This is a genomic window from Pseudomonas sp. HMSC063H08 (assembly GCF_001813645.1).
GTDB classification, from domain to species: Bacteria; Pseudomonadota; Gammaproteobacteria; order Pseudomonadales; family Pseudomonadaceae; genus Pseudomonas; species Pseudomonas aeruginosa.
Map to the genome: position 1 here is coordinate 397 of NZ_KV813635.1, position 57671 is coordinate 58067.

At 68.2% G+C, this 57671-nt stretch carries 42 protein-coding genes and 1 pseudogene (1 of these 43 running past the window's edge); 21 read left to right on the forward strand and 22 right to left on the reverse strand.

Translation table 11 applies throughout. The features are described 5' to 3' along the window. The first annotated feature begins 198 nt into the window (after nt 1-198). The 3 genes from HMPREF2924_RS32825 (at nt 199) to HMPREF2924_RS32835 (ending at nt 4309) form a co-directional block, all read left to right on the forward strand. Complete coding sequence (locus HMPREF2924_RS32825; RefSeq protein WP_003088677.1) at nt 199-1569, forward strand: APC family permease; 1371 nt, start codon at nt 199-201, stop codon at nt 1567-1569. A gap of 487 nt (nt 1570-2056) precedes the next feature. Then, nucleotides 2057-3286 (forward strand): serine/threonine transporter SstT, encoded by a 1230-nt coding sequence (sstT, locus tag HMPREF2924_RS32830; RefSeq protein WP_003088680.1) that lies wholly within the window; start codon nt 2057-2059, stop codon nt 3284-3286. A gap of 120 nt (nt 3287-3406) precedes the next feature. After that, the gene (locus tag HMPREF2924_RS32835; RefSeq protein WP_003111649.1) at nt 3407-4309 is read left to right on the forward strand and encodes an RluA family pseudouridine synthase; all 903 of its coding nucleotides are present in this window, start codon (nt 3407-3409) and stop codon (nt 4307-4309) included. 157 nt (nt 4310-4466) lie between these two features. On the opposite strand, the gene HMPREF2924_RS32840 is transcribed toward HMPREF2924_RS32835, so the two are convergent. The 4 genes from HMPREF2924_RS32840 to cmrA all read right to left on the reverse strand — a co-directional run bounded on the left by HMPREF2924_RS32840 (nt 4467) and on the right by cmrA (nt 9210). Then, nucleotides 4467-6341, reverse strand: a complete 1875-nt coding sequence (locus HMPREF2924_RS32840) for a DUF3857 domain-containing transglutaminase family protein (protein WP_023124842.1) — start codon at nt 6339-6341, stop codon at nt 4467-4469. A 174-nt stretch (nt 6342-6515) separates the two neighbouring features. Next, a complete protein-coding gene (yidD, locus tag HMPREF2924_RS32845; RefSeq protein ID WP_003088692.1) occupies nt 6516-6776 on the reverse strand; it encodes a membrane protein insertion efficiency factor YidD in 261 nt (86 codons plus the stop codon). Nucleotides 6777-6834: 58 nt separating this feature from the next. Beyond that, on the reverse strand, nt 6835-8190 hold the full coding sequence (locus tag HMPREF2924_RS32850; RefSeq protein WP_023094757.1) for a hypothetical protein: 1356 nt from the start codon (nt 8188-8190) through the stop codon (nt 6835-6837). An 87-nt stretch (nt 8191-8277) separates the two neighbouring features. After that, entirely contained in the window at nt 8278-9210 is a 933-nt protein-coding gene (gene cmrA / locus HMPREF2924_RS32855; RefSeq protein WP_023094756.1) for an AraC family transcriptional regulator CmrA, read from the reverse strand. Between the two features lie 581 nt (nt 9211-9791). Here cmrA and HMPREF2924_RS32860 point away from each other — a divergent pair. Next, complete coding sequence (locus HMPREF2924_RS32860; protein WP_003088696.1) at nt 9792-10088, forward strand: antibiotic biosynthesis monooxygenase family protein; 297 nt, start codon at nt 9792-9794, stop codon at nt 10086-10088. Nucleotides 10089-10145: 57 nt separating this feature from the next. Here HMPREF2924_RS32860 and HMPREF2924_RS32865 read toward each other — a convergent pair whose 3' ends face one another. Beyond that, nucleotides 10146-12140 (reverse strand): alkaline phosphatase D family protein, encoded by a 1995-nt coding sequence (locus HMPREF2924_RS32865; RefSeq protein ID WP_023094755.1) that lies wholly within the window; start codon nt 12138-12140, stop codon nt 10146-10148. A 328-nt stretch (nt 12141-12468) separates the two neighbouring features. Here HMPREF2924_RS32865 and HMPREF2924_RS32870 point away from each other — a divergent pair, with 328 nt between their 5' ends. After that, on the forward strand, nt 12469-12975 hold the full coding sequence (locus tag HMPREF2924_RS32870) for a sigma-70 family RNA polymerase sigma factor (RefSeq protein WP_003088700.1): 507 nt from the start codon (nt 12469-12471) through the stop codon (nt 12973-12975). Further along, nucleotides 12972-13925, forward strand: a complete 954-nt coding sequence (locus tag HMPREF2924_RS32875; RefSeq protein ID WP_003128727.1) for a FecR family protein — start codon at nt 12972-12974, stop codon at nt 13923-13925. Before HMPREF2924_RS32870 ends, HMPREF2924_RS32875 begins: the two co-directional genes overlap by 4 nt. A 37-nt stretch (nt 13926-13962) precedes the next feature. Here HMPREF2924_RS32875 and cynS read toward each other — a convergent pair whose 3' ends face one another. Next, a complete protein-coding gene (cynS, locus tag HMPREF2924_RS32880; RefSeq protein WP_003128725.1) occupies nt 13963-14433 on the reverse strand; it encodes a cyanase in 471 nt (156 codons plus the stop codon). 39 nt (nt 14434-14472) lie between these two features. Beyond that, nucleotides 14473-15135 carry a carbonic anhydrase CynT gene (cynT, locus tag HMPREF2924_RS32885; protein WP_003128723.1) on the reverse strand — a complete coding sequence of 221 codons (663 nt, stop codon included), beginning with the start codon at nt 15133-15135 and terminating at the stop codon, nt 14473-14475. A 114-nt stretch (nt 15136-15249) separates the two neighbouring features. Here cynT and cynR point away from each other — a divergent pair, with 114 nt between their 5' ends. Further along, a complete protein-coding gene (gene cynR / locus HMPREF2924_RS32890; RefSeq protein WP_003114874.1) occupies nt 15250-16137 on the forward strand; it encodes a transcriptional regulator CynR in 888 nt (295 codons plus the stop codon). Nucleotides 16138-16143: 6 nt separating this feature from the next. Here the strand turns inward: cynR and HMPREF2924_RS32895 are convergent, their stop codons facing one another. Further along, nucleotides 16144-17529, reverse strand: a complete 1386-nt coding sequence (locus HMPREF2924_RS32895; RefSeq protein ID WP_044069207.1) for an MFS transporter — start codon at nt 17527-17529, stop codon at nt 16144-16146. Between the two features lie 140 nt (nt 17530-17669). Between HMPREF2924_RS32895 and HMPREF2924_RS32900 the strand changes: the two genes are divergently transcribed. The 8 genes from HMPREF2924_RS32900 (at nt 17670) to HMPREF2924_RS32935 (ending at nt 30061) form a co-directional block, all read left to right on the forward strand. Then, complete coding sequence (locus HMPREF2924_RS32900; RefSeq protein WP_023094754.1) at nt 17670-18572, forward strand: LysR family transcriptional regulator; 903 nt, start codon at nt 17670-17672, stop codon at nt 18570-18572. 261 nt (nt 18573-18833) lie between these two features. After that, a complete protein-coding gene (locus HMPREF2924_RS32905; RefSeq protein WP_023094753.1) occupies nt 18834-21791 on the forward strand; it encodes a TonB-dependent receptor in 2958 nt (985 codons plus the stop codon). Between the two features lie 3 nt (nt 21792-21794). Beyond that, nucleotides 21795-23603, forward strand: coding sequence for an extracellular solute-binding protein (locus HMPREF2924_RS32910; protein WP_003088727.1), 1809 nt, complete (start codon nt 21795-21797; stop codon nt 23601-23603). A gap of 1 nt (nt 23604) precedes the next feature. After that, entirely contained in the window at nt 23605-24678 is a 1074-nt protein-coding gene (locus HMPREF2924_RS32915; RefSeq protein ID WP_003088729.1) for a microcin C ABC transporter permease YejB, read from the forward strand. 1 nt (nt 24679) lies between these two features. Then, nucleotides 24680-25696 carry an ABC transporter permease gene (locus tag HMPREF2924_RS32920; protein ID WP_003128692.1) on the forward strand — a complete coding sequence of 339 codons (1017 nt, stop codon included), beginning with the start codon at nt 24680-24682 and terminating at the stop codon, nt 25694-25696. Nucleotide 25697: 1 nt separating this feature from the next. Next, complete coding sequence (locus tag HMPREF2924_RS32925) at nt 25698-27308, forward strand: ABC transporter ATP-binding protein (protein ID WP_003128690.1); 1611 nt, start codon at nt 25698-25700, stop codon at nt 27306-27308. 145 nt (nt 27309-27453) lie between these two features. Then, a complete protein-coding gene (locus HMPREF2924_RS32930) occupies nt 27454-28635 on the forward strand; it encodes a cysteine desulfurase family protein (RefSeq protein ID WP_003128689.1) in 1182 nt (393 codons plus the stop codon). A 202-nt stretch (nt 28636-28837) separates the two neighbouring features. After that, a complete protein-coding gene (locus HMPREF2924_RS32935) occupies nt 28838-30061 on the forward strand; it encodes a DUF2235 domain-containing protein (protein WP_003088736.1) in 1224 nt (407 codons plus the stop codon). A 19-nt stretch (nt 30062-30080) separates the two neighbouring features. Here HMPREF2924_RS32935 and HMPREF2924_RS32940 read toward each other — a convergent pair whose 3' ends face one another. The 7 genes from HMPREF2924_RS32940 to HMPREF2924_RS32970 form a co-directional block, all read right to left on the reverse strand. After that, a complete protein-coding gene (locus tag HMPREF2924_RS32940; protein WP_003128687.1) occupies nt 30081-31136 on the reverse strand; it encodes a copper resistance protein B in 1056 nt (351 codons plus the stop codon). Continuing rightward, complete coding sequence (locus HMPREF2924_RS32945) at nt 31133-32977, reverse strand: copper resistance system multicopper oxidase (RefSeq protein WP_023094752.1); 1845 nt, start codon at nt 32975-32977, stop codon at nt 31133-31135. Before HMPREF2924_RS32945 ends, HMPREF2924_RS32940 begins: the two co-directional genes overlap by 4 nt. Before the next feature lie 148 nt (nt 32978-33125). Beyond that, the gene (locus HMPREF2924_RS32950; RefSeq protein WP_003088740.1) at nt 33126-33764 is read right to left on the reverse strand and encodes a YdcF family protein; all 639 of its coding nucleotides are present in this window, start codon (nt 33762-33764) and stop codon (nt 33126-33128) included. Continuing rightward, complete coding sequence (locus HMPREF2924_RS32955; protein WP_003128680.1) at nt 33761-34429, reverse strand: HAD family hydrolase; 669 nt, start codon at nt 34427-34429, stop codon at nt 33761-33763. The genes HMPREF2924_RS32950 and HMPREF2924_RS32955 overlap by 4 nt, the downstream gene beginning before the upstream one ends. Nucleotide 34430: 1 nt before the next feature. Continuing rightward, nucleotides 34431-35594, reverse strand: coding sequence for an MFS transporter (locus HMPREF2924_RS32960; protein ID WP_003109654.1), 1164 nt, complete (start codon nt 35592-35594; stop codon nt 34431-34433). 43 nt (nt 35595-35637) lie between these two features. Beyond that, nucleotides 35638-37362 carry a carbamoyltransferase family protein gene (locus tag HMPREF2924_RS32965; protein WP_003128678.1) on the reverse strand — a complete coding sequence of 575 codons (1725 nt, stop codon included), beginning with the start codon at nt 37360-37362 and terminating at the stop codon, nt 35638-35640. 179 nt (nt 37363-37541) lie between these two features. Beyond that, the gene (locus HMPREF2924_RS32970; protein ID WP_023094751.1) at nt 37542-40184 is read right to left on the reverse strand and encodes a TonB-dependent receptor; all 2643 of its coding nucleotides are present in this window, start codon (nt 40182-40184) and stop codon (nt 37542-37544) included. Between the two features lie 275 nt (nt 40185-40459). Between HMPREF2924_RS32970 and fusA the strand changes: the two genes are divergently transcribed. The 3 genes and pseudogenes from fusA to HMPREF2924_RS36135 form a co-directional block, all read left to right on the forward strand. Further along, on the forward strand, nt 40460-42568 hold the full coding sequence (gene fusA, locus HMPREF2924_RS32975) for an elongation factor G (protein ID WP_003088751.1): 2109 nt from the start codon (nt 40460-40462) through the stop codon (nt 42566-42568). A gap of 171 nt (nt 42569-42739) precedes the next feature. Beyond that, complete coding sequence (locus HMPREF2924_RS32980; protein ID WP_003128667.1) at nt 42740-45334, forward strand: bifunctional diguanylate cyclase/phosphodiesterase; 2595 nt, start codon at nt 42740-42742, stop codon at nt 45332-45334. 159 nt (nt 45335-45493) lie between these two features. Further along, nucleotides 45494-45697, forward strand: a pseudogene (locus tag HMPREF2924_RS36135) (nitrilase-related carbon-nitrogen hydrolase); the annotation flags it as partial. Nucleotides 45698-45725: 28 nt separating this feature from the next. On the opposite strand, the gene HMPREF2924_RS32985 reads toward HMPREF2924_RS36135, so the two are convergent. Next, complete coding sequence (locus HMPREF2924_RS32985) at nt 45726-47387, reverse strand: hypothetical protein (protein ID WP_003128665.1); 1662 nt, start codon at nt 47385-47387, stop codon at nt 45726-45728. Between the two features lie 176 nt (nt 47388-47563). Further along, on the reverse strand, nt 47564-47773 hold the full coding sequence (locus HMPREF2924_RS32990) for a hypothetical protein (protein WP_003088759.1): 210 nt from the start codon (nt 47771-47773) through the stop codon (nt 47564-47566). Between the two features lie 513 nt (nt 47774-48286). Between HMPREF2924_RS32990 and HMPREF2924_RS32995 the strand changes: the two genes are divergently transcribed. Then, nucleotides 48287-49189 carry a LysR family transcriptional regulator gene (locus tag HMPREF2924_RS32995; protein ID WP_003128663.1) on the forward strand — a complete coding sequence of 301 codons (903 nt, stop codon included), beginning with the start codon at nt 48287-48289 and terminating at the stop codon, nt 49187-49189. A 40-nt stretch (nt 49190-49229) separates the two neighbouring features. Here the strand turns inward: HMPREF2924_RS32995 and HMPREF2924_RS33000 are convergent, their stop codons facing one another. From HMPREF2924_RS33000 to kynB, 5 genes are all read right to left on the reverse strand, one after another. Then, the gene (locus tag HMPREF2924_RS33000) at nt 49230-51134 is read right to left on the reverse strand and encodes a 10S-dioxygenase (protein ID WP_003128661.1); all 1905 of its coding nucleotides are present in this window, start codon (nt 51132-51134) and stop codon (nt 49230-49232) included. 39 nt (nt 51135-51173) lie between these two features. After that, nucleotides 51174-53048, reverse strand: a complete 1875-nt coding sequence (locus HMPREF2924_RS33005; RefSeq protein ID WP_003128659.1) for a (7S,10S)-hydroperoxide diol synthase — start codon at nt 53046-53048, stop codon at nt 51174-51176. 285 nt (nt 53049-53333) lie between these two features. Next, nucleotides 53334-54740 (reverse strand): amino acid permease, encoded by a 1407-nt coding sequence (locus HMPREF2924_RS33010; protein ID WP_003088769.1) that lies wholly within the window; start codon nt 54738-54740, stop codon nt 53334-53336. A 155-nt stretch (nt 54741-54895) separates the two neighbouring features. Further along, nucleotides 54896-56146, reverse strand: coding sequence for a kynureninase (gene kynU / locus HMPREF2924_RS33015; protein ID WP_003128656.1), 1251 nt, complete (start codon nt 56144-56146; stop codon nt 54896-54898). A gap of 3 nt (nt 56147-56149) precedes the next feature. Continuing rightward, nucleotides 56150-56791, reverse strand: coding sequence for a kynurenine formamidase KynB (gene kynB, locus HMPREF2924_RS33020; protein ID WP_003128654.1), 642 nt, complete (start codon nt 56789-56791; stop codon nt 56150-56152). Between the two features lie 132 nt (nt 56792-56923). Here kynB and kynR point away from each other — a divergent pair, with 132 nt between their 5' ends. Continuing rightward, on the forward strand, nt 56924-57400 hold the full coding sequence (gene kynR, locus HMPREF2924_RS33025) for a kynurenine pathway transcriptional regulator KynR (RefSeq protein WP_003088777.1): 477 nt from the start codon (nt 56924-56926) through the stop codon (nt 57398-57400). 201 nt (nt 57401-57601) lie between these two features. Next, a protein-coding gene (locus HMPREF2924_RS33030; RefSeq protein ID WP_003128652.1) for an aromatic ring-hydroxylating oxygenase subunit alpha crosses the window boundary here: on the forward strand, nt 57602-57671 show its beginning. 1205 nt of this gene lie beyond the right edge of the window; the window shows 70 of its 1275 coding nt (coding positions 1-70); it begins with the start codon at nt 57602-57604; the stop codon falls past the right edge of the window.

A 57671-nucleotide genomic window follows, 5' to 3' on the forward strand; every position in this document is an offset into this window, starting at 1 on the left:
ATCTCCGACCTCGAGTACAACTGGTACCTGCACACCGTGTGAGCATGGGCGGGCGGCTCCGGTCCGGCGCCGCCCGCCCGTTCTTCCGTCGAGGTTCCCACCCTTGCTGAAGGTAGACGGCGGCAAGCCTGCGGTTTCCGCCCGTCCGCCTTCCTTTGCTGTGCATTAGAAAAAGAAGAAATCGAGGCAAGCATACCCATGTCGAATCCTCCCCCCACCGCAGAACGAACCCAGCTTCGCAAGTCCCTCAAGTTGTGGCAGATCGTCATGATCGGGTTGGCCTACCTGACCCCGATGACCGTCTTCGACACCTTCGGCATCGTATCCGGGATTTCCCAGGGACACGTGCCCACCGCCTACCTGCTGGCCCTCGCCGGCGTGCTGTTCACCGCAATCAGCTACGGCAAGCTGGTCCGCCAGTTCCCCACCGCAGGCTCGGCCTATACCTACGCGCAACGGGCGATCAATCCCCATGTCGGCTTCATGGTCGGCTGGTCGTCGCTGCTGGACTACCTGTTCCTGCCGATGATCAACGCGCTGCTGGCGAAGATCTACCTGACCGCACTGTTCCCCGAGGTCGCGCCATGGGTCTGGGTGGTGATGTTCGTGCTGATCATGACCCTCATCAACATCAAGAGCGTGAACCTGGTCGCCAATTTCAACACCGTCTTCGTGCTGGTCCAGCTGGCGATCATCGTGGTCTTCATCGGCCTGGTGATCCATGGCCTGAACAACGGGGAGGGGACCGCCACGGTGCTCAGCACCCAGCCGTTCTTCTCCGAGCACGCGCATCTCTCGGCGATGGTGGCGGGGGCGACGATCCTCTGCTTTTCCTTCCTCGGTTTCGACGCGGTGACCACGCTGTCCGAGGAAACCCGCGACGCCGCCAAGGTGATCCCGCGAGCGATCTTCCTCACCGCGCTGTACGGCGGGGTGATCTTCATCACCGTGTCGTATTTCCTGCAGTCCTATTTCCCGACCAACGTACGCTTCAAGGAACCCGACGCGGCGTTGCCGGAAATCGCCCTGTACGTCGGCGGTAAGCTGTTCCAGTCGATCTTCCTCTGCGCCACCTTCATCAATACCCTGGCGTCTGGCCTGGCCTCCCAGGCCAGCGTGTCGCGCCTGCTGTACGTGATGGGGCGGGACAACGTGCTGCCGGAGCGGATCTTCGGCTTCGTCCATCCGAAATGGCGCACGCCGTCGATCAACGTGCTGATCGTGGGCATGGTGGCGCTTTCGGCGATCTCCTTCGACCTGGTGACGGCGACCGCGCTGATCAATTTCGGCGCCCTGGTGGCCTTCACCTTCGTCAATCTCTCGGTGATCGTGCATTTCTATGTGCGCGGCGGGCGCAACCGCAGCCTCAAGGAGCATTTCCACTACCTGGTCCTGCCGCTGCTCGGCGCGGCCATCGTCGCGGTGCTCTGGCTCAACCTGGAAAGCACCTCGCTGGTGATGGGGCTGATCTGGGCCGGGCTGGGCTTCGGCTACCTGTTCTACCTGACCCGCAGCTTCAGCCGTCCGCCGCCGCGCTTCCAGGAGAGCGAACTGAGCCCGACCCAGTGAGGCGAGCGGTGAATGGATTCAGCGAAAAAGTGAAGGAAAAAGTTTGGTAATCTTCACGAAATTTTCACGGTGACGGGTCAATCATGGACCCATGGCTAACGGACTAGCCCCCCATCTGAAGCCCGCCTCACGGCGGGCTTTGGCTATCTGCAGACAGCGAATTCCGCGTTTTCCCTCCTTTTCACAGGGGTTTCCGGCCTCCCGGCTGGCAATGCACCTGCGACGACATGTCCGAATCCAGACAGAATTGGACGCCCCCAAAAAGCGCAGACACGGCTAGAATCCACGCCGTCCCGATCCGGTTCGATGGCCGTGGCGGGGGAGCCCGGTATCCGCTGGTCGGTGTTTCCTGTGGTGCTGCGCGTCCTTCCCTAGACTACCCGGCTCGCTCGAACCATCCCTTCGCGGGGGCGGAACGGCACAGGGTCGTTCGGCATGGAAGCTGCCTGGGCCGGCCTTCGACACACCTATAAGAGTAGAAATCTGCATGACATACCCTGAACGTCCCCTGCTTCATCTGCTGACGCGTACCAGCCTGGTGGGCCAGATCATCGTCGGCCTGATCGCCGGCCTGCTGCTCGCCAGCTTCTTCCCGGCCGCCGCGCTCAAGGTCGGCTTCATCGGCAAGGTCTTCGTTTCCGCGCTGAAGGCCGTCGCGCCGGTACTGGTGTTCGTCCTGGTGATGGCATCCATCGCCAACCACAGGCAAGGCCAGCAGACCCATATCCGGCCGATCCTGCTGCTGTACCTGGTCGGCACCTTCAGCGCCGCGGTGGTGGCGGTGATCGCCAGCTTCGCCTTCCCCTCGAGCCTGGTGCTGGCCAGCCATCCGGGCGAGATGTCGCCTCCGGGCGGCATCGCCGAGGTGCTCCAGTCCCTGCTGCTGAGCGTGGTGGACAACCCGGTCAACGCCCTGATCTCGGCCAACTTCATCGGCATCCTGGCCTGGGCCATCGGCCTCGGCATCGCTTTCCGCCACGCCAGCGATACCACCCGCAACCTGCTCTCCGAGCTGTCCAACGGCGTCTCGCTGATCGTCAAGGTGGTGATCCGCTTCGCCCCGCTGGGCATCTTCGGCCTGGTCGCCTCGACCTTCGCCGAGTCCGGCGTCGAGGCCCTGAAAGGCTATGCCCACCTGCTGGTGGTGTTGCTCGGCTGCATGCTGTTCGTGGCCTTCGTGGTCAACCCGCTGATCGTGTTCCTGAAGATCCGCCGCAATCCCTATCCGCTGGTGCTGACCTGCCTGCGCGAAAGCGGCATGACCGCGTTCTTCACCCGCAGCTCGGCAGCCAATATCCCGGTCAACCTGCAGCTCTGCGAGCGCCTGGGCCTGCACGAAGACACCTATTCGGTGTCGATCCCGCTGGGCGCGACCATCAACATGGCCGGCGCAGCGATCACCATCACCGTGCTGACCCTGGCAGCGGTGCATACCCTGGGCATCGCCGTGGACGTACCGACCGCGATCCTGCTCAGCGTGGTGGCGTCGGTCTGCGCCTGCGGCGCATCCGGCGTGGCCGGCGGCTCGCTGCTGTTGATCCCGCTGGCCTGCAGCCTGTTCGGGATTCCCAGCGAGGTGGCGATGCAGGTGGTAGCGGTAGGCTTCATCATCGCGATTCTCCAGGACTCCGCGGAGACGGCGCTGAACTCCTCGACCGACGTGCTGTTCACCGCCGCCGCCTGCCTGGCGGAGGAGCGCAAGGCGAGCGCCGCCTGATTCGATCCCTGGATCACGGAAGAAACCGCCCTCGGGCGGTTTCTTCGTTTCGCTCCGGCGCGCTTTGACCTGTGCGCCGCGCTGCGGCCTAATGGTCGCCCGTCCTTCCCGAGTTGCCGCATGTCGTCTCCTTCCTTGCCCGACGCCAGTCTCCGCGCCAGCACCCTGCATCTGCCGGCCGGCCCCTGGAGCACCGTGCTCGATTGTCTCTGCGCGCGTTTCCCGGCCATCGACCGCGACACCTGGCTGGCGCGCATGCAGCGGGGCCGGGTGCTGGACGCCGAGGGGCGTGCGCTGGGCCCGCAGGCGGCGTATCGCGAAGGCCTGCGTGTGCACTACTTCCGCGAGTTGCCGGCGGAGGCGCCGATCCCTTTCGAGGCGCGCATCCTGTACCGCGACGAGCATCTGCTGGTGGCGGACAAGCCGCACTTCCTGCCGGTGATGCCGGCCGGCGGCTATGTCGAGCAGACGCTCCTGGCGCGGCTGGCCCGCAGCACCGGCAATCGCGACCTGGTGCCGCTGCATCGGATCGACCGGCATACCGCCGGGCTGGTGCTGTTCTCGACCAATCCCGGCAGCCGCGGGCGCTACCAGGCGCTGTTCCGCGAGCGGCGCATCGACAAGTACTACGAAGCGATCGCTCCGGCCTTGCCGCGACTGGACTTCCCGTTGCTGCGCAGGACCCGCCTGGTGCCCGGCGAGCCGTTCTTCCGCATGCGCGAAGGCGAGGGCGAGCCGAACAGCGAGACGCGCATCGAGGTCGCCGAGCGCAACGGCCGCTGGTGGCGCTACCGGCTGTATCCGGTGACCGGCAAGAAGCACCAGCTGCGCGTGCACCTCGCGGCACTCGGCGCGGGTATCCAGAACGACGGGTTCTATCCCGAGCTGCTGGACGCCGAGGACAGCCCCGACGATTACCGGCGGCCGCTCAAGCTGCTGGCCAGGGGGCTGCGCTTCGACGACCCGCTGAGCGGGGAGAGGCGTACGTTCGAATCCGGGCTGCGGCTCGATTGGCAGGTGTAGGCGACAGGCTCGCCAGCGGAATGCTGGCGTACGTCGCCGACCCGGAGCGCATGGCGCGTTTCTATGAGCAGGCGCTCGGCCTGGAGGGCTGCGCGGGCGAGTAGAAGAATCGCCCGCTGTGCGGCTGGACGCGCCCGCCGGAGCGGGCGCGCGTCGCTCAGGGACGCTTGTCCAGCTTGACCACCAGGCGCAGTTGCTCGACGCAACCGCGGCTCTGCTCGATCAGCTTGCCGAACTCGGCGCTGTTGATCTCGTCGTGGTTGAGCCAACTGGTCTTCTGCACTTCCCGGTAGCGATAGTGGTAGCCGCCGTCCTTGGCCGGTTCGGCCTGCAGGTCGATGTCGAACCAGGGGCTGCGGATCTCGCAACTGTGCGCCGGCTCGTCGGTCTTGCCGCCGGACAGGCTGATGTCGTAGGAGGTGATCTGCGGTTCGCCCAGGTACAGCTCGGCCAACTGGCCTTCGCTGCGGTACTTGGCGAACGCGTCCCACTGGCTGGCCAGGTCCTGGCGGTTGTAGAAATACTCTCCGCCGAGCCGGTCGAGGGCGCGGCGGTCGGTAAGCCTGGCACTGATCGTATAGCTGGGCGGCAGCACGAACTGGCTGTCGTCGCGCTCCAGCACGCAGTCGCTGCCTTCCTTGGCGAAGTTGCGGCACAGGTCCTGGTCGGTGCTCGTGCGGCCGCGCTGGCGATCGGCGACGCTGAGCTGCATCAGCGGCGCATTGGACAGCTCCACGCGCGACTCGACCCGGGCCTCGCCGTCATGGGTGTAATGCTCGCTGCGGGTCACGCGCAGGGTGTCGCCGGGCGCTTCCAGGGGAATCTCGTCGCGCCGCACCTTGCCGTCGGCGCCCAGCACCAGCGCCCAGCGCTGCTGGATGTCGGGCATGGTGCGGCCGGGAGCGAACACCGGGTTGGTCGGGTCCAGCCACCAGGTCTTGCCGTCCTCCTCGGCGCGGACGATGGCATGGTTCGGCGCGTACATGCCGGGCACCAGCAGGTCCCAGACCACGTCGCCGCGGCTGACCAGGGTCGGTTCGGCCTTGATCCCGGCGGCCTTGAGCATGGCGGCGAGGAGGATCGCCAGGTCCTTGCAGTCGCCGTAGCCATTGCGCTCGATCTCCGCCAGGGAGAAGGGCACGTAGCCGCGCTCGCTGGCGCGCCAGTCGCCCAGGTAGCGGTAGGTGTCGTTGATGTACTGCATCAGGCCGGCGACCTGCTCGCGGGCCGGCTTGCCCTTCACCGCGGCGACGGCCGCCGCGGCGCCCTTGGGCAGCTCCGCGGCGAGGATCTCGTTGTAGCGCGCGGCGAACGGGCCGAAGTTGTCCTGCAGGTCCAGCGAACTGCCCAGCTCCAGGCGCGGGGTATGGCGCAGGTAGGCGTTGCCGGCTTCGTTGATGTAGTTGGTGTATTGCGGCTTTTTCAGGCTGACCTTGAGGGTCTTCTTGTCGGCGCTCTGTTCGATGCGATAGGCGTCCATCAGCTCGCTGCGCACGAAGATCGGCCGCTCGGCCTTGAACTCGGCGACGAAGCGGTCGTCGCGCACCGGCATCGGCGGGCGGCTGAGGATGTAGTGGAACTGGGTGCTCAGCGGCTTGGCGGTGAAGTGCTCGCGCAGGGTGTAGCTGATGCGGGTGCCGACGCGCAGGTTGGGGAACGCCAGGGAGGTCTGGCGTTCGCGCAGGAAGCCCTGGTCCGGGTTCGGCGCGGTGCGCGTATCGATCTGCGACTGGTCCAGCGGCACCGGCTTGCCGCCGGGCTGGGTCAGCTCGGCCTTCTCCACGATCAGGCTATCGGTCTCCGCGTAGCTGCGATCGATGCGCGAGAGCATCTCGCGGCCGCTCGGCTTGAGGATGGTGAAGCTGTAGGTGCTCACGCAATCGGTGCTGTTGTCGGCGTTGAACTGGCAGCGGAACTCGGTTTCGCCGGCCAGCGGCGCCTCGGCGATCGGTTGCAGCGCGGCGAGGGCCGGGGTGGCGGCGCAGAAGACGCTGGCGGCGAGGAAGGAAGGGGAGAAGGGATGACGGGGCATCGGAGCCTCAGGATGAAACGTTTGAGCGGAACTCCCCGGCGTAGTCGGGCGCAAGGGGGCGCCGGGCGATAGCCGGGGAGATGGACCCTGAATGATAGGTTTTATCAATTCCGCATGTCGACCGGCGGGTCCGGTTATGTGCGGGATGTCGCCGTTGCGATCTTTTCGCCGGCTTCATTCGCCGGGCTTTGCCGTTCTGTGGCAGGCGCACGCCTGTTCCTGGCGCTCCGGAACCGGGTCGTAGCCGCCCGGGTGCCAGGGGTGGCAGCGCAGCAGCCGGCGCGCGCCGAGGTAGCCGCCTCGCAGCGCGCCATGTACGCGGATGGCTTCCAGGGTGTAGTGCGAGCAACTGGGGTAGAAGCGGCAGCGGGGACCGATCAGCGGGCTGATTGCGTACTGGTAGAAGCGGATCAGCCCGATCAGCAGGAACTTCATGGCGAGCCCTCGGCGGGGTTGCGGCGGCGAGCGGGCATTGTAGCGCCGTTGTCGGTCCTCAAGGAGCATTCTCCGCCGCGCAATAAAGGGTCCGCCCGTCGACGAGGCTGCGAGCAGTCGCCAGGCGGCCGCGCAGGCCGGGTTCTTCCGGCGCCAGCGTGCCCTCGCGCCAAGCGCCTCCGCGCAATGGAATCAGTGCCGAACGGCCGTAGCCCGGGCAGTACGCCTCGGCGTCGCCCTCCAGGTAGTCGACGCCGTCCAGGGTCAGCTCGCCGACATTCCAGCGCGCGCCGAGGTAGGCCTGGCGGAACGGCCCGTCGGCAAGAACGTAGAAGCCCCCGCGCACCTTGCTGGCCGCCGTGGTGAAGCCGATGGTGCGGCGCGGTTGCGGGATCACCAGCAGCGGTCGCCGTGGGTCGGCGAAGGCCTCCTGCAACTCGACCAGGCGCTGGCGGGTGGCGCCCATCTCGCGCCGGTAGCGCTCGCCGCGCGCCCGCGCGTCGTCGGGAAGTTCGCTCCAGGCCGGAGGCTGGTCGCGCAGCAGGTAGTCCAGCGGCCAGGTGCCGGCTATCGCGGCTTCCTTCCAGTCCGCGTCGTCGTCGCGCAGGTCCAGCAGCACTCCGGCCAGCGCGCCGATCTCGTAGGCTTCGCTGTCGACGCCGACGCCGATCTCGTTGGCATCGTAGAAGGCCAGCGCGTACTCCCGCAGCGCCTGTCGATAGCGTTGCGGGTCCTCGGCGAAATCGCTGCGGTAGCGCGCGGCGGCGGCCATCTCGATGTAGCGCGCGGTGCCTTCGCTGAGATCGACCTGCGCCGCCAGCCGGCTTTCCTCGGGAGCCGCTTCGCGCCAGCGGCGCAGCCAGCCCTGGGCGTCGCTCAGGTAGCTGTCGCGCTGCCCGGGCGTGCGCAGGGCCTGGAGCAGCGACTGGAACAGGGCATAGCGGTATTCCCGCGGGCGCGGGTCGAGCGTGGCCAGGTCGCCGCGATAGCCGCCGGGCTTGCGCAGGCCCGGCCAGTCTTCCTGGGCGTAGCGATGGAAGGCTTCGTGCGGGCCGATGGCGGCCAGCGTCTCGCTATTGCCGGTATTGCTCCGCAGGTGCGCGGCGCTGATCTGCAGCAGCACCGCCGGACGGCCCCGGTAATGCGGAAAGGCATAGCTCAGGTCGAGAGCCGGGTCGCTGTCGCCCGCCGCGGTGGTGCGCTGCGCGCGGCCTTCGGCATCGGCGACCCAGGTACTGCGGCCATCGCTGTAGAGGAAGGCCTTGTCGGCCATCCGCCAGCCGGGCCAGAGTCGTTCGCTGTGCTGGCCGACGGCATGGGCATAGGCCAGGTAGCGGCGGGCGAACGACTCGCTGTCCGTCGCCGCGGCGGGAAGGGACAGGGCAAGCAGGAGCAGGGGCAGGGCTCGGGTCATGGCGGGTACGGTTGCGCAAGGTCGGTCGGGGCGACGAAGGTATCCCGCCGCTTCCCGATTGACCGTCGCGGCCGCTGCCGCGTTCCCCTAGGCGGTGTTGCGCGCCCGCGCCAGGTCGCGCAGCGGCGGGGCGCCGAACAGCCGGCTGTACTCGCGGCTGAACTGCGACGGGCTTTCGTAGCCGACCCGGTAGCCGGCGGCGGCCACTTCCAGGCCCTCGCTGAAGATCAGCCGGCGTGCTTCCTGCAAGCGCAGCTGCTTCTGGTACTGCAACGGGCTCATCGCGGTCACGGCCTTGAAGCGGTGGTGCAGGGTCGAGGGGCTGAGGTTGACCACCTGGGCCAGTTGCTCGATGCGCAGCGGCTTGCCGTAGTTCTGGTTGATCCAGTCGATGGCGCGGGTGATGCGGTGGGCCTGGCTGTCGGCGATGGCGATCTCGTGCAGGCGCTGGCCCTGGCTGCTGCGCAGCAGCCGGTAGAAAATCTCGCGGAGGATCAGCGGCGCCAGCATCGGGATGTCGCGCGGGCTGTCCAGCAGATGGATCAGGCGCAGCACCGCATCCAGCAGGCTGGCGTCGATACGGTCGACGTAGAGGCCGCGGTCGCCGCGCCGGCTGGCCACTTCCATGGGCCCGGCGTCGGAGATCAACTGGGTGATTTCCGCCGGGTCGATATCCAGCCGGACGCAGAGGTAGGGCGCGTCCGGCGAGGCGTCGATCACCTGGCCGGCCAGCGGCAGGGTGACCGAGACCACCAGGTAGTGCAACGGATCGTAGATATAGCGTTCCTCGGCCAACTGCACCTCCTTGCGGCCCTGGGCGATGATGCACAGGGCAGGTTTGTGCATGCCGCGCGCCGGCAGGGTGGGGCCGTCGGCGCGGATCAGGGCGAGGGGTTCGACGGCGGTGCCGTAGATACCGTCGCGGGGGCAATGCCTGAGCAGCGACTGCGCCAGTTCGCTCTGGCGCTGGCGCAATTCGGCGGGGAGATCGACGGAAAGAAGCGGGGTGTTTTCGCTCATGCGGGGACTCGCGGGGGAAACCTTCCCAAGACTAGCGCGCGTCGCGGCGACAGGCATCCATCGCGCTGCGCGATGGCAGGATCAGGCAAGCATTCGCCAGGAACAGGCAAGCCAGCTCGTTTCACCGGGCGCAAGCGGATGAGAAAAAACCGGAACGCGGCAGTTTCAGGCAAGAACCCGACAGTATCCGTCTACCGATTCCCCGCGCCGTCCCCCTAATCTGGCTGGCATGGCGGAATCTCCGTCATGCCGATGGGAAATACCTGCAGGGGGACACACCTATGTCAAATCAACAGGCCAGACTGTCATCGGGCGGCGTGCCGCCGGAGCGCGCGCCGGGCGCCTCCCGTTCGCGGTCGCGCGACGGCGCTCTGGTCCCCGACACGCCTTCCCGTTCGCCTGCCGGCCCCGCCGCGGGCGGCACGCTGGCGCGGACCCATCCCGGCAACTGGTAATCGGAGGCAGGGCACATGCGTCACCCTTACACCCCACAGCGGCCGGCCGGCGTCTCGGCGCCGCCGGCCCTTCCACTCCTGGTGCCGCTTGCGCAGCGGCGAATCCATGTCGAGGAGGCAGAGAGCATGCCAGCGTTCAATCGGGCCAGTCACCTGGTCAGCATTCGCGCCCGCAGCGGCCAGTCGCACCGCCTCGGCCTGCGCCTGCAAGAGCTGGCGCAGGCGGGCCAGGCCGCGCCCGGTTGCCTGCGCTACGAACTGCGCCAGGCGGACGGGGACGCCGACCTGTGGCTGTTGCACAGCGAGTGGAGCGATGAAGCTGCCATGCAGGCGTACCTGTCCGGCGACGCCCAGCGGGTCTTCGCCGAGGTGCTCTGGCAAGCGCTGGCGGCGACCCTGGACGTGCAGGAGCGGCCGTTCTGAAACCGGGCGGGCGGATGACGCGGCGCGGCGTCCGCCTGTCCCCCTTGTTCTGGCGTCTCAGCGATCCGGCGCGACCGGCGACTGGTCCGCTCGTTCGTCTTCGACGTCGCGATGTCGCTCGAAGGCGGTCGCCGGCGAGCCATCGGCATTGACCTGCAACACCGCGCGCGGACGGCCGTCCTCGCCAATGAATACCTGGCCGATCCCGGCGCTGTTCCACAGGCGCTCGCCGGCCTGGCTGTGCTGCGGAACGCGCGGGCGGATTTCCAGGCTGCGCCGCTGGGTCAGCCAGTTCAGTGGCGACCAGGGCGCATAGAGCCAGCGGTTGAGGCGGTCGAACCAGTCCAGCAGGCGTCGCGGGAATTCGTTCTTGATCCCGCTGCTGGTGATCTGCCAGAGCCGGGGCCCGCGCTCGCGGTGGCGAATCCGGATGTCGTAGACGAAGGAGTAATGCACGTCGCCGGAAAGGATCAGGTAGTTACCCGGCGTGCGCGAGTGGCGGAAGATATTCATCATCACCGAGGCCGCGCCGCGATGGGCCATCCAGTTTTCCGCATCGACCAGCAGCGGCTGGCCGATCCAGCTGAAGAGCTTCTGCACGCCCTCGATCAGCTTGACCCCGAACATCGGCGCCGGCGACACGATGATCGCCGCCTTTTCGCCGAGCAGGTCCTGCTGGAGTTCACTCAGCGCCTCCCAATCCATCAGCCCGGAGGGCCGGCCCAGGTTGCGCTCGCTGCGCCAGCGGCGGGTGCGCGTGTCGAGGACGATCAGGGTCGGGCTGCCAGGCAACCGGTAGTGCCAGTGCTGGAAGTCGAGCAGGGCATCGAGCAGGCGGTCCTGCTCGGCGCAGGGCAGCCGGCCGTCTGCCGCGGCGCCCTCCATCAGGGCCGCGACCGGCGCCAGCCATTCGCCGCAATGCTGCGGGTCGTTGCCCCAGCCCTGGCAGAGCAGGTAGGCGAGCAGGGCGTTGCCGATGATCCGCCGGGAGAACGGATGGCCGTAGGCGGTCAGCTCCCAGCGCGCGGAAAGGTTCCAGTCGTCGGTGATGTCGTGGTCGTCGAAGATCATCAGCGACGAGATATGCGCCAGTGCCCGCGCCACGCCGGGCAGGCCATCGCGGAAGGCTTCGATGTGCCGGCGCTCGTCGGCGAAGCGCTGCGCGTGCCGCGCATCCAGCCCCGGCGGCGGTTCCAGCCTGACCAGGCGCCAGGGCGCCGGCGACCAGACCAGCAGGTACATCGCCAGCACCTCGGCCAGGCCGACCAGATGGTTGTGGGCGTTGGCCGAGGTGAAGATCGGCTTCTTCACCCCGCCGAAGAAGCGCTCGCGCAGGGCTTCGTTGGACTTGAAGGCGGGCAGCAGGTCCTCGCGCCGGTAGTAGGTGGCCGGGTGTGCGTAGAGCGCCTCGCTGTCGTCCACCAGCGCGCCTTCCAGGTGTTCGCCGTACAGGCCGAGGCGGCGGATCAGCCCATGGATGGCCACCAGCATCGGCCCGGCGACGTCGTCGGCGTAGACCTGGTCGCCGCTCATCATCAGCAACGCCGGGCGGCTTTCGGCCTGCAGCAGGTTTTCCTCCAGCAGCCGGTCGACCTGCAGCAGGCCATCGGCCGCCGGGTGATGCGGCTTGCGGCAGGAGCCGTGGAGCAACTGGTCGAGACGTGGCTTGAGCACCAGGCTGGCGCGCTGGCGACCGGGGTAGAGCAGATGCGGCGCCCATTCGGCGATTCCCGCGGGCTCCCGGCCGTCGGCGGCCAGACGCAGGTCGTAGTCGACCAGGCGGGCGCAGGGCAACGGCGGGTCGAGCGCGACATCCAGCAGGTGCAGCCAGGCATGGGTGCCGATGCGGATGGCCGAGTGGGTTCCTTCCGCGAGGCGGATCCGACGCTCCGCCTCGCCTTCGCTGGCGAGGATCAGTTCGATGGTCGTCGGGCATGACGTGGCCAGCCAGAACACCAGGCGCTCGGGCTCTGCGCGGCGCAGCAGGGGGCCGGCCAGGACCAGGGGCAGGGTGTCGTTGGGCGGGGTGTCGTTGGGGAGCGAGGCGGACATTGGTGCGGGCGCTGTCGACGCGGCGAAACAAGCTGACGAGTATGCCGCTTTCCGCGGCTCGCGGCGTTGCCATTTCGTAAGGAATGACGACAGTCGTCGGCGGACGACGATCTTCTAATGCCAAAAAGTTAAGTACACCTTAATTAATATTCTTTTTTGCGTTCTGGCTTCTGCGGCATATTGCCTTCCGCGCAGGCCCCGGCGGCCTGCCATCGCTGTTTGCGGGAGGGACACGTGCAATCCGACGTCGGCGCCGCCTCCCGCCGATCAAGGTTTCGCCTGCCACCCCGACGCCCGGTGGCGCAGGCCCGTAGCACGAGAGTGCGGAATGGGCATGGATCAGACACGCAATCGCCTCGTCGGCCTGATGTTCCAGAACGATTATTCCTGGCTGAGCGGGCGCCTGCGGCGCTACCTCGGCTGCCCCCACAGCGCCGAGGACATCGCCTCGGAAACCTTCCTCAAGGTCCTCGCCCTGCCGGACCCGGCAAGCATCCGCGAGCCGCGCGCGCTGCTCACCACCATCGCCCGCCGGTTGATGTACGACGGCTGGCGGCGCCAGGACCTGGAACGCGCCTACCTGGAAAGCCTGGCCGGGCTTCCGGAGGCCCTCGCGCCGTCCGCCGAGGAGCAGGCCCAGGTGGTGGAAACCCTGCTGCGCCTGGAGCGCATGCTCGCCGGGCTGTCGCCGAAGGCCCGCGCCGCCTTCATCCATAGCCAGATCGGCGGACTGACCTACGTGGAGATCGCCGGCTTGCTGGAGGTTTCCGTCAGCCGCATCCACCAGTACATGGTCGAGGGCTTCAAGCAGTGCTACCAGGTGCTTGCCGAATGAGCCAGGGAAGGCGCGAACGCATCCTCGACGAAGCGGCGCAGTGGATGGCGCTGCTGCAATCCGGCCATGCCGGCGCCGAGGAGCGCCTGGCGTTCCAGCAGTGGCGCCAGGCCGACGCCGAGCACGGTGCGGTGTTCGACCGGCTCAGCCTGGGCTTGCAGTCGTTTCGCGACGAGCCCTTGCACGGCTTGCGCGCCGAGCAATTGATCGGCGCGCTCGAGGCGCCGTCCGCCCGTCGCCGGTTTCTCCAGCGCAGCCTCGGCCTGGCGGCGTTCGGCGTGGCGACGCTGGCGCTGGGGCGGATCGGCATCGTCGGCTTCCCCTGGCCCGGCGACCTGTATACCGGCACCGGACAACGCCAGAGCTTCCGCCTGGAGGATGGCAGCCAACTGGTGCTGGACGCGCGCAGCCGGGTACGCCCCGAATTCGATGGCTACCGGCGTCGCCTGCGCTTACGCGAGGGCCGCCTGCTGGTTGACGTGGCACGGGATCCGGCGCGGCCGTTCGTCGTCGACACCGGGCGTGGCCAGGTCGAGGCGCAGGGAACCCGCTTCCAGGTCAGCGATGACGGCGCCAGCTCGCGAGTGGTGGTGCTCGAGTCGCGGGTGCGGATCACCACTGCCGACGGACGGCAATGCCTGCTGGAGCGCGGCCAGAGCGCGCGTTTCGACGCCTCGGCGATTCTCGCCCGAGGTCCTGCCGAAGGCGGCGAGAGCGCCTGGCTGGATGGCCGGCTGGAGGTCCGCGACCGTCCGCTGGGGGAGGTACTGGAGGCGTTGCGCGCCTATCGCCGCGGCATCGTCAGCGTCGCCGACGACGCGGCGGCGCTGCGCGTCAGTGGTATCTACCCGCTGGACGACAGCGGCGTGGCGCTGGCATTGCTGGAGCAGAGCCTGCCGATCCGGATCGACTACCACGGGCCCTACTGGGTCAGCATCGCCAGCCGCTGAGGCGCGCGCCCGGCGGCGAGCCGGGCGGCGCGACGCTTCAGAACGGTTTGGTCGGCAGGTACTTGCCGTCGAGGGTGATCACCGCCCGCGAGCCGCCTTCCGGGTCCTCGACCTTCTTGATGTCCAGCTTGAAGTTGATCGCGCTGATGATGCCGTCGCCGAACTGTTCGTGGACCAGTGCCTTCAGGGTGCTGCCGTAGACTTGCAGCATCTCGTAGAAGCGATAGATGGTCGGGTCGCTGGGAATGCCGCCGGGAATGCTGCCGCGCAGCGGGATGCTTTGCAGCAGGAGCACCGCGTCGTCGTCCAGGCCGAGTTGGGCGGCGATCTTGCGCGCCGCCGTCTCTGGCAGGGCATGCTGGCCGAGCAGGGCGGCGGTGACGAAGGTCAGGGCGAAACCGGTGCCGTCGGCCAGATCCTGCCAGGACAGGCCCAGGCGGGCCTTGTTCAGGACCACGGTCTCGGCCAGTTGCTGGCGCGCGTTGGGGGACACTTGGCTGTGTTGCATGGGATGACTCTCCTTGCGGGTGGTTGTGAGGGAAGGGATTCAGGCGACCGCCTGCCCGGGTGCGCCGCCTACCGCGCGCACTTCGGGATGCTCGGCGAGGGAGACGAAGCGCCGGCTGGCGCCGTCGAGGGCGTCGATGCGGCCGCTTTCGATGTCGTAGACCCAGCCGTGCAGGTTCAGCCGACCCTGTTCCAGGGCGCGGGCGACGCAGGGGTGGGTGCGCAGGTTGGCCAGTTGGGCGATCACGTTGTGCTGCACCAGGGCGTCCAGCCGCGCCGCCTCGGAGGCGTGTTCGTGGGCGCTGTTCATCGCCCGTGCGGCCTCGGCGTGGTGCAACCAGCCGGCCACCGCCGGCAGCTGGTCGAGACAGGCGCAGGACGCGATGGCGCCCATCGCGCCGCAGTCCGAGTGGCTGCAGACCACGATGTCGCCGACCCCGAGCACCGCCACCGCGTATTCCACCGAGGCGCTGACCCCGCCGGGCTGCGGCCCGTAGCCGGGGACGATGTTGCCGGCATTGCGGATCACGAAGAGTTCGCCGGGCTCGCGCTGGGTCAGCAGCTCGGGGACCACCCGGCTGTCCGAGCAGGCGATGAACAGCGCCTTGGGGGCTTGCCGGGTGGCCAGGGACTTGAACAGTTGCGAGCGCGCCGGGTAGGCGTCGCGCTGGAAGCGGAGAAAGCCGTCGATGATGTCACGCATGGCGCTGGGCTCCTGGCCGTCGAATGGTGGGGCCAGGATGCGCGGATTGAGCCATAGGGTCCAAGACCGGTTTATTATTCCAATCATTGGTCTGGCCTATAGTTGGATGTTTCCATGCTGCTTCGCCACCTGCGCTACCTGCTCGCTGTCGCCGAGCATCGCAACTTCACCCGCGCCGCCGAGGCGCTGCACGTTTCGCAGCCGACCCTGTCGCAGCAGGTGCGGCAACTGGAAGAGCAACTGCGCGTGCAATTGCTCGACCGCTCCGGCAGGAGCGTGCGTCCCACCGATGCCGGCGAGCTGTACCTGCTTCATGCGCGGCGTGCCTTGCGCGAGCTGGAAGCGGCGCAACGGGCGATCCATGAGGTGCGCGACCTCAGTCGCGGCCGCCTGCGCCTGGGCATGACGCCGACCTTCACCTGCTATCTAGTGGGCGCCCTGGTGGATCCGTTCAATCAGCGCTATCCGGGCATCGAGTTGAGCCTCGAGGAGTTGCCCCAGGACGCCCTGGAGGCGGCGCTGATCGACGATCGCCTGGACCTTGGCGTGGCCTTCAGCGAGCCGGGTTCAGTGGAGATCGACAGCCAGCCGCTCTACCTGGAGCGCCTGGGCCTGGTGCTGGGGGCGGAACACCCGGCGGCGGACGCGCCGCTGGCCGCCGCAGCGCTGGCGGAGTTGCCGTTGGCGTTGTTGCGCGACGACTTCGCCACGCGCCGGCACATCGACGCTTACCTGCGCCAGCAAGGGGTGACGGCGCGGGTGGCGCTGGAGGCGAACTCGATCAGCGCCATCGTCGACGTGGTTCGCCGCGGACGGCTGGCCAGCATCCTGCCGGAGGCGGTGGCGCGCCAGCAGGCCGGGTTGCGCTGCGTGGCGCTGCGGCCGGCGCTGCCGACCCGCCAGGTAGCGCTGTTCTGGCGCCAGGGCAGCCATCCCGGCGCCGCGCGCCTGGCCTTCCAGGCCCTGGCGCTGGAACTCGGCGCCGAGCTGGGCGACGCCTGAGCGGGATCAGCCGCGACTCGGCTGCAACGCCGCGGACTCCTCGCGGCGCAGGCGCAGGGCCAGGGCGGCGCCGCACAGGGCGAGCAGGGCGCTGAGCGCGGTCACCCATTCGATGCCGCGCGCCTGGCTGGCCAGCAGGCTGGCGGCATCGGCGCCGCGCACCTGGGCGTTGGCCAGCGCCACCAGCAGGGCCAGGCCGAGCGCGCCGCCAATCTGCTGGGTCATCGAGGCCATCCCCGAGGCGACGCCCTGTTCGGCGGGATCGACGCCGCTGGCGGCGCTGACCCACATGGCGGTCCAGGTCATGCCCTGGCCGACGCTGAGGATCACGATGGCCGGCAGCAGCGCCAGGAAGCCGCGCCCCAGCGGCAGGCACGCTGCCAGCAGGCCGAGCCCGAGTGCGCCCAGCAGCAGGCCGGCGACCAGCGTCGCGCGTGCCCCGTGGCGGGCCAGCAGGCGCTCGGCGACGCGGATACCGAGGGTACAGAGCAGAGTCGCCGGGAGGAACGCCAGGCCGGTCTGCAACACGCTGTAGCCGTACACCGACTGGAAGTAGATGGCCAGGAAGTAGTACTGCACGCCGTAGCTGCTCATGAAGATCGCGGTCAGCAGCATCGCCACCTGCAGGTTGCGGTTGCCCAGCAGGCGCAGCGGCATCAGCGGGTCGCGGCTGTAGTGTTCGATGGCGAGGAACGCCAGCAGCAGCGGGACGGAAAGGTAAAGTCCGAAACGTACCGAGGGCGCATCCCAGCCCGACTCGGGACCCTGGACCAGGGCGAAGACCAGCAGGGTGGCGCCGGCGGTGACCGTCAGCGCGCCGGCCAGGTCGAAGCGCCGTCCGCGCTGGCGCCGGGCGTCGGCCGGGATCAGGCGCAGGGCGAGCAGCGCCGCGGCGCCGGCCAGCGGCACGTTGACCAGGAAGATCGAGGCCCAGCCGAACAGCTCGGTGAGCGCGCCGCCGAGCGCCGAACCGAGGGCCAGGCCGAACGCCGAGGCGATGCTCCAGATCGCCAGGGCACGATTGCGCGCCGGGCCCTCGGCGAAGTGATTGCCGATCAGCGCCAGGGTCGCCGGGAACAGCAGCGCGCCACCCAGGCCCTGCACGGCGCGGGCGAGGATCAACGGCAACTCGCTCTGGGCCAGGCCGCCCGCGAGGGAGGCGAGGGCGTACAGGCTTTGCCCGAGGACGTACATGCGGCGCCGGCCGAGCAGGTCGGTGGCGCGCCCGCCGAGCAGGAGGAAGCCGCCGAAGGCCACCGTATAGGCGCTCACCACCCATTGCAGGCGTTGCGCCGAAAAATCCAGCGCCCGGCTGATTTCCGGCAGGGCGACGAACACGATGGTGGCGTCGAGGGCGATGATCAGTTGCGCGCAGGCGAGCAGGGCGAGCATCCAGTTGGAAGGGGCGGCACGGTCCGTCACGGCGGGACTCCTGGTCTGGGTTGGGCGCGGCCAGTGTTTCTCATGCTGGAATCGTGATAAATAGCCTCTCCGTCCTTTCACTGATGAAAATAATCATCGATGAGATCGCCATGGACCTGAATGCCGTCAAGTTGCTCGCCCGCGTGGCCGAGACCCGTAGCTTCACCCAGGCCGCCGTTTCCCTCGGTCTGACCCAGTCCGGCCTGTCGCGCGCCATCGGCCGGCTGGAAGCCGAACTCGGCGTGCGTCTGCTGCACCGCACCACCCGCAGCGTCAGCCTGACCCCGGACGGCCAGCTGTTCTACGAGCGCTGCGCACCCTTGCTGGCGGAGCTGGAGGAAGTCGAGAAGTTGCTGGTAGACCGCCAGTGCGCGCCGAGCGGTCCGCTGAAGATCACCACCCCGCAGGCGCTCGGGCGGATCGTGATCATGCCGGCGCTGCGCGAACTGACCCGGCGCTACCCGCAGTTGCAGATCGAGGCGGCGATGACCGACCGCCTGGTCGACCTCACCGAGGAAGGCTTCGACGCCGCCGTGCGTCTCGGTCGGGTCGGCGACGTGCGCCTGATCGCCCGGCCGCTGGCGGCGTTGCGTTGGGTCACGGTGGCGTCGCCGGAATACCTGCGCAGTCACGGCACGCCGGAGCGCCTGGAGCAACTCGCCGGGCATAACTGCCCGACGGTGCGCGACCTGCACACCGGCAAGCTGCTGGAATGGCAGTTCCAGCGCGAAGGCCAGCCGCTGAGCCTGGCGGTGCGCGGCGACCTGGTGCTGGACGTGGCCGACGCGCTGGTCGACGCGGCGCTGGTCGGCCAGGGCATCGTCCAGGTGATGGGCTTCATGGCCGAGGAGGCGATCCGCCGGCATCGACTGGTACGCATCCTCCAGCCCTTCGAACCGCCGCTGTGCCCGGTGTCGCTGATCTACCCGCCGTCGCGGCAGTGCTCGCTGAAGATCGGCGCGCTCTACGAGGAACTGAAGAGCGCGCACTGGTGCGGGGCGCTGACGTACTGACCCGAGGGCGGCAGGGCGGATAACGCCGTGTTCGGACCGGCGGATAGCCGCAAGCGGCTATTCGCCCTACGCGGGGCAAGGCCGGTAGCGGAGCTGGGGAAGATTGTCGGGTGGGGCGAATGACGCCGGAGGCGTTATCCGCCGCTATGCCTATTCGCCCGCGCTTATAAGCTCAGAACAAAGCGTTCCAAGCCTGCTCTGCAAATCTCCCGCGCTCATCGCTCATCCCCTGGAAACCATGCTTTCGGGGGGAACCGAACGATGCCGCACCATGCTCCATCCACACGCCTGCCTTCCAGCCTGGCCCTGGCCGCGCTGCTCGCGGCGGCCTACGCCGCGCCGCCGGAGGCACGTGCGGAGACGCCCGCGCCCGCCGCCAAGGCGCTCACCTTCGACGTCGCCGCCGGCCCGCTGGACCAGGTGCTGCTAGGCATCTCGCGGCAGAGCGGCTTGCTGATCTCCTTCGAGCAGGCGTTGGTGCGCGGCCGGCAGGCGCCGGCGGTGCGCGGTCCGCTGAGTGTCGACCAGGCCCTGGAACAGGCCCTGCGCGGTAGCGGCCTGCAGTTCCGCCGTTCCGAGCGCGGCGCGGTGATTTCCGCCGCGCCGCTGCGCGCGGCCGTACCGGCGGCGCAGGTGCAGCCGCTGGCGGCGAACGCGGAGCAGACCCTGGAGCGGGTGGTGGTGACCGGCTCGCGGATTCCCCGCGCCCAGCAGGAAGGGCCGTCGCCGGTCACGGTGATCAGCAGCGAGGAAATCCAGAACCGTGGCTACCGCAACGTCTTCGAGGCCTTGCAGACGCAGACCCAGAACACCGGCATGACCCAGGGCGAGGACTACGGCAACACCTGGCAACCGGCGGCTAACGCCCTCAACCTGCGCGATCTCGGCCCCAACCACACGCTGGTGCTGATCAACGGCCGGCGCGTCGCCGACTACCCGACCGCCTATGGCGGCTCGGTGAACTTCACCAACCTGGCGAACATCCCGGCGGTCATGATCGACCGCATCGAGATCCTCAGCGGCGGCGCCTCGGCGATCTACGGCTCGGATGCCATCGCCGGGGTGGTCAATATCGTCCTGAAGAAGAAATTCGATGGCGTCGACGTCAACCTGCGCGCCGGCACCACCGAGCGCGGCGGCGGCGACAACCAGCGCCTGCAACTGGTCGGCGGCGGTGCGACGGGCGACTTCGAAGGCCTGTTCGGCCTGCAGGTCGAGCAGCGCCAGCCGGTCTGGGCCAACCAGCGCGGTTTCATGGACAGCTACCCGGACGGCAACAACGTCGGTTACCGGCTGAACCCGCAGAGCGGACGCTACCTCGGCGACGCCTCCTGCGCCGGCCTCGGCGGCCTGTTCGGCGGCAACGTGGCGCCGGTGCCGGGCGCCAGGGGTGGCTATCGCTGCATGACCGACCAGTACTACAACAACTACTGGACCCTGCAGACCAAGAAGGAAAACTACGACGGCTACGCCGGCGGCACCTGGCACCTGAGCGACAGCGGCAAGCTGTTCGCCGACCTGCTGTTCGGCTTCGACCACCTGCAGAACAATACCCGCGGACCGTCCTTCACCTCGCCGGACTTCATCAATGCCTCCAGCGGCGACCTGGAGCGCTGGTACCGGCTGTTCTCGCCCGAGGAGATCGGCGGCAAGAGCAGCAACAACAGCAAGTGGCGCGAGGTGTCCTGGACCGGCACCCTCGGCTACAGCGACCGCGTCGCCAATACTTCCTGGGAATACGAACTGGCCGCAACCCGCTCCGAGTACCGCAGCGACCGCACTACCCGCTACACCCCGGCGGCCGGGATCCTCGACCTGTACCTGGGCCGCAAGCTCGGCGAACGCGACGGCTACCCGGTCTACGATCCCGATCCGGCGCGCCTCGGACGTCCGCTGAGCGAGGAAGAGTGGCGCAGCCTGCGGCGCAACGTGACCCAGCACAGCGAGTCCTACTCGCAGACCTACAGCTTCACCGGCAACGGCGAGCTGTTCGACCTGCCGGCCGGCCCGGTGGCCTTCGCCGGCGTGCTGGAGGTGGGCAAGCAGGGCTACAGGATCCGTCCCGACTCGCAATACAACGACGGCTCTCTCTACAACGTCTCCAAGGCCAGCAGCTCCGGCGGCTCGCGCGACCGTTACGCCGCCGGCGGCGAATTCAGCATCCCGCTGCACGACACGCTGCTGGCGTCCGCCGCCGGCCGCTGGGACCAGTACAGGTTCAGCGGTCGCACCGAGGAGCAGACCACCTACAACCTGGGGCTGGAGTGGCGCCCGCTGACCAGCCTGCTGCTACGCGGCAGCTACGGCACCAGCTTCCGCGCGCCGGACCTGAACTACATCTACCAGGCCGACGCCAACGGCTACTACCCGGCGCAGAAGGACTACTACGGTTGCGAGAAAGGCGTCGACGGCGCCTGCAAGAACGGCCGGGTCGACTACGTGCAGAGCGGCACGCCCGACCTGAAGTCCGAGCGCGGGCGCTACTGGAGCTACGGCTTCGTCTGGTCGCCGTCGAGCAGGTTCGACTTTTCCGCCGACTACTACCACATCCAGATCGACGACCTGCTGACCACCCTCGATCCGGACAAACTGCTGCGCGACGAGGCGGCCTGCCGCAGCGGCGGGCTCGATCCGGACTCGGCGCAGTGCCGCGACACCCTGGCGCGGGTCGAACGCAACGCCGGCGACGCCAGCGTCGACCCGAATCGCCTGAACAAGGTCTACGTCAATGCCATCAACGCGGCCAAGGAGCGCACCAGCGGCATCGACCTGCGCAGCAACATCCGCTGGGGCGCCGGTGACTACGGCGCCTTCTCCTCGACCCTCGGCTACACCCTGGTGTTGTCCCACGACTACAAGCAGTCCGACGACTACCCCAGCGAGAACCAGCGCGACAGCCTCGACTCCCACGACTGGCGCAGCAAACTCAACGCCAGCCTGACCTGGGACTACGCACAGTTCACCTCGACGCTCTTCGCGGTGCGCTACGGCAGCGTTACCAACGCCGCTGGCAGCGGGCGCCTGAGCCCGTGGACGGTGTTCAACGCCAGCGCCCGCTACCGGCTCAACGAACGCGCCAGCGTCGGCCTGACGGTGAACAACCTGCTCGACCAGATCAAGGAGGACGACTCCGATGGCTGGCCGTACTATCCCACCGGCAACTACGACGCCATGGGCCGCCAATGGTGGCTGGACTTCAGCTATCACTTCGGTGGTTGAGCCATGCCCGGACGCATCCTGGTCTTCGCCTGCTGCCTGCTCGCCAGCCTGGCCCGCAGCGAACCGCGCCATGCCATCACGCTCTACGACGAGTCGGCGAAATACCCGCCGGGTTTCCAGCACTTCGACTTCGTCGACCCGCAGGCGCCCAAGGGCGGCAGCCTACGGCGGATGGAAAGCGGCAGCTTCGACACGCTGAACCCCTTCGCCAACCGCGGCACGCCGATCAGCATGACCCAGGCCGCGCTGATCTACGAAACCCTCGGCTTCCAGTCACTGGACGAGCCGTTCACCGAATACGGCTACCTGGCGCGCTACATCGAGAAAGCCCCGGACAACAGCTGGGTGCGTTTCCATATCGATCCGCGGGCGCGCTTCAGCGACGGCGTGGCGGTCACCGCCGAGGACGTGAAGTTTTCCTTCGACAGCCTGGTCGAGCAGGGCAGCCCGTTCTGGCGCGCCTACTACAAGGAGGTCCTCGAGCCGGTGGTGGAGGACCGCCTGCGCATCCGCTTCGACTTCCGTCATGCCGGCAACCGCGAACTGCCGCTGGTGCTGGCCCAGCTCTACGTGCTGCCCAGGCATTGGTGGCAGGGACGCGACTTCAACCGCAGCAGCATGCAGCCGCCGCTGGGCAGCGGACCTTACCGGCTGGAGAAGGCCGAGGCGGGGCGTTCGGTGAGCTACCGGCGCAACCCCGACTGGTGGGCTCGCGACCTGCCGGTCGGGCGTGGCCTGTACAACTTCGAGCGGATCCGTTTCGACTACTACCGCGACAGCGGCGTGGCCTTGCAGGCGTTCAAGGCCGGGCAGGCCGACATCAATGTCGAGACCAGCGTCAAGGCCTGGAGCAGCGGCTACGACTCGCCGGCCCTGCGCGATGGCCGGTTGCGCCAGGAGAGCTTTCCCTACCCGTACCCGGCCAGCCTCCAGGGCCTGGTGTTCAACCTGCGCCGGCCGCTGTTCGAGGACCGCCGGGTACGCCAGGCGCTGAGCCTGTTGTTCGACTTCGAATGGACCAACCGGCAGCTCTTCGGCGGTCGCTACAAGCGCCTGCGCAGCTATTTCGACAACTCGGAGATGGCCGCTCGCGGCCTGCCCGGCGCCGACGAACTGGCCTTGCTGGAGCCGCTGCGTGGGCAGATCCCCGAGGAGGTCTTCGGCCAGGCCTACGCTCCGCCGGTGAACGACGGCAGCGGCGATATCCATGAGCGCCTGGTGCAGGCCTACCGCCTGCTCGGCGAGGCCGGCTGGCATGCCGTCGACGGACGCCTGCTGGATACCGCCGGACGGCCGCTGCGCTTCGAACTCCTGCTCCAGGGCAAGGGCCTGGAGCGCGCGCTGCTGCCGTTCCAGCGCAACCTGGCGCGGATCGGCATCGATATGCGCCTGCGCCAGGTGGACGCTTCGCAATACATCGAGCGCATACGTGCGCGGGACTACGACATGATCGTTTCGAGCTTCTCCCAGTCCAATTCGCCGGGCAATGAGCAGTACAGCTTCTGGCATTCCTCCAGCTACGCCGATCCCGGCGGCTACAACCGCATCGGCCTGAAGGACCCGGCCATCGACCGGCTGGTGCAGGCGGTGGTCGAGGCCGACTCGCGGGCCGCCCTGGAAACCGCCGTGCGCGCCCTCGACCGGGTGCTGCAATGGGGCTACTACCTGATCCCGACCTGGTATTCCGACGAGGTCTGGATCGCCAGCTGGAATCGCTTCGGCCGACCGCCGCAGGCGCCGCGCTACAGCCTGGGGCTGAACACCTGGTGGGAAGTCCGCGAGCGGGCCGTGCCGAGCCGGGAGGCGCAGTGACATGGGCGGCTACCTGTTGCGCCGTCTGGCGCTGATCCTGCCGACCCTGCTGGGCATCCTGCTGATCAACTTCGCCATCGTCCAGGCCGCACCCGGCGGGCCGGTGGATCAGGCCATCGCGCGCCTGCAGGGCGTCGACGGCGGTGGCCCGCTGGGGCGTGGCGGGGAGGGTGGGCATGGCGCTCTGGAGCCGCAGCGCCACGGCGAGACCGGCATCGACCCGCAGCTGGTGGCCGCCCTGGAGCGCCAGTACGGCTTCGACAAGCCGCCGCTGCAACGGCTCTGGCTGATGCTGTCGAGCTACGCCCGGCTGGATTTCGGCGAGAGCTTCTACCGCGACGCACGGGTCGTCGACCTGATCGCCGAGAAGCTGCCGGTCTCGCTGTCCCTGGGCTTGTGGGCGACGTTGATCACCTACTTGGTGTCGATTCCCCTGGGGGTGGCCAAGGCGGTGCGCCACGGCAGCGCCTTCGACCTGTGGAGCAGCGCGTTGGTGGTGGTCGGCTATGCGGTGCCCGGCTTCCTCTTCGCCATCGTCCTGATCGTGCTGTTCGCCGGCGGCAGCTACCTGGACTGGTTCCCCCTGCGCGGCCTGGCTTCCGAGGGCGCCGAGCGCCTCGGCGCGCTGGCGCGCTTCGCCGATTACCTCTGGCACCTGGCGCTGCCGGTGGGTTCGCTGGTGGTCGGCGGCTTCGCCAGCCTGACCCTGCTGACCAAGAACAGCTTCCTCGACGAGATATCCAGGCAGTACGTCGCCACCGCTCGCGCCAAGGGCCTCAGCGAGCGCCGGGTGCTCTACGGCCATGTGTTCCGCAACGCCATGTTGCTGGTGGTGGCCGGGCTGCCGGCGGCGCTGGTCTCGGTGTTCTTCACCGGGTCGCTGCTGATCGAGGTGCTGTTCTCCCTCGACGGCCTCGGCCTGATGGGCTACGAAGCGGCGCTCGGCCGCGACTACCCGGTGGTGTTCGGCAGCCTGTTCATCTTCACCCTGCTCGGGTTGCTGGTGAAGCTGGCCGGCGACCTGGCCTACAGCCTGGTCGACCCGCGCATCGACTTCGCCGCGAGGAAACAGTGAGATGGCCATCGTCCTTTCCCCGCTGCACCGCCGCCGCCTCGCCGCGTTCCGCGCCAACCGCCGCGGGCGCCTGGCGCTGCGGCTGTTCCTCGCGCTGTTCGTCGCCTGCCTGTTCGCCGAGCTGATCGCCAACGACCGCCCGCTGCTGCTGGAATACCGTGGGCAGTGGTTCCTGCCGGTGCTGCGGGACTATCCGGAAACCGCCTTCGGCGGCGAGCTGCCGTTCCCGCCGGACTACCGCGGTCGCTTCATGAGCGAACGCATCGCCCGCGACGGCTGGGCGCTGTGGCCGCCGATCCGCTTCGACGCCCGCAGCATCAACTATGCGCGCCCGGCGCCGGCGCCGCCCTCGGCGGAGAACTGGCTAGGCACCGACGACCAGGGCCGCGACGTGCTCGCGCGGGTGATCTACGGCCTGCGCCTGTCGATCCTCTTCGCCCTCGGCCTGACCCTGGCCTCGTCGTTGCTGGGAATCTGCGCCGGCGCGGTGCAGGGCTACTACGGCGGCTGGATCGACCTGTTCGGCCAGCGCTTCATCGAGGTCTGGTCGGGTCTGCCGATGCTTTACCTGCTGATCATCCTCGCCAGCCTGGTGCAGCCCGGGGTCGGCTGGCTGCTGGCGATCATGCTGCTGTTCTCCTGGACCAGCCTGGTCGACGTGGTTCGCGCCGAGTTCCTTCGCGGTCGTCACCTGGAGTACGTCAAGGCGGCGCGGACCCTCGGCCTCGGCGACGCCGGGGTGATGTTCCGGCACATCCTGCCCAACGCCATGGTCGCGACCCTGACCTTCCTGCCGTTCCTGCTCTGTGGCGCGGTGACCACCCTGACCGCCCTGGACTTCCTCGGTTTCGGCCTGCCGCCCGGCTCGCCGAGCCTTGGCGAACTGGTCGGGCAGGGCCGCGACAACCTCCAGGCGCCCTGGCTCGGGCTGACCGTGTTCGTGGTCCTGGCGACCTTGCTCAGCCTGCTGGTGTTCATCGGCGAAGCGGTGCGCGACGCCTTCGATCCGAGGAGATGAGATGAACCGGGAACTGTTGCGAGTGGAAAACCTGAGCGTCGCCTATGGCGACACGCAGGTCGTGAAGGGGATCGACTTCAGCCTGCGCGCCGGCGAGACCCTGGCCCTGGTCGGCGAGTCCGGCTCCGGCAAGTCGCAGACCGCCCACGCCCTGCTGCGCCTGCTGCCGGGCGCGGCGCGCCTGGGCGGCAGCGTGCGCCTGGACGGCGAGGAACTGCTCGCCCTGTCGCCGCAGGCATTGCTGGCGATTCGTGGGCAGCGCATCGGCATGGTGTTCCAGGAGCCGATGACCTCGCTCAATCCATTGCAGCGCATCGGCCGCCAGGTCGGCGAGGGCCTGCGCCTGCATCGCCGCCTGCGTGGCGCCGCGCTGCGCGGGCGGGTACTGGAAATGCTCGAACTGGCCGGCCTCGAGCAGCCGCGACGCCTGCTCGAGGCCTATCCGCACCAGCTCTCCGGCGGCCAGCGACAGCGGGTGATGCTGGCCATGGCGCTGGCCTGCGAGCCGCAACTGCTGATCGCCGACGAACCGACCACGGCTCTCGACGTCACCGTGCAGAAACGCCTCCTGGAGCTGCTGCAAAGCTTGCAGCGACGGCTGGGCATGGCGATCCTGCTGATCAGCCACGACCTCAACCTGGTGCGTCGGGTCGCCGACCGGGTCTGCGTGATGCACGATGGCCGGATCGTCGAGGAGAACGCCTGCGAGACGCTGTTCCGTTCGCCCCGGCATCCCTACACGCGGCTGCTGATCGAGGCCGAGCCGGGTGGCCTGGCGGAGCCGGTGGCGTGCCGCGAGACCTGCCTGGAGGTGCGCGCGCTGAGCCTCGACTACCCCGCGCCCGGCGGCTGGCTGCGCCGGCGCGCGGGACTGCGCGCGGTGCACGAGGTCAGCCTGCGGCTGCGCCGTGGCAGCACCCTGGGGATCGTCGGCGAAAGCGGTTCAGGCAAGTCCTCCCTCGGCCAGGCGCTGCTGCGCCTGTTGCCGGCCGAAGGGCAGATCCTGCTCCAGGGCGAGCGCCTCGACCGGCTGCACGGCAAGCGCCTGTTGCCATTGCGCCGGCAGTTCCAGGCGGTGTTCCAGGACCCCTACGGCAGCCTCAACCCGCGCCTTAGCGTGGAACAGATCGTCGGCGAAGGCCTGCGTATCCATGGCATCGGCGATGCCGGCGAACGCCGCGCGCGGGTGCTGGAGGCACTGCGCGAGGTCGGTCTCGACGAGCCTTGCCTGGAACGCTATCCCCACGAGTTTTCCGGCGGCCAGCGCCAGCGCATCGCCATCGCCCGCGCGCTGGTGCTGAAGCCGGCGCTGATCCTGCTCGACGAACCGACCTCGGCGCTCGACCGCAGCGTGCAGTGCCAGGTGGTCGAGCTGCTGCGTCGGTTGCAGCGCCGCCACGGGCTGAGCTACCTGTTCATCAGCCACGACCTGGCCGTGGTTCGCGCCCTGGCCCACGACATCCTGGTGCTCAAGGACGGCCGGGTGGTGGAGCAGGGCAGCGCCGCGGCGCTGTTCAGCCAGCCGCGCCATCCCTATACCCGCGAGTTGCTCGGGACGATGCCGGCGCTGCGCCTGGAAGAGCACCTGCGGGTGGCCGGGCTGGGAATCTGAGGCGGGAAACCATGCAGACTCTAAGGATGTTCCGAAAGGTTCTTTCCAGACGCCCCGGCGCTTTTCTTAAGATCGGCCTGCGGGCCCGTCAGGGACAAGGAGCCATGTCGGCTTCCGGGGCCGTTCGATCGATTGGGGGAATGCGATGAGTTCGTTACCGTTGTACTTCGATTACGCCGCCACCACGCCCGTGGACGAGCGCGTGATCCGGGCCATGGTGGAGTGTCTCGGCTACCAGGCGTGTTTTGGCAATCCCGCGTCGAACTCCCATGCCTACGGCCGCCAGGCGCGGCGGGCGGTGGAGCGGGCCAGGGAGCAGGTGGCCGCGCTGGTCGGCGCCAGCGCCGGGCAGATCGTCTGGACTTCCGGCGCCACCGAATCCAACAACCTGGCCCTCAAGGGCGTGGCCCAGGCGCTGGACACGCCCGGCCACCTGATCACCAGTCGCCTGGAGCACAAGGCGGTGCTGGACACCGTGCAGCAACTCGCCGATGACGGCTGGAGCGTGACCTGGCTGGCGCCCGGCGCCGATGGCCTGATCCGGCCGGAACAGGTGGAGGCGGCCTGGCGCGCCGATACCCGCCTGGTGTCGCTGATGCGGGTCAACAACGAACTCGGCACCCTGACCGACATCGCCGCCATCGGCGAACGGGTGCGCGAGCGCGGCGCGCTGTTCCACGTCGACGCGGCGCAGGCCAGCGGCAAGGTGGCGATCGACCTGGGCCGCCTGGCGGTGGACCTGATGTCGTTCTCCGCGCACAAGACCTACGGGCCCAAGGGCATCGGCGCGTTGTACGTCGGGCCGCGCGCCGAGCGCCGGCTGAAGGCGCAGATCCACGGCGGCGGACACGAGCAGGGCCTGCGCTCCGGGACCCTGGCGACCCACCAGATCGTCGGCATGGGCGAGGCCTTCGCCCTCGCCGGCGAGCTTTTCGAGGAGGAGGGCAGGCGCATCGCCGGACTCCAGCGGCGTCTGCTGGAGGGGCTGGCGCAGATCGACGGCTGGCGCCTGAACGGCAGCGCCGACGCACGCATCGCGCATACCCTGAACCTGACCTTCGACAACCCGGCCTTCGTCCCCCAGGCGCTGGAGTCCAGCCTGGCGGTGTCCAGCACCTCGGCCTGCAACTCGGCGCGGCCGGCGCCGTCCCATGTGCTTCTCGCCCTCGGCCACGACGCCGCCAGCGCCGGCCGCAGCGTGCGCCTGAGCCTCGGTCGCTACACCCGCGAGGCCGACGTCGACGCGGCGGTGACCGCCCTCAAGGCCGCGGCGGATAGTGGCGCGCCGGCGTGGCAGCCGTTCCTCGGGGTATCCAGGGCAGGCTGAGCGGCCGGCTCGACCCGCCCTCGCCGAAGCCAGGGGCTGCGGATAACCGCGAAGCGGTTATCCGCCCTGCGGCTCCAGGGGCTTTTCGTCTTTGCCGTCATTTCCCGGCAATGCGCGCTTGGCGGATCATCCAGGTTGGGTATCATGCGTCGCCATTCCCATCCACCGCCGACGGAAGTCAGGCTTTGCCTGCGTGAGCCCAATGGACGATCTCTCCCCCGATTCCGCCTTGCCGCCTGCCGGCAGCGCCCAGGACAACGACGCGCCGCGCCAGTTGGTGGTCTGCATCGACGGAACCTCGAACCGCTTCGGCGACCAGCCGACCAACGTGGTGCGCCTGTACCGTTCGCTGTCGCGCGATCCGCGCAGGGTGCTGGCCTACTACGACCAGGGCGTCGGCACCTTCGGCCTGAAGGAAACCCTGTTCGAGTGGCAGAAGTTTCCCTCGCGGATCGCCGGCCTGGCCTTCGGCTGGGGGCTCAAGCGCAACGTCGAGGGCGCCTATCGCTTCCTCGCCGAGCACTACCGGCCCGGCGACCAGATATTCCTCTTCGGCTTTTCCCGCGGCGCCTACGCGGTGCGCGTGCTGGCCGCGATGCTGCGTGCGGTGGGCCTGATCGATGCGCACCAGCCACACCTCTTCGACTACGCCTGGACCCTGCTCACCACCCGCATGCCGCCCCGCGACGAAGACAAGCGGGCCGGCACGCGTCGCCGCGGGCCGGACTTCGGCCTGCTGGGACGCTTCCGCAAGGTCTTCGGCCGGCAGGTGAAGGTGCACTTCCTCGGCCTGTTCGACACCGTGACCTCGGTGGGCTGGGTCTACGACCCGCTGACCGTGCCGTATTCCTCGAACAACGAAATGGTCGACGTGGTCCGCCAGGCCCTGGCCATCGACGAATGCCGCTGCTTCTTCCGGCAGAACCTCTGGTTCGGCGAGAAGGACCGCAAGTCCGACGTGTTGCAGGTGTGGTTCCCCGGCATGCACTCCGATGTCGGCGGTGGCTATGCGCCGAAGGACTCGCGGCTGGCTCTGGTGGCCTTTACCTGGATGCTCGGCGAGGCGCTGGAGGCCGGCCTGCATGTCGACCCGGCGCGCAGCCGCGACCAGTTGCGCGCACGTTCGAAGCAGGGCCCGGACCCGACCGCGCCGATCCTGCCGGTGATGACCCGGCCCTGGCGCCTGGCCGAGTGGCTGCCGCTGCTGGTCTGGGACCGCCGCAGCGGCAACCGCGCCTGGCGCTGGTCGCGTGGCCGGCCGCGCTCGCGGCCGCTGGAACCGGTCGGGCAGGAAACCCGGGTCAAGCTGCACCGTTCGGTGCAGCGGCGGCTGGACGAATGCCCCGACTACCGGCCGTGCAACCTGCCAGCGCTGGAACGCTGCGACCTCATCGACGATTCGCCGTTGCTTGACGGCTACCGCTAGCGGCTGGCCGCGATCGCGTTCAGAACCACATGCGGATACCGGCGACGAAGCGCGCCTCGTCGTCGTCCTCGCCCTCGGCGCGGGCCAGGTCGGCGCTGTTGCCGTAGGAGCGGTTCCAGGTCACCCCGATGTAGGGCGCGAACTCGCGACGGATCTCATAGCGCAGGCGCAGGCCCAGCTCGCTATCGGCAAGGCCCGAACCGATGCCGCGGGCGGGATCGTTCCTGCCGTACAGGTTGACCTCGGCGCTGGGCTGGAGGATCAGCCGGTTGGTCAACAGGATGTCGTACTCGCCCTCCAGGCGCAGCGCGCTCTGGCCGTTCTCGCCGAGGAAGGCGGTGACTTCCGCCTCGAAGTCGTAGAGCGCCAGGCCCTGCACGCCGAACGCCGCCCAGGTCTGCGGCGAGCCGGGCTTGAAATCCTGGCGCACGCCGGCGACCAGGTCCCACCAGGGACCGATGGCGTGCCCGAACAGCGCCTGGACCTCGGCGTCCTCGGTCTTGCCGTCGAGCCGTTCGCCTTCGCTGCGCAGCCACAGGCGGTTGATGTCGCCGCCGATCCAGCCGCTGGCGTCCCAGGCCAGCGCGCTGCCGTCGTCGGCGTCCTGGTATTCCAACTGGTCGAGCAGGAAGAAGCTGTTCAGCGCGCTGTCGTGCACCTTGTGCCCCTCCAGCGGCGGAAAGGCGGCACGGCGGTCGGCCTCGGTCGGCACCGGGATCGGCGTACGGCTCTGGCTGGGCGCGGCCTGCCCCGGAGGTTGCCGCGCAGCGTGGCTCATCCCCGGCATCCGGCCATGGTCCATTCCCTGGTGCTCCATGGGCTGTGCCGGGGCGGGCGATGCGGCGCCGTGGTCCATCCCCGGCATCCGGCCATGCCCCATCCCCTGGTGGTCCATGGGTTTCGCCGGGGCGGAGGTCCTCTGGCCGTGGTCCATGCCAGGCATCGCGCCGTGGTCCATGGCCGAGTGCTCCATGCCATTGTCCTGCGCGGCCTCGACGGGATTCGGCAGGCCCAGCAGCAGACCCAGGGCGAGGGCACCGCCGGCCAGGCGGGCGGGTTTCGGCTGGCGGCTCATGCGTTGTCTCCTTCGTCTACCCGCACTTCGCGGAACATGCCCATCTCCATGTGGAACAGCAGGTGGCAGTGGTAGGCCCAGCGCCCCAGGGCGTCGGCGGTGACCCGGTAGCTGCGGCGGGTGCCCGGCGGCATGTCGATGGTGTGCTTGCGCACCAGGAAGTTGCCTTGCTCGTCCTCCAGGTCGCTCCACATGCCGTGCAGGTGGATCGGGTGGGTCATCATGGTGTCATTGACCAGGACGATCCGCAGGCGCTCGCCGTAGGTCAGGCGCAGCGGCTCGGCGTCGGAGAACTTGATGCCGTCGAAGGACCAGGCGAACTTCTCCATGTGCCCGGTCAGGTGCAGCTCGATGGTGCGCCCCGGCTCGCGGCCGTCCGGGTCGGCGAAGCGGCTGCGCAGGTCGGCGTAGGTCAGCACCCGCCGCCCGTTGTCGCGCAGGCCGAGGCCGGGGTCGGCGAGCTTCGGTGTCGGCGTCATGGTCTGCATGTCGACCAGCGGGTTGCCGTCCTCCGAAGCCGGATGGGACTGCATCGGCATGGTGTCCATGCCCATCCTGGAGTGGTCCATGCCGGCCATCTTGGAGTGGTCCATGTCGCTCATGTCCATGCCGGCCATCTTCGAGTGGTCCATGCCGTTCATGTCCATGCCCGACATCTTCGAATGGTCCATCTCGCTGGCGGGCCTCGTCGCCGCGCCATGCCCCATGGCGCCGTGGTCCATGCCGCCCATGCCCATGTCGTCCATGCCGATCAGCGGGCGCGGATCGGGCGTCGGCACCGGCGCGCTAAGCCCTTCGGCCAGCGCCAGGGTGCCGCGGGCGTAGCCGCTGCGGTCCATGGACTGGGCGAAGAGGGTATAGGCGCGCTCGCCGCCCGGCTCGACGATCACGTCGTAGGTCTCGGCCACGGCGATGCGCAACTCGTCGACGCTGACCGGCTCGACGTGCTGTCCGTCGGCGGCCACCACGGTCATCTTCAGGCCGGGAATGCGGACGTCGAAATAGCTCATCGCCGAGGCGTTGACGAAGCGCAGGCGGAGCTTTTCGCCGGGGCGGAACAGGCCGGTCCAGTTGCCGTCCGGCGGCTGTCCGTTGAGCAGGTAGGTATAGGTGTAGCCGCTGACGTCGGCGAGATCGGTGGGACTCATCTTCATCTCGGCCCACATCTTGCGGTCGGCCAGGGTCGCGGCCCAGCCGTTGGCGCTGACGTCGTCGATGAAGTCGCCGACGGTGCGCTTGTGGAAGTTGTAGTAGTCGGACTGCTTCTTCAGCTTGGCGAGGATGCGCTGCGGCTTCTCGTCCGACCAGTCGCTGAGCAGCACCACGTAGTCGCGGTCGTAGCTGAACGGTTCCGGCTCGCGGGCGTCGATCACCAGGGCGCCGTAGACCCCGGCCTGCTCCTGTAGCCCCGAGTGGCTGTGGTACCAGTAGGTGCCGTTCTGCCGGACCTTGAAGCGGTATTCGTAGAGACCGCCGGGAGCGATGCCCTCGAAGCTGAGGCCCGGCACGCCATCCATGTTGGCCGGCAGGATGATGCCGTGCCAGTGGATCGAGGTGTCCTCGGCGAGGCGGTTGCGCACCCGCAGGGTCACGCTGTCGCCTTCGCGCCAGCGCAGGGTCGGGCCGGGCAGCGAACCGTTGATGGTCATGGCGGTGGCCGGCGAGCCGCTGAGGTTCACCGGGGTCTCGCCGATGAACAGGTCGAAACTGTCGCCGGCGAGCAGGTTCTGCTGGCCCGGCCCGGCCAGGGCCCAGGCCGGGGCGCGCCAGAGACCCAGTCCGCCGAGCAGACCGGTGGCGGCGAGGCCTTTGACGAAGGTGCGTCGCGAAGTTCTGTGCATCCGCTGGTTTCCACGCAGGTGGCAGGACGGACTGCGCGAGCCTGCGCAGCCGGGAGGTCGCGGCCCCGCCAGGGCGGTGCGGCGATGCGGACACCCTAGCGGCGCGCGCCTGTCGGCAAGCTGTGGGGAAGATTACAGAGCTGTCAGCTCAGCGCGGCGGGTTCACCAGGTGGCGGTCGAAACCCCGCGCCACCAGGCGTTCCCAGGCGTCCATGACCTGCGCCGGGATCGGGCAGGCGACCTGGAAGCCCAGCGCCGGGTAACGCATGATGCGGTCGAGGTCGCCAACCATCTCGTCGATCACCCCGAGTACGCCGACCAGGTTCGAGATGCCGTCGGGAAATGCGTAGTCGGGCGCATCCACGTGTCCCTCCAGCCCCGGCCAGCGGACCGGCAGGGTCAGCGCCACGCGGCGGATCGAGTTGGGCTTGGTGACGAAGGTCGCGCGGCGCAGGTCGGGGAACAGCTCGCGGGCGAAGGCGATGTTCTCGGCGAAGTTGGTCGCCCGCGGCTCGATCACGATGAGGCTGTCGCTTACCCCGCGTGCCCTGGCGTGGCGGGCGAACAGCTCGGCTTCCGGCTCGACCCAGAGATGGCGCGTCCAGTGCCCGGTGTTGCCGGTGAACAGCAGGCGTTCGGCGAGGCCGCGTTCGAGCAGTTCGCAGGCGTGGTCGCAGACCCGCAGGTCGTAGGAGCCGCATACCACCAGCAGTTCGCAGGGCACATGGCAGCGGCCCTGGCCGAGGAAGTCCCAGAGCAGCCGGGCATCTTGCAGGGTCGGGCTCATGGGACGCCAACGCTCCTCTCGCTGTCGGTCGTGGCGGGGTGCCGATGCTGGCAGTACAGCCGGTCGTCTTCGCGGACGATCCGCAGCTCGCGGAAATCCCGGACCGACCAGCGCGCGCCGGCGGCGAGCAGGCCGCTCTCCTCGCCGATCGCCACGCAGGTCGCGCCGGCGGCGCAGGCGGCCTGCACGCCGCTGAGGGAGTCTTCGAACACCAGGCAGCGCGACGGTGCCACGCCGAGCCTGGCCGCGGCCAGGCGATAGCCATCCGGAGCCGGCTTGCCGTTGACCACGTCGTCGCGGCTGACCAGGGTGCGGAACGCCGCCTGCAGGTCGTGCTGGCGCAGCACGTGGTCGATGCGTGCCGGCCAACTGCTGGTGACCAGCGCCAAGGGCACGTCCAGCCAACGCAGCTGGCGGATCACCGCGGCGACGCCGGGCAGCAGGGGACAGTCGGCGCCTTCCTCCAGCGCATCGACCCGTTGCTTGAGGATCCGCCGGCGCTCCATCGGCAGGTGGCCGAACAGATAGTCCAGGGTGTAGCCGCCCGGACGACCGTGCACGTGGTCGCGCAGGCAGTCCGGGCCGAGCGCCACGCCCTGTTCGCCGGCAACCCGGCTCCAGGCCGCGGCGATGGCTTCGCGGGAGCTGATCAGGACGCCGTCCATGTCAAACAGAACGGCTGAAAACGCTAGTCGATGCATCTCGGGCACTCTGTAGGGCAAGCCAGACCAGGACCGCGCCGCCGAGGGCGAACAGCGCCATGATCAGATAGGACCACTGCGGCAGGCCTTCGTACAGCCAGCCGGCGGCCGGACTGGCGAGGCCCATGGGCAGCGCTACCGCCAGAGAGTAGTAGATCCCCTGGGTCAGTACCCGCGCGCTTTCCGGCGCGTGGTCGCGGATGTAGCGCATCACCGCGGCGTGGTAGGCGGCGAAGCTGAGGGCGTGCAGGCACTGGCCGAGGAGGATCGCGGCGAGATGTTCGCTGCCGGCCAGCAGGCCCCAGCGCAGCGCCGCGCAAAGGCTGGAGAAGAGCATCACCTGGAGCGCCGGGTGGCGGTCCAGGATGCGGTTGGAGACGGCGAAGAAGCTGATCTCGGCGATCACCGCCAGGCCCCAGAAGGCGCCGACCGAGAACGACGAGTAGCCCAGCGCCTGCCAGCCCAGCGAGGCGGTGGTGAAGTACAGCGAGTGGCTCAGCTGGATCATTCCCGCCGCGGCGATGGCCAGCAGCAGGGGGCGTTGCCGGAGGATCCCGCGCAGGTCGGGACGGCGCCTGGCGCCCGGCAGCGGCGAGTCCGGACGGCGCAGGCTGCGGCGACGGAGGAACAGGCAGGCCAGCGCGGTGAGCAGCATCGTCAGGCCGACCAGGGCGGGCACCAGTTGCTGGCCGAACCGACCGAGCAGCAGGCCGCCCAGGGTCGCGGTGAGGATGAAGGCCAGCGAACCGACCGCGCGTACCCGCCCGTAGTTCTGCAGGGCGGCCTTGTCGCGCTTGAGCAGGTAGGACTCGGTGAGCGGCAGCACGCTGGTCCAGAACGCGCCGTAGAGCACGCTCAGGGCGATGAACAGCGGCAGGCCCTCGGCCAGCTGGAACAGCAGGGCGCAGGCGCCGGCCAGGGCCGCCAGCAGGGTCGCCAGGCGCAACTGGTCGATGCGCCAGTCGGCCACGTAGGTCAGCGCCACCCCGGCGATCACCTGCGGCCAGTAGGCCGCGGCGATCAACAGGCCGATCTGGCTGGCGCCGAAGCCCAGGCTGGCCAGCCAGGTCGGCCAGAACGGATAGATCAGCCCCTCGGCGGCGAAGTAGCCGGAAAAGATCAGGTACATGCCGGTTCCCGCGTCGCCGTGCCGGTTCGCTGCGGTTTGCGCCTCACTCGAAGCGCGCCCTGGCGAAGGCGTTCTCGCCCTTGCGCCAGACCAGCAGGGACTCGCCCAGCACCACCAGGTCGACCATGCCGTCCTCCAGCGCGCCGAGGGCGTCCTGCGGGGCGCAGACGATCGGTTCCTCGTGGCGGTTGAAGGAGGTGTTGATCAGTGCCGGCTGGCCGCTGCGGGCATGCCAGGCATGCAGCAGGGCGTGCATGAACGGATCGGCCTGCGGCCGGATGATCTGTGGCCGCGCGGTGCCGTCGACATGCACCACCGCTGGGCAGCGCTCGCGGAAATCCGCATGGCAGTCGTAGGTCATGGTCATGTAGTCGGCCGCCACCTGGTCTTCACGCCAGCCAACGTAGCAAGCCTCGGCGTGTTCTACCGCGGTGACCGGGGCGAATGGCATGAACTCGGTGCGTTCCATGCGCTGGTTGAGCCAGTCGTTGGCGCTGGCATCGCCGGGATGGTAGACGATGCTGCGGTTGCACAAGGCGCGCGGACCGAACTCCATGCGGCCCTTGAACATGCCCAGCACCTGGTTTTCCCGCAGCGCTTCGACCAGCGTCTCGATCAGGTTGGCCGGCCGGCTGTAGGCCAGCTGCGGGTACTGGCTGGCGATCAGCTCGGCATTCTGCGCGGCGCTGCGCGCGTCCGGCCCGAGGGCCATGCTCGGCGCCGGGAAGCGCGTACCGTTCTCGCGATAGGCCACCGCCACCGCCGCGGCCAGGGCCAGGCCGCCGTCGCCCATGCAGGGCAGCACGTAGACATCGCGGACCCCGGGGATCTCGCGCAGGCGCTGGTTCAGCTTGACGTTGCCGAACACCCCGCCGGCCAGGCACAGGTTGGCGCAACCGGTGCGCGCCACGTGCTGCCGGGCGATGGCCACCAGCAGGTCTTCGGAGTGCCGTTGCGCGGCGGCGGCGACATCCGCCGGGCGTTCCGCCGCGCAGCGTTGCAGCAGCGGATCGCTGTAGCCGTCGTAGGAGGGCAGGTACAGTTCGCCGCAGCGGGCGCGCAGGCGGCCGTTCTCCAGGCGGATCATGTCGTTCATCAGCGGCAGCAGCTTTTCCGCGTCGCCGAACGCCGCCAGGCCGGTGATCTTGCCTTCGTGGCGGTTCGGCTTGAAGCCGAGCAGGCGGGTGATGCGCCCGTAGAAGTAGCCCAGGCTGTCGACGCTGGTCTCGCGTTGCAGGACCGTCTCGCCGCCGTCGGCGCGGTAGTGGGTGACGGTGAGCGACTGGAAGTCGCCGCGGCCGTCGCAGGTGAGGGTCAGCGCCTCGTCGAACGGCGAGCAGACGAACGCGCCGAGGGCGTGGCATTCGTGATGGTCGATGTACTCGACCTTGCCGCGCAGGCCGTTGGCGCGGACGAAGGCATCGAATTCGCCGCGCTTGGCCTTGTCGTTGGCCATCTCGTCGGCGATCCGCTTGCGCAGGTGCGGCAGGCCTTCGGGACGCTCGCGGGCTTCCTCGAGGACCCGGTCCAGGTAGAGGTCGAGGTGCCGCCCGGCGTCGAACCCGGCGTTCCAGCCGTAGGCGATGCGGTCGATGTCGGCCAGGTCGATGCCGGCCTCGCCGAGCACATAGTCGATGGAGCGGCTCGGCCAGGCCTTGTGGTCCTTCTGGCGGGTGAAGCGCTCCTCGCTGGCGGCGGCGACGATCCCGCCGTCGCGCACCAGGCAGGCGCCGGCCAGGTCGTTGTTGGTGATCCCGAGAATGATCATGCGGTGTCCTCTTGCGCGAACGGGTGGGGGGCGAGAGGCGTAATAGGTTGCATGGCACCGGGAGCCCAACAACCTGCCAGATCTGGTCGCCTGCGAAATCTGGCAGGGCTACCGGATCTGGTAGCTGGACAGCCGTCGACGGGCTTGCCGGCCATACCGGCCGGGCGCCCGCGCCGGCATCAGAAGCTGTAGCTGAGGCGGCCGAACAGGATGCGCCCGTAGGGATCGGTGTAGCGCGGGTCGTAGCCGCTCTGGAAGGTGTAGGTCTGGTTGCTGAACGGCGGTTCGCGGTCGAACAGGTTCTTCACCCCGAGGGTCAGCCCCAGCGCGTGGCTGAGGCGGTAGCTGCCGGCCAGGTCCCAGAGGTTCCACGAGCCGACCCTGCCGTGGCTGGCGCGATCGTAGTCGTTGTAGCCGCTGGTGTAGCGGTTGCTCAGGGTGGCCTGCCAGGCGTCGCGGCTCCAGGTGGCGTTGGCGACGTGCTTCCAGCGGGCGATCACGCCGACGCCCTGGAAGTCGCCGACGTTGTCCAGGTACTGGCCGCCGATCTGCTGCTGGAAGTCGTAGCGGGACACGTAGGTGCCTTGCAGGTCGAGCCCGAACTGCCCGTAGCGGCTGGCCGGGAAACGATAATCGAGGCTCAGGTCGACGCCGCTGGTCTTTACCTTGCCGAGGTTGGCCAGTCCGGTGACGACGTGATCGATCGAGCCGTCGGCCTTGCGCACGATGCGTCCGGCGTAGGCCTGCGGGTCGGCGAAGATCGCCGCTTCGGGAAACTCGGCGATCTGGTTGGCGATCCTGATCCACCAGAAGTCCAGGCCGACGGAAAGGTCGCGCAGCGGCTGGTAGACCAGGCCCAGGGTAACGTTGCGCGCGGTTTCCGGTCGCAGGTCGGTGTTGCCGCCGGTGGCGTTGTAGAACTGCTGGGCGCAGTCGCGGTTGGCGATGCCGCCCTGGCTCGGCTGGCCGCCGGCGCACAGGCGTGGGTCGTCGTAGTTGGCGCTGGTATAGGTGGTGAAGGTCGGGTTGTACAGTTCGTACAGCGACGGCGCGCGGAAACCTTCGCTGTAGGCGCCGCGCAGGACCAACTGGCGGAACGGCTGGAAGCGGAACGAATATTTCGGATTGCTGGTGCTGCCGAAGTCGCTGTACTTGTCGTGGCGGATCGCCGCGCTGAGTTCCAGGCTGTCCAGCACCGGCACGTTGAGTTCGGCGTACTGCGCCTTCAGGTTGCGCTCGCCGCTGACCGTGGCGGCGGGATCGACGCCGAGGCTCTGCACGTTGCCGGCGAAGTCCTGGATGTCCTGGTGGAACGCCTCCTTGCGGAATTCGCCGCCCAGCGCCAGGGCCGCCGGCCCGGCGCCGAACCAGTCGCCGATCTCCCGGCTGGCGCGGGCGTCCAGGCCCTTGACGCGGCCGACCGAGGTACGGAAGTCGCCGCTCAGGGCATGGCTGCCGAGGTAGGCGAGGCCGGCGTCGGTCTGCGGCCCGAACGGGTTCAGCGTCCCGTTGGCGATGCCGAGGGCGGCGGCGCGATCATCGACGTAGCCGCTGTGGATATGGTCGACCACCTTGTTCTGGTTGTACGAGGCGCCGATATCGTAGTCCCAGCCGGCGAACCGGCCGTCGAAGCCGAGCAGCAGGCGCTGGCCGGTGTTCTGCGAGGATTGCAGGCGTGGCCCGAGCACGCTCTGCCGCCAGTTGACCTCCACCGGCCGGCTCGGGTCGAGGACGAAGCCGCCGGGACCGGGAGTGATGCCGTTGCCGGGATAGAAGGCGGTGCCGGGATCGATCTGCAGGCCGGTGAGGGTCCCTGGGCCGACCTGGGTAGCGTTGTCGTTGCGCGACCAGAAGTACTCCAGGCTGACGTTGTGCTCGTCGGCCAGCTTGCCGGTGGCGCGGCTGAACACCGAGGTCTTCTCGGTTTCCGGCACCAGGTCGAGGTAGCGCCACAGGCTCTGCCGGCAGATGCCGTTGCGCGGGATCAGGTCGGCGCCCTTGCAACCGCCGGCGGCCAGCGGATTGCTGGCGTTGGCGCCCTGGCTCCAGTTGCCGGGGAAGGCGGTGCCGGAGCTGTAGTCGAGGCCGCGTCCCGGCTGGTAGTTGTAGGTGTAGCCGCGGTCCTTGGCGCCGAGGCGTTCCTGCTTGTCGTAGTTGGCCACCGCGAAGACATTGAAGCGATCCTCCTCCAGCTCGCCGAAGCCCCAGCTAGCGCTGACGTTGCGCTGGTTGCCGCCGCCGTCGTGGGTGGGGGAGGCGTAGCCGCTGTCGACGCGGCCTTCGTTCAGGCTCTTGCGGGTGATGAAGTTGATCACCCCGCCGATGGCATCGGTGCCGTACAGTGCGGAGGCGCCGTCGCGCAGCACCTCGACCCGGTCGATGGCGGCGAAGGGAATGGTGTTGAGATCCACGGCGGAGCCGTCGATGGCATTGTTCGCCAGGCGCCGGCCGTTGAGCAGCACCAGGGTCTTGTTCGCGCCGATCCCGCGCAGGTCGGCGAACGAGGCGCCGCCGGTGGCGCTGCCGACCGAGCGACTGGAGTTGTATACGCCCTGGTTGCCGGAAAGCCGGCCGATCAGTTCCTCGGTGCTGGTCACGCCCTGTTGGCGCAGCTCCTCGGCGCGCAGGACGCTGATCGGCACCGCGGTTTCCGCATCGACCCGGCGGATCGCGCTACCGGTCACCTCGATTCGTTGCAACTGGACCGTGGGCGGGTCGACAGGCGCCTGTCCCTCCGCCGCGGCGGCGCTGCCGGGAGCGAGCTGCAGGGCCAGCAGCAGGGCGGCGCCCAGCGGCGGGTCGGTGTGGAGCGATCGGTGCATGGTCGGGGCATCCCTTGTTCCGGTGTGTCCAGGGATGTCCGTCGAGCCGGGGGATTTTCCAGGGACGGCTTAGACCTTTGCGCCATGAGTTTATGTCCGCTGGGAACAAGCCCGGCCGTCGCGCCTTTCGTCGGCGGGCCGGAGCGGCAGAACCAGTCCCCTCTGCCGAGGTCGAAAAGCAGGCGTCGCGGCGGTGCTGTGGCGTCCTTTCTTCAGCTACATTTTTCTTTCAGCAGTCGTTCCCATCATCCAGGGCAGCACCCAAGGGGCAGATCATGGCTCGCACCACTCCCATCGAGCTTTATCGCAACATCGGCATCGTCGCCCACGTCGACGCCGGCAAGACCACGACGACCGAGCGGATCCTCTTCTACACCGGCGTCAACCACAAGATGGGCGAGGTCCATGACGGCGCGGCGACCATGGACTGGATGGTCCAGGAGCAGGAGCGCGGCATCACCATCACCTCGGCGGCGACCACGGCCTTCTGGCAGGGCTCGACCAAGCAGTTCCCGCACCGCTATCGCTTCAACATCATCGACACCCCCGGCCACGTCGACTTCACCATCGAGGTGGAGCGCTCGCTGCGCGTGCTCGATGGCGCGGTGGTGGTGTTCAGCGGCGCCGACGGGGTCGAGCCGCAGTCCGAGACGGTCTGGCGCCAGGCCAACAAGTACCATGTGCCGCGCCTGGCCTACGTGAACAAGATGGACCGCCAGGGCGCCGATTTCCTCCGCGTGGTCGCGCAGATCAAGCAACGCCTGGGCCATGTCCCGGTGCCGATCCAGCTGGCGATCGGCGCGGAGGAAAACTTCAGCGGGCAGATCGACCTGGTGAAGATGAAGGCCATCTACTGGAACGATGACGACCAGGGCACCAGCTACCGCGAGGAGGAGATCCCGGCGGAGTTGCGGGCGCTGGCCGAGGAGTGGCGGGCGCACATGGTCGAGGCCGCCGCCGAGGCCAACGACGAACTGATGAACAAGTATCTGGAAGGCGAGGAACTGAGCATCGAGGAGATCAAGGCCGGGCTGCGCCAGCGGACCCTGGCCAACCAGATCGTACCGGCGGTGCTCGGCTCCTCGTTCAAGAACAAGGGCGTGCCTCTGGTGCTCGACGCGGTGATCGACTATCTCCCGGCTCCGTCGGAAATCCCGGCGATCAGGGGCACCGACCCGGACGACGAAGAGAAGCACGACGAGCGCCATGCGGACGACGACGAGCCGTTCTCGGCGCTGGCGTTCAAGATCGCCACCGACCCCTTCGTCGGCACCCTGACCTTCGCCCGTGTGTATTCCGGGGTGCTGACTTCCGGCGATGCGGTGCTCAACTCGGTGAAAGGCAAGAAGGAGCGGGTCGGGCGGATGGTGCAGATGCACGCCAACCAGCGCGACGAGATCAAGGAAGTGCGCGCCGGCGACATCGCCGCGCTGATCGGCATGAAGGACGTGACCACCGGCGACACCCTGTGCGCCATCGACAAGCCGATCATCCTCGAACGCATGGACTTCCCCGATCCGGTGATCTCGGTGGCGGTGGAACCGAAGACCAAGGCCGACCAGGAGAAGATGGGCATCGCCCTGAGCAAGCTGGCCCAGGAAGACCCGTCGTTCCGCGTGAAGACCGACGAGGAGACCGCGCAAACCATCATTTCCGGGATGGGCGAGTTGCACCTGGACATCATCGTCGACCGCATGCGCCGCGAGTTCGGCGTCGAAGCCAATATCGGCAAGCCGCAGGTGGCCTATCGCGAGACCATCCGCAACACCTGCGAGATCGAGGGCAAGTTCGTCCGCCAGTCCGGCGGCCGCGGCCAGTTCGGCCATTGCTGGATCCGCTTCGCTCCGGCCGACGAGGGGCAGGAAGGCTTGGAGTTCCACAACGAGGTGGTCGGCGGGGTGATTCCCCGCGAGTTCATCCCGGCGATCCAGAAGGGCATCGAGGACCAGATGCAGAACGGTGTGCTCGCCGGCTACCCGCTGATCGGCCTGAAGGCGACGGTGTACGACGGCTCCTACCATGATGTCGACTCCAGCGAGATGGCGTTCAAGATCGCCGCCTCGATGGCCACCAAGCAACTCTCGCAGAAGGGCGGAGCGGTGCTCCTGGAGCCGGTGATGAAGGTCGAGGTGGTGACCCCGGAGGACTACATGGGCGACGTGATGGGCGACCTCAACCGCCGGCGTGGCCTGATCCAGGGCATGGAGGATACCCCGGCGGGCAAGGTGATCCGTGCCGAGGTCCCGCTGGGCGAAATGTTCGGCTATGCCACCGACGTGCGCTCGATGTCCCAGGGGCGCGCGAGCTACTCGATGGAGTTCGTCCGCTATGCCGAGGTACCGGCCAGCGTGGCCGAGGCGATCGTCGCCAGGCAGGGCCGCTGAGAGCCGCCGCGCGCCGCCGAGGCCAGCGGCGGCGCGCGCCTTTCCGGGAGCGGCAGCCGCATCTCCGGCGCCGATGCGCTTGCCAAGCGGGTTTTTTGACGCCCCCTGGATGCTTAACTATAAGACAGTGACCAAGGCCCGCACCTATACGGTCACAAGGATGGCGAATCGATGCTTGCTTCAGCGATTGCCAGCGGTACCGCAGTCTCCCAGGTCTCCAAGCATCTCCTAATGTTCCTGGCCGCCCTTTTCCTCGCCCTCGGTGCATGCGGCTGGGCGATCCTGCACATCGCCAGGCAGCAGGACGACATCGCCATCGAGCAGAGCCATTTCTACGTGGAAAAGGCGCTGCAGAATCGCCGGGAAAATTCCGAGCAGTTCTCCACCACCTATTCGTTCTGGACCGACGCCTACGTCTATCTGGGAAACCGGGTCGACGTGGACTGGGCCTTTACCAAGAACAACCTCGGCTCGGTGCTCTACACCACCAACGGCTACGACGGCGTCTTCGTCATCGACGACCGTGGCACTCGCTACGCCATGCTCGAGGGCGAGCTGTCCGAGCGCTCGCTGGCCGACTCGCTGGGCGCCGATGCCGGAGACATCCTCAGCGCCGCCCGCCGTGCCGCGGTGGACGAGGCGGCGATCAGCCGCTACGTCGACTTCGACGGCGCACCGGCGATCCTGGTCGCTTCGGCGATCAAGCCCACCAGCGATCATGCGCCCATCGACCTGGACAAGGCCTCGGTGATGGTCTTCGTCGACCGGCTGACCCCGGCGAAGCTGGCCAAGCTCGGCGGCGACTACGGCATCGCCAACCTGCACCTGCTGGCCGGCGGCGCGGCGGGCGACAAGGAAAGCCTTGCCCTGGAGGGCACTCCCCATCGCCTGGCCTGGGTGTCGTCGCGTCCGGGTAGCGCCATGCTGCGGGAGACCGCGTTGCCGCTGCTGGGAATCTTCGTGCTCGCCGCCGGGCTGCTGTTCTGGCTGAGCCGCAGCGCCGTGCTCAACGCTCGCGCGGTGGATCGCCAGCAGAAGGTCCTGAAACGCAGCAACCAGGCCCTGCTGGCCAGCGAGGAACGTTTCAAGTCGATAGCCGAGGCGGCCTCGGACTGGATCTGGGAAGTCGACGGGCATTTCGTCTTCACCTATCTCTCCGTGCGCTTCCGCGACGTCACCGGCTACCAGCCGGAGGCCTGGATCGGGCGGCGGCTGGACGAGTTGCTGGATAGCGATACGGTGAACATCGTCAAGTGGCTGGAAGGGCTGCCCGATGCCGGTGCGCCGTCCAGCCTGGTCTGCGCTTTCCGCGACAGCCAGGGCCAGGCGCGGGTCGGCAAGCTGAGCGCCAGCGCGATCCGCAACGGCGTCGCCAGCGGCTATCGCGGCACGGCGGCCGACATCACCGACGAAGTCGAAGCCCATGCGAAGATCCAGCATTTGTCCCTGCACGATGCCCTGACCGGCCTGCCGAACCGCAACAAGCTGTTCCAGTTCCTCGAACGCCTGCTGGCGGAAAAGGCTGGCAAGTCGCCGGTAGCGGTACTGATGCTCGACCTCGACCGCTTCAAGCCGATCAACGACCAGCATGGCCATCCCGCCGGCGATGCGGTGCTCTACGCCATCGCCGAACGGCTGCGCGCCTCGACCCGCGACCAGGACATGGTTGCCCGGCTCGGCGGCGACGAGTTCGTGGTGGTCAGTACCCACGTGTCGTCGAAGCTGGAAATCGAGAAGTTCTGTAGCCGGCTGATCGACGTGATCAACCGCGAGATCGCCTACGAAGGGCACAGCTTCCATGTCGGCGCCAGCATCGGCGTGGCCCTGGCGCCGGAGCACGGCGGCGATCCGCGCGGCCTGCTGCGTTGCGCCGACGTGGCGATGTACGAGGCCAAGGCCGCGGGGCGCAATACCTGGCGTTTCTACTTGGAAGCGATGGACTCCCATCTCGCCGAGAAGAAGCTGCGCGAGACCGAGTTGCGCGCCGCCTTGCAGAACGGCGAGTTCGAGTTGTACTACCAGCCGCGCTTCCTGGCGCAGGAACAGACGATCGCCTCGGCGGAGGCGTTGATCCGCTGGAACCATCCGCACCGCGGGCTGATCGGCCCGGACGAGTTCATCGGCCTGGCGGAAGAAAGCGACCTGATCGTGCAGATCGGCAACTGGGTGCTGCGCGAGGCTTGCGCCACCGCCGCCTCCTGGCCGGGCGAGGTGATGGTCTCGGTGAACGTGTCGCCGGCGCAGTTCATGACCGGCGATATCGTCTGGCAGGTGCGCGAGGCGCTGCGCCTGGCCCACCTGGATGCCCGCCGGCTAGAGCTGGAGGTGACCGAGAACGTCATGCTCAACGATGTCGACGGCGCGCTGCGGACCATGACGGCCCTCAAGGAACTGGGCGTCCGCCTCAACATGGACGACTTCGGTACCGGCTATTCCTCGCTCGGCTACCTGCGCACCTATCCCTTCGACAGCATCAAGATCGACAAGCGCTTCGTCGCCAGCATGGAGAAGACCGGGCGCGACCGTTCGATCGTGCAGGCCATCATCAATCTCGGCAACGCCCTGAACCTGCGGGTCACCGCCGAGGGGGTGGAGACCGAAGGGCAGATGCATATCCTGCGCGACGAGCAATGCCACGAACTGCAAGGATTCCTGCTCAGCCGGCCGCTGGATGCGCAGGGCCTGCGCGACCTGCTGGCGCGCGAGGCGGGGCAGACCCAGGCGCCACAGGTTTCCGCCGAGGGCCATGCTGCGCGCCGCCCTTGAGCGGGGGCAGAAGAGACCACGCGGAGCCTCAGCGGCCCTCGGTTCAGCGAACGCCCTGCGTATGGTTCAGAGAATGCTCAACTGATTATTTGACCTGACTGATTCCCTTCCCGTCTTCGCTTGCCGACACTCCGTCCTTCCCATGGCCTTGTGCCAGGGCCAGCGCCGGTGGTCGCCACCCGCTTCGGGCGAATCGCGGTGATGGTCTGCTACGACCTGGAGTTTCCCGAATGGGTGCGCCTGCCGGCGCTGTCCGGCGCACAACTGCTCTGCGCACCGGTGAACTGGCCGGCGGCACCGCGTCCCGAGGGCGAGCGGCCGGGCGCGGCTGGGCGAATGAAAAAGGGCGCGGGCCAGTATCGGCGCCGCGCCCTTTTGCCGGAGGAGAACCTTATTCCAGTTCGGCTGCGCTCTCTTCCTGGCGTTTCAACCCGGTATGACTGATGGCGTGCAGAGCGGTATTGAACTGTACGGTCTCGTTGAAACCCTTGACGATCTGCGCCAGCTTCTCGCGGGCGCTTTCCAGCTTCTTGAAGCGCTCGCCGAGTTCCAGGCTGCGCTGCTGGACGCTGGCTTCGCGCTTTTCCAGTTCGGCCTGGCGCAGGTTCTGCTGGCTGCGCAACTCTTCGAGGCGTTCCTGCTCGATCTGCAGTACCTCGGCTCGCCGCGCGCTGCTGCGCTCGCGGGCTTCGACGCTTTCCGCGAGTTGTTGCAGGGCCGCGCTGCGCTCGGCCAGGAGACGGTTGCTTTGCTCGGTTTCCCGCTCCAGTGCCTGGCGGTCGTCCTGCAGGCGCTTGTGCCACTGGCGGAGCTGCTTTTCCTTTTCCTGCAATTGCCGCTCCTTCTCGTGCAATTGCGTCTGGAGCGACTCCAGCGACTCCTGCTGCTTGAGCGCTTCCTGCTTCTGCTGGCTCAGTTGCTGGGCCATGCCGGCGAGGTCGGCCAGGGTGCCCTGCACGTCCTGTAGCAGATGCTCGGTATCGTTGCCGATATCGAGCGCGGTATCCGTATCCACGTGGGCTTCATCCTCGGGTTGGCGAATGACGGCGGCGGCCTGGGTGGGCGCCTCTCTGGCGTCGGCCTCGCCCTCGGCGCCGGCCAGGCGTGCGGGCGGCACCCGGAGGCGCAGCGACAGGCTGGGGACCCTGGCCGATACCGGTTCCGGCGCGGGTGCGGCGAGGGGGGAGGGGCTCGGGGGCATGGAGGATTCCTCGGCGGCGTCTGGAGACGGAAGGTTGGCGCTGCCCGTGGCGTCGGCGGCGTGCAGCGCGGGGTGGAGCAGCTGCGCCAGGTCGGCAAGCTCCTCGCGAAGATGACTGGCGTTGTCGACGAAGGCGCCGATGGCCTCGGCATCCGCTACCTTGGCGGACTGCTCCGCTTTCGTCGCGAACTCGGCTGGCGCCCGACCCTCGGGTGCTGCCGTTTCCGCCTCCGGCCGCGGCTCGGGCTCGGCGCAGCCGGCCTCGGTGACGGTTTCGTCTTCCGCCGCCTCGGGCTCGTCGATGGGCTCCGCCGGCCCGTCCGTGGCCTCGTCCGCATCGTCCGCGGCGAAGACATCGGGAGCGGCGTCTTCGAAAAGGGCCTCATGGACGAGCGGCGGGACGTCCGCGCAGGGTTCCTCGCCATCCAGGGCGGGGCCGTAGCCATGGGGGGACTCGAAGGTGACGAGCTTCATCACCCACTCGCGCTCGAGCACCAGGGAGCGGTGTTCTTCCCGCCGCGAGGGGGCGATGGCCGCGTCCTGCAGGTCGATGAGGTGGTAGGCCAGGTCGCTGGTCCGGCGGTTGCCGGTGGTGGCTTCGCGGACGAGCTGGCGGAACACCTGGATGGCCGCCTCGCAGGCCTCGTCGGTGTCGAGGCGGCCCAGGCGGAAGCCGTCGTCGGTCTTGAACAGGGAGGCGATGTAGACGCGCGAATCGGTTTCGTCGACCTGTTCGTTGAGGCTGTAGGCGATGAAGTTGCGGTCGCTGGCGGGAATGGCGAAACCACACAACAAGGCCGCATTCAGTTCCGTCTGCTCGGCAGTTTCCACACTGATGGTTCGAAGAAGCATAAGCCCTGGAGATCCCGTTGGTGCTTGGAAGGTGTAACGGGCGAGGGTACCGGGAGCTATGGGCGAGGTAACTTGGACGAGTCCTATTGCCTTGTAAGAAAAATCTTGAAGATTTTACTACGCACCGTGCCCAGGGCACCGCGCAGGCTCGTCCGCTCGTACGGGTCCGGCGCGCTTCAGCGATCCGCCATCAGGACGACGATGGCCTCGGCGACGAAGTCGGCATTGCGCTCCAGGGTCTGCAGGTGGTTCATGACGACATCGTAGGTTTCGCCGCCTTCATGGCGCTTCGCCCAGATCGCCAGCTCCTCCAGGGCCATGCCGAGGGCACTCTGGTTCTGGTTGAGACGGCAGAGCAGGGCGACAGTCAGGTCGTGATCCAGCATGGCGGTACTCCTGATCCTGAAAAACTCAGCGTAGACCCCCTGGCGCTCCGCCGACACGGAAGCGGTTCACGAAAAGACGAAGCGGTTCAGCCGCTGCCGACGAGGTGGTCTGAGTTCGTGGCCGGTGCCCACGGCGCAGCGCTTGCGACGGTCCCTGGCAGCTTCGGACCGACCTGGCAAGGGGACCTATCCGAACGGCGAGGGTGGCCCGCGGCCGTGCCGTGCCGCATGGCCAGTTCCCCATGCCGCCTGGCTATACTGGCGGCGCGGGAACAAGACGCCGCCCATGAAGAGCGTCCCGGCCCCGAACGTCGCGCTTCCTGTCATCTCCGCTACCTATCTTTCGTTCTTCTGCCGCGAAACGGCTTTCGGAAGCAGGCTGCCGGCGGTCGTTCGTCGCGCCGTCCCGGGGTTTCCCTGCCCGTGCCGATCCGACCCGTGTTGCCAGCGAGGGGTATGTACGCAATGTCCGTGACCGATGCCAGTTTCCCGATCATCAACTGGTCGAAGGCGATGCCTTCGCTGCGCCAGCTGATGTATTTCGCCTGTGTCGCCGAGTACGGCAGCATCGGCCAGGCCGCCGAGGTGCTGCACGTTTCGCAGCCGTCGCTGTCGCGGCAGATCCAGGCGCTCGAAGTGCACATCGGCGAGGCGCTGTTCGTCCGCGGTCCGGCCGGGGTGAGCCTGACCGAGGTGGGCAGGGTGGTGCATTGCCGCGCGGTGAAGATCATCGCCGAGGCCAAGGCGCTGACCCGCGACATCGGCGACGGCGACGACCGCCAGTTGCACATCGGTTTCAGCCGCTACCTCGATCCCGGCTGGTCCGGCGAGCTGGCCCGGCAGTTGAAGGAAGCGCGGGTGTGCAGCGCCGTTTCGCCATCCTGGGCGCCATCGCTGGACCTGCTCAGCCTGGTCCGCGAGTCGTCCCTGGACGCGGCGATCATCGGCGCGCCGCCGAAGGTGGTGCGCGAATACGAGCTGATGGAGATCGGCAGCTACGAGCACGTCATCGCCCTGTCGGAAACCCTGCACCGGCGACTGGCGCCCGACTGGTCGCTGAACGACCTGATCGGCGAGCCGCTGCTGGTACCGAAGGACTCGCTGTTTCCCGCCTACAGCCAGTTCATGAACGATGCGATGGATGCCGCCGCCTTCGCGCCCCGGCGCAGCGTGCGGCCGAACGACCTGAGCATTCTCCTGGCCCAGGTCGCCAGCGGCGACGGCTTCGCCTTCCTGCCGTTGTCGCTGACCAAGTTCGCCTATCCGGGGGTGGCCTTCACCGCCTTGCCGGCGGCGGTCAACGAAGGTTTCCGCCTGCCGGTGGGGCTGGCGGTGTCGCCGACTTCGCGGCTTCGCGCCAGCGACGCCCAGTTCGAATGCTTCGTCGAGACCGCGCGGCGGGTCGCCGCCGGTTGAGGGAGGGAGGCGGCCGGGAGCGCCGGCCGCGCAAGGGGCTTCAGAGGGTCTTCATGTACTCGACCAGGGCGCGGCGCTGCTGCTCGTTGAACTGCGCGTTGCCGTAGTCGTGGCCGCCATTGGCGTTGCCCGGCTTGCCGCTGTCGAAGAGGAAGCGGTTGGCGCCGCCGGCATCGGTGATGTAGCCGACGTTGACCGGGTCGAACTCGACGCTGCCGGTATAGAAGGTCCGCGGCCGCAGGTCCGGCGGCAGCAGCAGGTCGTAGAGGGTCGCCACCGAGCCGTTGTGCAGGTAGGGCGGGCTGGCCCAGATACCGTTCAGCGGGCGCGCCTTGTAGGCCATCAGGTCGCTGGTCATCGCCAGGCACTGCTCCAGGCGCTGGGCCTTGTCGCTGCCGGCCGCGACGTTTTCGGCCAGGAGCAGGGCGCCTGGCGCGTCCGCGGCGGTCGCTTCGGCGCTGTCGGCGTCGGGGCTGTCCGGCACCGGACTGATCAGCGGCGGCAACTGCCCGTCGAAGATGCCCAGGGCGGCGGTCTGGAAGGCACCCAGGGCGACGCTCAGGCCGCGCGCGGCCAGGGCCTGGACCACCACTTCCTGGAGCACGTCCACCGCATAGGCCTGCTTGCCGTAGAAACCGCGCTGGCCGGTGCCGACGAAGGACAGGTAGGGCTTGCCGCGCACGTAGCCGGTCTTCAGCTGGGCGATGCTGTTGCAGGCGGTCCACGGGTCGGTACCGATCGGCGCGACCTCGCCGCGCGCCTGCAGGTGGGTGAGCACGGTCTTCACCGGGGTCCGCAGGTCGTTGCGGTCCAGCGGCGTGTGGCAACTGGAGCAATGTTGCCGGTACAGCTCGCGGCCCTCGGCGACCCTGGTCGGCTCCGGGGCGCCGAACAGCTGGTTCGGCCAGGCCGGCGGCTTCAGTTGGCCGAGCTGGTCTTCGATGCGGATCAGGTTGTCGACGTTGATGCTCGACGGGTAGCCGATGTGCAGCGCCGACTGGATCGGGCTGAGCACCTTGACGTCGGCGAATACCCCGACCGCCTCGCCGGCGTTGCGCGCCAGGGCGCCGACGTCGAACTTGCGGTTGTCGATGTCGACCACGTTGATGTGGTTCGGGTTGAAGCCGGTCCACTGCACGCGGTCCAGCTGCGGTACGTTCCACAGGAACGGATAGCTCACGGGGGCGTCCTCGGCGCCGTAGATCTGCTCGTCGGCGTGCAGTTCGTAGCCCACCGAGTTGAAGATCGAACCGATGGCGTCCAGGCGGCCCGGGCCGAACTCGGGATCGTGCGGCAGGTTGAAGTGCGAGCCGTCGCGCAGGCGCACGATGGTGGCGTCCAGGGCTGCTTGCAGGCGCGCCTTGTTGGCGTCGTTGTAGCCGCTGACCAGGCCGTCGGCGCCGAGCACCTTGCGGGCGAAGCGCTCGAACTTGGCGGTGTCGGCGCGGGTGCTCTGCAGGGCGCCGAGGATCTCCAGCTGGAAGCCGGCGAGGTCGCCCATGGTCTGCCCGCCGTAGACGGTCAACTGGGTGCCCTGATAGCTGATGTGCGAGGTGTGGCACATGCTGCAGGTCGGTCCGACCCAGGGTTCCCTGGAGCCCTGCAGGGCTTTCCAGCGCAGCTTGGTGAAGGTCAGGTCGCTGTCGTCGCTGCGGTCGACCGCGTAGCCCTGCACCACCTTCACGCTGGAACCGCCGAGGGTGTGCGGGACATAGCCGTACTGGCGGATCAGCGCGTCGGACATCAGCGGTTCTTCGCTGGCGCGCTGCTCCAGCGCCACCAGCCAGGCCAGCGGCAGCATCCGCGAGCCCTGGCCGGCTTCCAGCCAGGCGGTCTTCTGGGTCTGGTTCCAGCCCTGGTCGAGGTCGACGCCGCTGTCGTCGGCGAATGCCGGGGCACCGGCGAGGACGGAAAGGATGGCAAGGCTGAGTCGCGATAGGGTCATCGGGCGGTTCTCTCTATTGGGCATGTGGGCGGGGCCGGCTCACAGGGTCTTGAGGTATTCGAGCAGCGCCAGGCGCTGGCTTTCGTCGTACTCGCGGGCGAAGTCGTGGCCGGCGTTGGAGTTGCCTTCCAGGTGGGTGTCGAAGAGGAAGGCGTTGTCCGGGCCGGGCCCGGTGAGGTAGCCGACCCGGCTCGGATCGAACTCGTGGCTGCCGGTGTAGAAGGTGGTCGGCCGTTGCTCCTGGGGCAGCAGCAGGTCGTACAGCGACGGCACCGAACCGTTGTGCAGGTAGGGCGCGGTGGCCCAGATGCCGTTCAGCGGGCGAGCGATGTAGCCGAGGAACGGATGCTCGGTGTTCAGGCAGTAGTCCTTGCGCGCACTCTTGTCGGCGGGGACTTCGCCGGCGGCGAGGCTCTGCGCCTGGCTGCCGGCCGGGTCGCCGCCGGCCAGCAGCAGTTGCCCGGTGGGAAGCGCTTGCAGGCTGTCGGAGCCGGGCAGGGTCTGCTGCCCGGTGACGATGGCGTGGATGATCTCGGCGATGCCGTCGGCCAGCTGGCCTTTCTTGCCGAGCATGATCTGGAACACCTCGGGGACCTGCATGTCGGCGATCTTCGAAGTCCGCCCGACGATGCCGACGCCGCTGGGGGTGCCGAGGGACGGTCGGAACAGGCCGAAGTAGTTGCCGCTGGGGCTGCTGAAGGTGAAGGTGTTGCAGGCCATCCACGGGTCGGTGCCGATCGGCGCGTCGTCGCCATGGGCCTTCAGGCGCACCTGGCGGACCTTGATCGGGGTTTGCAGGTCGTCGCGGCCGATGCTCGCATGGCAGGCCGCGCAGTTCTCCTCGTAGAGGCGCTTGCCCTGGGCCAGCCTGGCGCTGTCCGGGGCGCCGAACAGCTGGCTCGGCCAGGCCGGCGCCTTGAGCTTGTGGATCAGGCCCTCGACACGGGTCAGGTTGTCCACGCGGATGCTCGAGATGTAGCCCTCCAGGCCGGACAGCGGATGGCTGACCACGTCGCCGTAGTCGCCCTGGACCACGCCGATGTCGCCGGCCAGGTAGCCGAGGTCGAAGACCTGGCCGTTGAGGTCGAGGACCTTGACGTTGGGCACGAATCCGCTGGATTGCAGCTTGTCCATCTGCAACGTGTGCCACAGTGCCGGGAAGCTGGTCGGCGCGTCGGTCGGGTTCGCTTGCAGGTGACGGGCGCCAGAGTTGATCGCCGCGCGGTTGAGTGACTGGCCGGTGGCGTCGAGGCGCCCCGGGCCGGGTTGCAGGTCGGTGGCGGACATGCTCAGCAGGGTGTCGATCAGCGCCGCGCGCTTGGCCAGGGCGGCCTTCAGCAGGTCGCGGTTGGCCGGGCTGTCCTCGCTGCCGAGGACGTTGCCGGCGAAGCGCGCGAACTTGTCGCCGTCGTCGCTGGTGCGGCGCAGCGCGGCGAGCACTTCGTCGAAGATCGCCTGGACGTTGGCCAGGGTGGCGCCGGCGTCGACGGTCAGTTCGCTGCCGCGGTAACTGATGTCGGTGGAGTGGCAGCCGGCGCAATTCAGCCCGACCCAGGGTTCGCTGGACGACTGGCGGGCTTTCCAGCGCAGGCGGGTGTCGGAGAACTGGCTGTCGTCCTGCTGGTCGAGGGCGAAGCCGCGCGGCAGGCGCAGTTCGCCGCCTTGCCAGTTGCGCAGGGGAAAGCCGAGGCGCCGGGCGTTGTCTTCGGAGAACAGGCGCTCCTCGCTGTCCGGACGCTCCAGCGCCTGGGCCCAGGCCAGCGGCAGCAGCCGCGAACCGAGCGAGGCGTCGTACCAGGAGGCGCGTTGCTCGGCGTTCCAGCCTTGCTCGAGCTGGATTTCGGTGGCGACGGCAGGGCTGCCGGCGCTGGCCAGCGCGGCGGCCAGCAGGACCCGCGAAAAGGTCGGATGCATCGTGTTCCCCTCATGGCTGACGACGTCTGCGTCCCCACAGGGCAGAGCGATGCAGTGCGCTCGATGGCTGGGCGTGCCGCCACTTCGTCCCTGACGGGAGCGCGCCGGCCGCGGCGCGCCGCGGGCCGGAACGTCCGGTTGGGCACTACGCTACGGAGTCGCGGCGGCCGGCGGGTAATGCTTTTTGTGCGACGGAAAAGGTATGGGGAACGGAACCGTCCGGTCCGGAAAGGGCGCGCCGGTCGGGCTTCGCCCTGCGCGCCAGGTTCGCAGGGCGGAGAGCGCCTAGGGCGTTGCCCGCTCTATCGGACAATCCCTGCCGGGCTTGCGGACGAAGACCAGGTAGAGTGCGCTGAGCAGCGCGAGGAACGGTACGCCGAAGACCAGGGTCATGCGGAACGCCTCGGTGAAGAAGGTGGTGACCAGGATCGCCGCCATCAGCGCCAGGCCGAGCAATGTCGACCAGGGCGCCAGGCGCATGCGGAAGGCCAGCGGCGCGCCGCCGTGGCGGGCGCGGTGGCGACGGAAGCAGAGGTGGGTGAAGAAGATCATCAGCCAGGTGAAGAGGGCGCCGAACATCGACACCGCCATCATCAGGGTGAAGGACTGCTCGGGGTAGACCAGGTTGAGCAGGGTCGCCAGGGCGATACCGACGCTCGACAGCAGCAGCGCGTTCAGCGGCACGCCCTGGCGGCTCAGTTCGCCGAGGCCCTTCGGCGCGTGCCCCGCGCGCGACAGGCTGAACATCATCCGGGTGGTGATGTAGAGCTGGCTGTTCATCGCCGACAACGCGGCCACCAGCACCACGAAGTTCATCACGCCGGTCGCGCCGGGCAGGCCGATCGCCTGCATCACCGTGACGAACGGGCTCTGGCTCTGCCCGGCCTGGTCCCAGGGGACGATGGCGAGCATCAGCGCCAGGGTCAGCAGGTAGAACACCACCAGGCGCACGATGGTCGAGCGGAACGCCGACTTCACCGCCTGTTCCGGATGCTCGGCCTCGGCGGCGGCGACCGCGATCATCTCCACGCTGAGATAGCTGAAGATCGACACCACCACGGCGATCCACATGCCTTTCAGGCCGTGCGGGAAGAAGCCGCCGTGGGCGCTGTAGTTGTGCACGCCGTAGGCCGGGTTGGCGGAGCCGAACACCAGGTAGGCGCCGAGCAGGATGAAGGCGACGATGGCGGCGATCTTCAGTGTCGAGAAGCAGTATTCGAAGTTGCCGAAGGCTTTCACGCTGCTGGCGTTCAGGCCGATCAGCAGGGTCGAGAAGGAGATGATCCAGACCCATTCCGGGATACCGGCGAACCAGTACTTCATGTACATGGCCACCGCCGTGACCTCGGTGCCCACCGCCAGGACGATGGCCGCCCAATAGGCGTAGCGCACCAGGAACCCGGCCAGCGGGCCGACGTAGTGCTCGGCGAAGGCGCCGAACGAGCCGGGGGTGGCATGGGCCACGGTCATTTCCGCCAGGCAGCCCATCAGCAGCAGGGTGATCAGCGCGCCGATGGCATAGCTGAGCAGGACGCTGGGGCCGGCGAAACCGATGGCGAAGGCGCTGCCCATGAACAGGCCGGTGCCGATGGCGCCGCCGATGGCGATCATGCTCATCTGCGCGGCCGAGAGCCGCCGTTGCAGGCCCTGTTCGCGGCGCGAGATGGCCTCGAAGCCCTGGGGGTCGTTCATCTGGATGTCCTCTGGAATCTTATTGGGGTTCTTATGAATTGCCGAGGGAACGTCGGTGGCGATGTGCGGGTGCCGGTCGCGGGCTCCTGTGCGCGAGAGCGGTGGGTGTTCGTGGGCCGCCCCGGGAATACCGGCGCGGCCCGCGCGAGCGGGGCTCAGGTCACCTTGTGCCGGACCTGGTAGCGCGGCTCTTTCCAGGCTTCGCTCTGGAGGATTTCCAGCAACGCCTGCACCGCATCCCAGACCTCGACGAAGCGGGTGTACAGCGGGGTGAAGCCGAAGCGCAGGATGCCCGGCTCGCGGTAGTCGCCGATTACCCCGCGGTCGATCAGGGCCTGGACGATGGCGTAGCCCTGGGCATGCTCGAAGCTGACATGGCTGCCGCGCCGGGCATGCTCGCGCGGGGTCACCAGGGTCAGGCCGAAGCGTTCGCAACGGCTTTCCACCAATTCGATGAACAGGTCGGCGAGGGCCAGCGACTTGTCGCGCAGGCGCTGCATGTCGGTCCGGGCGAAGATATCCAGGCCGCATTCGACCAGGGCCAGCGAGGTGATCGGCTGGGTGCCGCAGAGGAACCGGGTGATGCCTTCGCCGGGCTGGTAGCGCGGCTCCATGGCGAACTGGCGAGAATGACCGAACCAGCCGGACAGCGGTTGCCAGACACGCTCGCGCAGGCGCGGCGCGACCCACACGTAGGCCGGCGAGCCGGGGCCGCCGTTGAGGTACTTGTAGGTGCAGCCGATGGCGTAGTCGGCCTCGGCCGCGTGCAGGTCCAGCGGCAGCGCGCCGGCCGAGTGGGCCAGGTCCCAGATCGCCAGGGCGCCGTTTTCGTGGACCAGGCGGGTGACCTCGCGCATGTCGTGCAGGTAGCCGGTCTTGTAGTTGACATGGCTGAGCATCACCACCGCGGTATCCGCGTCGATCGCCGCCGGCAATTGCTCCGGGTCATCCACCAGGCGCAGCCGGTAGCCGCGCTGGAGCATGTCGGTAAGGCCCTCGGCGATGTACAGATCAGTGGGGAAGTTGCTCGATTCGGAAACGATCACCTTGCGCCCTGGCGCTTCTTCCTCCTGGATCCGCAGGGCGGCGCTGAGCACCTTGAACAGGTTGATCGAGGTGGTGTCGGTGATCACCACTTCGCCAGCGCGCGCGCCGATCAGGGGCGCCAGCTTGTCGCCGAGGCGCTCCGGCAGGCCGCGCCAGTCGGCGCTGTTCCAGCTGCGGATGAGGCCCTCGCCCCATTCCGCGGCGACCACTTCGGCGGCGCGCTCCACGGCGGCCCGGGGGCGGGCGCCGAGGGAGTTGCCGTCGAGGTAGATCACGCCGTCGGGCAGGGCGAACAGTTGGCGCAGGTCGGCCAGGGGATCGCCGGCGTCGAGCGCCAGGCAGTCGTCACGAGTGGTCATCGGTTACTCCGCGGTAGGCAGGGCGCGCAGCACGGCACGCACCGGGCTGGCATCGAGGTGGGTGAATTTCAGCGGCAGGGCGAGCAGTTCGTAGTCGCCGGCGGGCACGTCGTCGAGGACCACGCCTTCGAGGATCGCCATGCCGTGGCGGCCCACCGCGTGGTGGGCGTCGAGGGTCTTGGAGTGCTGGGGGTCGAGCGACGGGGTGTCGATGCCGACCAGCCTGACGCCGCGCTCGGCGAGGCACTCGATGGTGGCCGGAGCGATAGCGCAGAAGCCTTCCGGCCAGTTCGCCGGGACCCGTTCGAAGGTCCGCAGCAGCACCCGCGAGGGCAGGTCGTCGAGCTGGCCGGCGAGGTGTTCGGGGGTCACCAGCGGGTTAGCGCCGATGCAGTGGATCACCCGGCACGGTCCCATGTAGACGTCCAGCGGCACCTGGCCGATGGGCAGGCCGTCGGCGCGGTAGTGCAGGGGGCCGTCGACGTGGGCGCCGGTATGCGGCGAAAGGGTGATCCGGCCGACGTTGACCGGGCACTGCTGGTCCAGCCGCGCCGCCCATTCCTGCTGGAACGGCGTGTCGCCGGGCCAGGTCGGCGTGCTCGGATCGAGGGCGGGACTGATGTCCCAGTAGCGGAGCGAAGTCATTGTTTTTCTCCGGAAATCCAGCGAATGATAATGAACGAGATTTCGGAGAATTTTCGTGCGAAATGCAAGGTCGCATGGCAATCTATTCGCATAAAATTCGAAGATAGCTATTAATTCTGATAGGAACTGCACATGTCCCTGGACGCCATCGATCTGCGCATTCTCCGTCACCTGCAGCAGGACGGGCGGATGAGCAACCAGGACCTGGCGGAGAAGGTCTCCCTCTCGCCATCCGCCTGCCTGCGCCGGCTGCGCCTGCTGGAAAGCGAGGGGATCATCCGCGGCTACTCGGTGGAACTGGATGCCGAGCGACTGGGCGTGGAGCTGGAAGCCATCGTCCATGTGTCGCTGCGCCAGGACGTCGAGGGTTGGCACGAGGCGTTCATCGCCAGGGTCCGGGACTGGCCGGAGGTAGTCACCGCCTATGTGGTGACCGGCGCCACCAACTATGTGCTACGGGTCCGGGCGCGCAACCTCAAGCACTATTCGGACTTCATCGTGAACAAGCTGAACCGCGCCGCCGGCGTCACCGACATCCGCTCGGAAATCGTCCTGCAGGAGATCAAGGCCGGTGCCGACCTGCTCGACCTGGTGAACCTGAAGAGTTGAACGGGGCGACCCCTCATAAAAGCATGAGTGCAATGAGAGGGACGAATTTTCAGTCGCCGAGGGAAATAATTATTTTGTCTTTTTTCATGGGGTTACGAGTTATTAGCTAATGAATAAATAGTCTGCCGGAATTGATTTTCCCCGTGCTAGGTTTCCTCCGTCCCCGTTGCCGGGTTGTCAACGTTACACGGAGGTTAGGCGGTGAGTGAATATATCGAGACCGACGACGCAAGTTACTTCCGGGTCAGGCGCCAGGCCTATGTTTCCGCGG

Coding starts and splice junctions, on each gene's coding strand:
- sstT (WP_003088680.1), top strand. CDS start 2,057: ATGACATACCCTGAACGTCCCCTGCTTCATCTGCTGACGCGTACCAGC.
- HMPREF2924_RS32945 (WP_023094752.1), bottom strand. CDS start 32,977: ATGCACAGAACTTCGCGACGCACCTTCGTCAAAGGCCTCGCCGCCACC.
- HMPREF2924_RS32840 (WP_023124842.1), bottom strand. CDS start 6,341: ATGCCCCGTCATCCCTTCTCCCCTTCCTTCCTCGCCGCCAGCGTCTTC.
- HMPREF2924_RS32990 (WP_003088759.1), bottom strand. CDS start 47,773: ATGCTGGATCACGACCTGACTGTCGCCCTGCTCTGCCGTCTCAACCAG.
- HMPREF2924_RS32850 (WP_023094757.1), bottom strand. CDS start 8,190: ATGACCCGAGCCCTGCCCCTGCTCCTGCTTGCCCTGTCCCTTCCCGCC.
- HMPREF2924_RS32970 (WP_023094751.1), bottom strand. CDS start 40,184: ATGCACCGATCGCTCCACACCGACCCGCCGCTGGGCGCCGCCCTGCTG.
- HMPREF2924_RS32875 (WP_003128727.1), top strand. CDS start 12,972: ATGAGCCAGGGAAGGCGCGAACGCATCCTCGACGAAGCGGCGCAGTGG.
- cmrA (WP_023094756.1), bottom strand. CDS start 9,210: ATGAGCGAAAACACCCCGCTTCTTTCCGTCGATCTCCCCGCCGAATTG.
- HMPREF2924_RS33005 (WP_003128659.1), bottom strand. CDS start 53,048: ATGCATCCGACCTTTTCGCGGGTCCTGCTGGCCGCCGCGCTGGCCAGC.
- kynU (WP_003128656.1), bottom strand. CDS start 56,146: ATGACCACTCGTGACGACTGCCTGGCGCTCGACGCCGGCGATCCCCTG.
- HMPREF2924_RS32960 (WP_003109654.1), bottom strand. CDS start 35,594: ATGTACCTGATCTTTTCCGGCTACTTCGCCGCCGAGGGGCTGATCTAT.
- HMPREF2924_RS32825 (WP_003088677.1), top strand. CDS start 199: ATGTCGAATCCTCCCCCCACCGCAGAACGAACCCAGCTTCGCAAGTCC.
- HMPREF2924_RS32900 (WP_023094754.1), top strand. CDS start 17,670: ATGGACCTGAATGCCGTCAAGTTGCTCGCCCGCGTGGCCGAGACCCGT.
- HMPREF2924_RS32935 (WP_003088736.1), top strand. CDS start 28,838: ATGGACGATCTCTCCCCCGATTCCGCCTTGCCGCCTGCCGGCAGCGCC.
- HMPREF2924_RS32950 (WP_003088740.1), bottom strand. CDS start 33,764: ATGAGCCCGACCCTGCAAGATGCCCGGCTGCTCTGGGACTTCCTCGGC.
- HMPREF2924_RS32955 (WP_003128680.1), bottom strand. CDS start 34,429: ATGGACGGCGTCCTGATCAGCTCCCGCGAAGCCATCGCCGCGGCCTGG.
- HMPREF2924_RS32965 (WP_003128678.1), bottom strand. CDS start 37,362: ATGATCATTCTCGGGATCACCAACAACGACCTGGCCGGCGCCTGCCTG.
- kynB (WP_003128654.1), bottom strand. CDS start 56,791: ATGACTTCGCTCCGCTACTGGGACATCAGTCCCGCCCTCGATCCGAGC.
- cynS (WP_003128725.1), bottom strand. CDS start 14,433: ATGCAACACAGCCAAGTGTCCCCCAACGCGCGCCAGCAACTGGCCGAG.
- HMPREF2924_RS32910 (WP_003088727.1), top strand. CDS start 21,795: ATGCCCGGACGCATCCTGGTCTTCGCCTGCTGCCTGCTCGCCAGCCTG.
- HMPREF2924_RS32870 (WP_003088700.1), top strand. CDS start 12,469: ATGGGCATGGATCAGACACGCAATCGCCTCGTCGGCCTGATGTTCCAG.
- HMPREF2924_RS32865 (WP_023094755.1), bottom strand. CDS start 12,140: ATGTCCGCCTCGCTCCCCAACGACACCCCGCCCAACGACACCCTGCCC.
- HMPREF2924_RS32860 (WP_003088696.1), top strand. CDS start 9,792: ATGCCAGCGTTCAATCGGGCCAGTCACCTGGTCAGCATTCGCGCCCGC.
- HMPREF2924_RS32905 (WP_023094753.1), top strand. CDS start 18,834: ATGCCGCACCATGCTCCATCCACACGCCTGCCTTCCAGCCTGGCCCTG.
- HMPREF2924_RS33000 (WP_003128661.1), bottom strand. CDS start 51,134: ATGACCCTATCGCGACTCAGCCTTGCCATCCTTTCCGTCCTCGCCGGT.
- HMPREF2924_RS32995 (WP_003128663.1), top strand. CDS start 48,287: ATGCCTTCGCTGCGCCAGCTGATGTATTTCGCCTGTGTCGCCGAGTAC.
- HMPREF2924_RS32920 (WP_003128692.1), top strand. CDS start 24,680: ATGGCCATCGTCCTTTCCCCGCTGCACCGCCGCCGCCTCGCCGCGTTC.
- yidD (WP_003088692.1), bottom strand. CDS start 6,776: ATGAAGTTCCTGCTGATCGGGCTGATCCGCTTCTACCAGTACGCAATC.
- HMPREF2924_RS32930 (WP_003128689.1), top strand. CDS start 27,454: ATGAGTTCGTTACCGTTGTACTTCGATTACGCCGCCACCACGCCCGTG.
- HMPREF2924_RS32925 (WP_003128690.1), top strand. CDS start 25,698: ATGAACCGGGAACTGTTGCGAGTGGAAAACCTGAGCGTCGCCTATGGC.
- HMPREF2924_RS32895 (WP_044069207.1), bottom strand. CDS start 17,529: ATGCTCGCCCTGCTCGCCTGCGCGCAACTGATCATCGCCCTCGACGCC.
- HMPREF2924_RS32835 (WP_003111649.1), top strand. CDS start 3,407: ATGTCGTCTCCTTCCTTGCCCGACGCCAGTCTCCGCGCCAGCACCCTG.
- HMPREF2924_RS32940 (WP_003128687.1), bottom strand. CDS start 31,136: ATGAGCCGCCAGCCGAAACCCGCCCGCCTGGCCGGCGGTGCCCTCGCC.
- HMPREF2924_RS32980 (WP_003128667.1), top strand. CDS start 42,740: ATGCTTGCTTCAGCGATTGCCAGCGGTACCGCAGTCTCCCAGGTCTCC.
- cynR (WP_003114874.1), top strand. CDS start 15,250: ATGCTGCTTCGCCACCTGCGCTACCTGCTCGCTGTCGCCGAGCATCGC.
- HMPREF2924_RS32985 (WP_003128665.1), bottom strand. CDS start 47,387: ATGCTTCTTCGAACCATCAGTGTGGAAACTGCCGAGCAGACGGAACTG.
- cynT (WP_003128723.1), bottom strand. CDS start 15,135: ATGCGTGACATCATCGACGGCTTTCTCCGCTTCCAGCGCGACGCCTAC.
- kynR (WP_003088777.1), top strand. CDS start 56,924: ATGTCCCTGGACGCCATCGATCTGCGCATTCTCCGTCACCTGCAGCAG.
- fusA (WP_003088751.1), top strand. CDS start 40,460: ATGGCTCGCACCACTCCCATCGAGCTTTATCGCAACATCGGCATCGTC.
- HMPREF2924_RS33010 (WP_003088769.1), bottom strand. CDS start 54,740: ATGAACGACCCCCAGGGCTTCGAGGCCATCTCGCGCCGCGAACAGGGC.
- HMPREF2924_RS32915 (WP_003088729.1), top strand. CDS start 23,605: ATGGGCGGCTACCTGTTGCGCCGTCTGGCGCTGATCCTGCCGACCCTG.